The 54,330-nt window shown below is 73.4% G+C and carries 59 protein-coding genes and 2 pseudogenes; 23 read left to right on the forward strand and 38 right to left on the reverse strand.

Annotated elements, in window-relative coordinates; genetic code table 11:
• Positions 1-90: 90 nt before the first annotated feature.
• The gene (locus tag ACIRPX_RS33745; protein ID WP_404202411.1) at positions 91-1,605 is read right to left on the reverse strand and encodes a CHAD domain-containing protein; all 1,515 of its coding nucleotides are present in this window, start codon (positions 1,603-1,605) and stop codon (positions 91-93) included.
• Positions 1,606-1,681: 76 nt separating this feature from the next.
• On the opposite strand from ACIRPX_RS33745, the gene ACIRPX_RS33750 reads away from it, so the two are divergent.
• Both ACIRPX_RS33750 and ACIRPX_RS33755 read left to right on the forward strand, forming a co-directional pair.
• On the forward strand, positions 1,682-2,065 hold the full coding sequence (locus tag ACIRPX_RS33750; protein ID WP_404202413.1) for a hypothetical protein: 384 nt from the start codon (positions 1,682-1,684) through the stop codon (positions 2,063-2,065).
• Between the two features lie 2 nt (positions 2,066-2,067).
• The gene (locus tag ACIRPX_RS33755) at positions 2,068-2,649 is read left to right on the forward strand and encodes a carboxymuconolactone decarboxylase family protein (RefSeq protein ID WP_404202415.1); all 582 of its coding nucleotides are present in this window, start codon (positions 2,068-2,070) and stop codon (positions 2,647-2,649) included.
• A gap of 151 nt (positions 2,650-2,800) precedes the next feature.
• On the opposite strand, the gene ACIRPX_RS33760 is transcribed toward ACIRPX_RS33755, so the two are convergent.
• Positions 2,801-4,039, reverse strand: coding sequence for a DUF418 domain-containing protein (locus ACIRPX_RS33760; RefSeq protein ID WP_404202416.1), 1,239 nt, complete (start codon positions 4,037-4,039; stop codon positions 2,801-2,803).
• Between the two features lie 196 nt (positions 4,040-4,235).
• On the opposite strand from ACIRPX_RS33760, the gene ACIRPX_RS33765 reads away from it, so the two are divergent.
• Both ACIRPX_RS33765 and ACIRPX_RS33770 read left to right on the forward strand, forming a co-directional pair.
• Positions 4,236-4,907 (forward strand): response regulator, encoded by a 672-nt coding sequence (locus tag ACIRPX_RS33765; RefSeq protein ID WP_404202418.1) that lies wholly within the window; start codon positions 4,236-4,238, stop codon positions 4,905-4,907.
• Positions 4,904-6,016 carry a sensor histidine kinase gene (locus tag ACIRPX_RS33770; protein WP_404202420.1) on the forward strand — a complete coding sequence of 371 codons (1,113 nt, stop codon included), beginning with the start codon at positions 4,904-4,906 and terminating at the stop codon, positions 6,014-6,016. Before ACIRPX_RS33765 ends, ACIRPX_RS33770 begins: the two co-directional genes overlap by 4 nt.
• Before the next feature lie 87 nt (positions 6,017-6,103).
• Here the strand turns inward: ACIRPX_RS33770 and ACIRPX_RS33775 are convergent, their stop codons facing one another.
• The gene (locus tag ACIRPX_RS33775; protein ID WP_404202422.1) at positions 6,104-7,150 is read right to left on the reverse strand and encodes a LacI family DNA-binding transcriptional regulator; all 1,047 of its coding nucleotides are present in this window, start codon (positions 7,148-7,150) and stop codon (positions 6,104-6,106) included.
• Between the two features lie 108 nt (positions 7,151-7,258).
• Between ACIRPX_RS33775 and ACIRPX_RS33780 the strand changes: the two genes are divergently transcribed.
• From ACIRPX_RS33780 to ACIRPX_RS33795, 4 genes are all read left to right on the forward strand, one after another.
• Positions 7,259-8,437: a phytanoyl-CoA dioxygenase family protein gene (locus ACIRPX_RS33780; RefSeq protein ID WP_404202424.1), complete on the forward strand. Its 1,179-nt coding sequence runs from the start codon at positions 7,259-7,261 to the stop codon at positions 8,435-8,437.
• 99 nt (positions 8,438-8,536) lie between these two features.
• A complete protein-coding gene (locus ACIRPX_RS33785; protein ID WP_404202426.1) occupies positions 8,537-8,980 on the forward strand; it encodes a helix-turn-helix transcriptional regulator in 444 nt (147 codons plus the stop codon).
• 32 nt (positions 8,981-9,012) lie between these two features.
• Entirely contained in the window at positions 9,013-9,186 is a 174-nt protein-coding gene (locus ACIRPX_RS33790) for a VOC family protein (protein WP_404202428.1), read from the forward strand.
• Positions 9,129-9,446 (forward strand): VOC family protein, encoded by a 318-nt coding sequence (locus ACIRPX_RS33795; protein ID WP_404202430.1) that lies wholly within the window; start codon positions 9,129-9,131, stop codon positions 9,444-9,446. Before ACIRPX_RS33790 ends, ACIRPX_RS33795 begins: the two co-directional genes overlap by 58 nt.
• A gap of 676 nt (positions 9,447-10,122) precedes the next feature.
• Here ACIRPX_RS33795 and ACIRPX_RS33800 read toward each other — a convergent pair.
• From ACIRPX_RS33800 to ACIRPX_RS33840, 9 genes are all read right to left on the reverse strand, one after another.
• Positions 10,123-10,500, reverse strand: a complete 378-nt coding sequence (locus ACIRPX_RS33800) for a fic family toxin-antitoxin system, toxin component (protein ID WP_404202431.1) — start codon at positions 10,498-10,500, stop codon at positions 10,123-10,125.
• Positions 10,500-10,739: a hypothetical protein gene (locus ACIRPX_RS33805; RefSeq protein WP_404202433.1), complete on the reverse strand. Its 240-nt coding sequence runs from the start codon at positions 10,737-10,739 to the stop codon at positions 10,500-10,502. Before ACIRPX_RS33805 ends, ACIRPX_RS33800 begins: the two co-directional genes overlap by 1 nt.
• Before the next feature lie 43 nt (positions 10,740-10,782).
• Complete coding sequence (locus ACIRPX_RS33810; RefSeq protein WP_404202435.1) at positions 10,783-11,652, reverse strand: S8 family peptidase; 870 nt, start codon at positions 11,650-11,652, stop codon at positions 10,783-10,785.
• Positions 11,652-11,843, reverse strand: a complete 192-nt coding sequence (locus ACIRPX_RS33815; RefSeq protein WP_404202437.1) for an aroma-sacti cluster domain-containing protein — start codon at positions 11,841-11,843, stop codon at positions 11,652-11,654. The genes ACIRPX_RS33810 and ACIRPX_RS33815 overlap by 1 nt, the downstream gene beginning before the upstream one ends.
• A gap of 79 nt (positions 11,844-11,922) precedes the next feature.
• The gene (locus ACIRPX_RS33820; RefSeq protein ID WP_404202439.1) at positions 11,923-12,111 is read right to left on the reverse strand and encodes an aroma-sacti cluster domain-containing protein; all 189 of its coding nucleotides are present in this window, start codon (positions 12,109-12,111) and stop codon (positions 11,923-11,925) included.
• A 63-nt stretch (positions 12,112-12,174) separates the two neighbouring features.
• Positions 12,175-13,479, reverse strand: a complete 1,305-nt coding sequence (locus ACIRPX_RS33825) for an MFS transporter (RefSeq protein ID WP_404202441.1) — start codon at positions 13,477-13,479, stop codon at positions 12,175-12,177.
• A 24-nt stretch (positions 13,480-13,503) separates the two neighbouring features.
• Entirely contained in the window at positions 13,504-14,199 is a 696-nt protein-coding gene (locus tag ACIRPX_RS33830) for an iron-containing redox enzyme family protein (RefSeq protein WP_404202443.1), read from the reverse strand.
• Positions 14,196-15,188 (reverse strand): radical SAM protein, encoded by a 993-nt coding sequence (locus ACIRPX_RS33835; RefSeq protein ID WP_404202445.1) that lies wholly within the window; start codon positions 15,186-15,188, stop codon positions 14,196-14,198. The genes ACIRPX_RS33830 and ACIRPX_RS33835 overlap by 4 nt, the downstream gene beginning before the upstream one ends.
• The gene (locus ACIRPX_RS33840) at positions 15,176-16,297 is read right to left on the reverse strand and encodes a radical SAM protein (RefSeq protein ID WP_404202447.1); all 1,122 of its coding nucleotides are present in this window, start codon (positions 16,295-16,297) and stop codon (positions 15,176-15,178) included. The genes ACIRPX_RS33835 and ACIRPX_RS33840 overlap by 13 nt, the downstream gene beginning before the upstream one ends.
• A gap of 216 nt (positions 16,298-16,513) precedes the next feature.
• Between ACIRPX_RS33840 and ACIRPX_RS33845 the strand changes: the two genes are divergently transcribed.
• Positions 16,514-16,870, forward strand: coding sequence for a PRC-barrel domain-containing protein (locus ACIRPX_RS33845; RefSeq protein ID WP_404202449.1), 357 nt, complete (start codon positions 16,514-16,516; stop codon positions 16,868-16,870).
• Between the two features lie 60 nt (positions 16,871-16,930).
• A complete protein-coding gene (locus ACIRPX_RS33850) occupies positions 16,931-17,104 on the forward strand; it encodes a hypothetical protein (protein WP_404202451.1) in 174 nt (57 codons plus the stop codon).
• 75 nt (positions 17,105-17,179) lie between these two features.
• Here the strand turns inward: ACIRPX_RS33850 and ACIRPX_RS33855 are convergent, their stop codons facing one another.
• The 7 genes from ACIRPX_RS33855 to ACIRPX_RS33885 all read right to left on the reverse strand — a co-directional run bounded on the left by ACIRPX_RS33855 (position 17,180) and on the right by ACIRPX_RS33885 (position 24,937).
• Positions 17,180-18,247 (reverse strand): YihY/virulence factor BrkB family protein, encoded by a 1,068-nt coding sequence (locus ACIRPX_RS33855; RefSeq protein ID WP_404202453.1) that lies wholly within the window; start codon positions 18,245-18,247, stop codon positions 17,180-17,182.
• 66 nt (positions 18,248-18,313) lie between these two features.
• The gene (locus ACIRPX_RS33860) at positions 18,314-19,066 is read right to left on the reverse strand and encodes a hypothetical protein (RefSeq protein WP_404202456.1); all 753 of its coding nucleotides are present in this window, start codon (positions 19,064-19,066) and stop codon (positions 18,314-18,316) included.
• Positions 19,067-19,448: 382 nt separating this feature from the next.
• Positions 19,449-20,723 (reverse strand): MFS transporter, encoded by a 1,275-nt coding sequence (locus ACIRPX_RS33865; RefSeq protein ID WP_404202458.1) that lies wholly within the window; start codon positions 20,721-20,723, stop codon positions 19,449-19,451.
• Positions 20,724-20,964: 241 nt separating this feature from the next.
• Positions 20,965-21,897, reverse strand: coding sequence for a YbhN family protein (locus ACIRPX_RS33870; protein WP_404202460.1), 933 nt, complete (start codon positions 21,895-21,897; stop codon positions 20,965-20,967).
• Positions 21,894-23,405: a hypothetical protein gene (locus tag ACIRPX_RS33875; protein WP_404202462.1), complete on the reverse strand. Its 1,512-nt coding sequence runs from the start codon at positions 23,403-23,405 to the stop codon at positions 21,894-21,896. The genes ACIRPX_RS33870 and ACIRPX_RS33875 overlap by 4 nt, the downstream gene beginning before the upstream one ends.
• A 124-nt stretch (positions 23,406-23,529) precedes the next feature.
• Positions 23,530-24,537, reverse strand: a complete 1,008-nt coding sequence (locus ACIRPX_RS33880) for a M56 family metallopeptidase (RefSeq protein WP_404202464.1) — start codon at positions 24,535-24,537, stop codon at positions 23,530-23,532.
• Positions 24,512-24,937, reverse strand: coding sequence for a BlaI/MecI/CopY family transcriptional regulator (locus ACIRPX_RS33885; protein WP_404202466.1), 426 nt, complete (start codon positions 24,935-24,937; stop codon positions 24,512-24,514). The genes ACIRPX_RS33880 and ACIRPX_RS33885 overlap by 26 nt, the downstream gene beginning before the upstream one ends.
• A 261-nt stretch (positions 24,938-25,198) precedes the next feature.
• On the opposite strand from ACIRPX_RS33885, the gene ACIRPX_RS33890 reads away from it, so the two are divergent.
• From ACIRPX_RS33890 to ACIRPX_RS33900, 3 genes are read left to right on the forward strand one after another with little or no spacing between them, the layout of a single operon-like run.
• On the forward strand, positions 25,199-25,909 hold the full coding sequence (locus ACIRPX_RS33890; RefSeq protein ID WP_404202468.1) for a phosphatase PAP2 family protein: 711 nt from the start codon (positions 25,199-25,201) through the stop codon (positions 25,907-25,909).
• Complete coding sequence (locus ACIRPX_RS33895) at positions 25,884-26,546, forward strand: response regulator transcription factor (RefSeq protein ID WP_404202470.1); 663 nt, start codon at positions 25,884-25,886, stop codon at positions 26,544-26,546. The genes ACIRPX_RS33890 and ACIRPX_RS33895 overlap by 26 nt, the downstream gene beginning before the upstream one ends.
• Positions 26,543-27,922 carry a sensor histidine kinase gene (locus ACIRPX_RS33900; protein WP_404202472.1) on the forward strand — a complete coding sequence of 460 codons (1,380 nt, stop codon included), beginning with the start codon at positions 26,543-26,545 and terminating at the stop codon, positions 27,920-27,922. The genes ACIRPX_RS33895 and ACIRPX_RS33900 overlap by 4 nt, the downstream gene beginning before the upstream one ends.
• 21 nt (positions 27,923-27,943) lie before the next feature.
• Here the strand turns inward: ACIRPX_RS33900 and ACIRPX_RS33905 are convergent, their stop codons facing one another.
• The 10 genes and pseudogenes from ACIRPX_RS33905 to ACIRPX_RS33950 all read right to left on the reverse strand — a co-directional run bounded on the left by ACIRPX_RS33905 (position 27,944) and on the right by ACIRPX_RS33950 (position 36,065).
• Positions 27,944-28,834, reverse strand: a complete 891-nt coding sequence (locus tag ACIRPX_RS33905) for a hypothetical protein (RefSeq protein ID WP_404202474.1) — start codon at positions 28,832-28,834, stop codon at positions 27,944-27,946.
• A gap of 299 nt (positions 28,835-29,133) precedes the next feature.
• Entirely contained in the window at positions 29,134-29,931 is a 798-nt protein-coding gene (locus tag ACIRPX_RS33910) for a transglutaminase domain-containing protein (protein WP_404202476.1), read from the reverse strand.
• A gap of 91 nt (positions 29,932-30,022) precedes the next feature.
• Positions 30,023-31,141, reverse strand: coding sequence for a 1,2-phenylacetyl-CoA epoxidase subunit PaaE (gene paaE / locus ACIRPX_RS33915; protein WP_404202478.1), 1,119 nt, complete (start codon positions 31,139-31,141; stop codon positions 30,023-30,025).
• Entirely contained in the window at positions 31,141-31,656 is a 516-nt protein-coding gene (paaD, locus tag ACIRPX_RS33920) for a 1,2-phenylacetyl-CoA epoxidase subunit PaaD (RefSeq protein WP_404202480.1), read from the reverse strand. The genes paaE and paaD overlap by 1 nt, the downstream gene beginning before the upstream one ends.
• Positions 31,650-32,483 (reverse strand): 1,2-phenylacetyl-CoA epoxidase subunit PaaC, encoded by an 834-nt coding sequence (gene paaC, locus ACIRPX_RS33925; RefSeq protein ID WP_404202482.1) that lies wholly within the window; start codon positions 32,481-32,483, stop codon positions 31,650-31,652. Before paaC ends, paaD begins: the two co-directional genes overlap by 7 nt.
• Before the next feature lie 9 nt (positions 32,484-32,492).
• Positions 32,493-32,786 carry a 1,2-phenylacetyl-CoA epoxidase subunit PaaB gene (paaB, locus tag ACIRPX_RS33930; protein ID WP_404202484.1) on the reverse strand — a complete coding sequence of 98 codons (294 nt, stop codon included), beginning with the start codon at positions 32,784-32,786 and terminating at the stop codon, positions 32,493-32,495.
• Positions 32,783-33,769, reverse strand: coding sequence for a 1,2-phenylacetyl-CoA epoxidase subunit PaaA (gene paaA, locus ACIRPX_RS33935; RefSeq protein WP_404202486.1), 987 nt, complete (start codon positions 33,767-33,769; stop codon positions 32,783-32,785). Before paaA ends, paaB begins: the two co-directional genes overlap by 4 nt.
• A 492-nt stretch (positions 33,770-34,261) precedes the next feature.
• Positions 34,262-34,597: pseudogene (locus ACIRPX_RS33940) on the reverse strand (enoyl-CoA hydratase/isomerase family protein); the annotation flags it as partial.
• Positions 34,594-35,817, reverse strand: a complete 1,224-nt coding sequence (locus ACIRPX_RS33945) for a thiolase family protein (RefSeq protein ID WP_404202488.1) — start codon at positions 35,815-35,817, stop codon at positions 34,594-34,596. The gene ACIRPX_RS33945 and the pseudogene ACIRPX_RS33940, both read right to left, overlap by 4 nt.
• Positions 35,796-36,065 (reverse strand): hypothetical protein, encoded by a 270-nt coding sequence (locus ACIRPX_RS33950; protein WP_404202490.1) that lies wholly within the window; start codon positions 36,063-36,065, stop codon positions 35,796-35,798. Before ACIRPX_RS33950 ends, ACIRPX_RS33945 begins: the two co-directional genes overlap by 22 nt.
• Positions 36,066-36,517: 452 nt before the next feature.
• Between ACIRPX_RS33950 and paaI the strand changes: the two genes are divergently transcribed.
• Both paaI and paaK read left to right on the forward strand, forming a co-directional pair.
• Entirely contained in the window at positions 36,518-36,949 is a 432-nt protein-coding gene (gene paaI / locus ACIRPX_RS33955) for a hydroxyphenylacetyl-CoA thioesterase PaaI (protein WP_404202492.1), read from the forward strand.
• Complete coding sequence (paaK, locus tag ACIRPX_RS33960; RefSeq protein ID WP_404202494.1) at positions 36,946-38,292, forward strand: phenylacetate--CoA ligase PaaK; 1,347 nt, start codon at positions 36,946-36,948, stop codon at positions 38,290-38,292. Before paaI ends, paaK begins: the two co-directional genes overlap by 4 nt.
• A gap of 78 nt (positions 38,293-38,370) precedes the next feature.
• On the opposite strand, the gene ACIRPX_RS33965 is transcribed toward paaK, so the two are convergent.
• Entirely contained in the window at positions 38,371-39,240 is an 870-nt protein-coding gene (locus tag ACIRPX_RS33965) for a LysR family transcriptional regulator (RefSeq protein WP_404202496.1), read from the reverse strand.
• Positions 39,241-39,310: 70 nt separating this feature from the next.
• Between ACIRPX_RS33965 and ACIRPX_RS33970 the strand changes: the two genes are divergently transcribed.
• Positions 39,311-39,916, forward strand: coding sequence for a short chain dehydrogenase (locus tag ACIRPX_RS33970; protein WP_404202498.1), 606 nt, complete (start codon positions 39,311-39,313; stop codon positions 39,914-39,916).
• Between the two features lie 119 nt (positions 39,917-40,035).
• Positions 40,036-40,545: an NUDIX domain-containing protein gene (locus ACIRPX_RS33975; RefSeq protein ID WP_404202500.1), complete on the forward strand. Its 510-nt coding sequence runs from the start codon at positions 40,036-40,038 to the stop codon at positions 40,543-40,545.
• Between the two features lie 21 nt (positions 40,546-40,566).
• Here the strand turns inward: ACIRPX_RS33975 and ACIRPX_RS33980 are convergent, their stop codons facing one another.
• Together ACIRPX_RS33980 and ACIRPX_RS33985 are read right to left on the reverse strand one after the other, a co-directional pair.
• Positions 40,567-41,265, reverse strand: a complete 699-nt coding sequence (locus ACIRPX_RS33980) for a DUF899 domain-containing protein (RefSeq protein WP_404202502.1) — start codon at positions 41,263-41,265, stop codon at positions 40,567-40,569.
• A gap of 66 nt (positions 41,266-41,331) precedes the next feature.
• Entirely contained in the window at positions 41,332-42,135 is an 804-nt protein-coding gene (locus ACIRPX_RS33985) for an AraC family transcriptional regulator (protein WP_404202504.1), read from the reverse strand.
• A 54-nt stretch (positions 42,136-42,189) separates the two neighbouring features.
• Between ACIRPX_RS33985 and ACIRPX_RS33990 the strand changes: the two genes are divergently transcribed.
• The 4 genes from ACIRPX_RS33990 (at position 42,190) to ACIRPX_RS34005 (ending at position 47,668) form a co-directional block, all read left to right on the forward strand.
• On the forward strand, positions 42,190-43,182 hold the full coding sequence (locus ACIRPX_RS33990) for a zinc-binding dehydrogenase (protein ID WP_404202506.1): 993 nt from the start codon (positions 42,190-42,192) through the stop codon (positions 43,180-43,182).
• A gap of 127 nt (positions 43,183-43,309) precedes the next feature.
• Complete coding sequence (locus tag ACIRPX_RS33995) at positions 43,310-45,007, forward strand: stealth family protein (protein ID WP_404202508.1); 1,698 nt, start codon at positions 43,310-43,312, stop codon at positions 45,005-45,007.
• A gap of 13 nt (positions 45,008-45,020) precedes the next feature.
• The gene (locus tag ACIRPX_RS34000; protein ID WP_404202511.1) at positions 45,021-46,868 is read left to right on the forward strand and encodes a stealth conserved region 3 domain-containing protein; all 1,848 of its coding nucleotides are present in this window, start codon (positions 45,021-45,023) and stop codon (positions 46,866-46,868) included.
• 209 nt (positions 46,869-47,077) lie between these two features.
• Positions 47,078-47,668 carry a hypothetical protein gene (locus ACIRPX_RS34005; protein ID WP_404202513.1) on the forward strand — a complete coding sequence of 197 codons (591 nt, stop codon included), beginning with the start codon at positions 47,078-47,080 and terminating at the stop codon, positions 47,666-47,668.
• Positions 47,669-47,721: 53 nt separating this feature from the next.
• Here the strand turns inward: ACIRPX_RS34005 and ACIRPX_RS34010 are convergent, their stop codons facing one another.
• On the reverse strand, positions 47,722-48,066 hold the full coding sequence (locus ACIRPX_RS34010) for a DUF1330 domain-containing protein (RefSeq protein ID WP_404202515.1): 345 nt from the start codon (positions 48,064-48,066) through the stop codon (positions 47,722-47,724).
• A 183-nt stretch (positions 48,067-48,249) separates the two neighbouring features.
• Here ACIRPX_RS34010 and ACIRPX_RS34015 point away from each other — a divergent pair.
• Both ACIRPX_RS34015 and ACIRPX_RS34020 read left to right on the forward strand, forming a co-directional pair.
• Positions 48,250-48,336: pseudogene (locus tag ACIRPX_RS34015) on the forward strand (hypothetical protein); the annotation flags it as partial.
• 139 nt (positions 48,337-48,475) lie between these two features.
• A complete protein-coding gene (locus tag ACIRPX_RS34020) occupies positions 48,476-49,099 on the forward strand; it encodes an FAD-dependent monooxygenase (RefSeq protein WP_404202517.1) in 624 nt (207 codons plus the stop codon).
• Between the two features lie 106 nt (positions 49,100-49,205).
• On the opposite strand, the gene ACIRPX_RS34025 is transcribed toward ACIRPX_RS34020, so the two are convergent.
• The 5 genes from ACIRPX_RS34025 to ACIRPX_RS34045 form a co-directional block, all read right to left on the reverse strand.
• A complete protein-coding gene (locus ACIRPX_RS34025; protein WP_404202519.1) occupies positions 49,206-50,201 on the reverse strand; it encodes a formylglycine-generating enzyme family protein in 996 nt (331 codons plus the stop codon).
• A gap of 400 nt (positions 50,202-50,601) precedes the next feature.
• Positions 50,602-51,522 carry a peptidoglycan-binding protein gene (locus ACIRPX_RS34030; RefSeq protein WP_404202521.1) on the reverse strand — a complete coding sequence of 307 codons (921 nt, stop codon included), beginning with the start codon at positions 51,520-51,522 and terminating at the stop codon, positions 50,602-50,604.
• 117 nt (positions 51,523-51,639) lie between these two features.
• Positions 51,640-52,242 carry a phosphatase PAP2 family protein gene (locus tag ACIRPX_RS34035; RefSeq protein WP_404202523.1) on the reverse strand — a complete coding sequence of 201 codons (603 nt, stop codon included), beginning with the start codon at positions 52,240-52,242 and terminating at the stop codon, positions 51,640-51,642.
• Entirely contained in the window at positions 52,235-53,614 is a 1,380-nt protein-coding gene (locus ACIRPX_RS34040; RefSeq protein ID WP_404202525.1) for a diacylglycerol/lipid kinase family protein, read from the reverse strand. The genes ACIRPX_RS34035 and ACIRPX_RS34040 overlap by 8 nt, the downstream gene beginning before the upstream one ends.
• Before the next feature lie 114 nt (positions 53,615-53,728).
• On the reverse strand, positions 53,729-54,304 hold the full coding sequence (locus tag ACIRPX_RS34045; RefSeq protein ID WP_404202527.1) for a transcriptional regulator: 576 nt from the start codon (positions 54,302-54,304) through the stop codon (positions 53,729-53,731).
• Positions 54,305-54,330: the final 26 nt, after the last annotated feature.

Below are 54,330 nucleotides of genomic sequence, written 5' to 3' on the forward strand. Positions count from 1 at the left end.
AGCTGGCAAATCACCCCGGCCACCGCATAGCGAACAGGGGCTGCCCGGCCTACGGCCGGACAGCCCCTCACCAAGATCTTCATGAGCCTTCTAGGTGAGGTTCGGATTCCTGGCGCGCTTCCATGCCCGGGGCAGCTGACGGAGACGTGCCTCGCCCGCGGCCTTCTCCTCGCCGTACAACACGCCCCAGGTGAAGGTGGGCTCGCCCGCCGCGTGAGCCGCGACCGCCAGGTCGCGCAGGAGACCGCGGGCGACGACGCCGTCGTGATGGTCGCCGCCGATCTGCTGCACGGCCTTCACCCGCTTGCCGAGGCGCTTCGCCGGCGTGCCGAGGGCCGGGCGGGCCGCCTCCGTGGCGTGGCGGACCCGTTTGGCCGCCTTGCGGGCGTGGTGGACGGCGGCGTCGCGCCGGGCGCCCGCGGGCAGCGCCAGCGCGCGGTCCATACGCCTGCGCAGCCGTCCGTGTTCCTTGACGATCGCCTTGGCCAGAACCTTCCTGGGCCCGTGCGACGCCTTGGCGCACAGCGGCGGGTCCTCGAGCAGCCGGGTCAGCGACTCCAGCAGCTCCAGATAACGGGGCGAGGCCAGCGCGGCGAGCGTGCGACGGCGGGCCCGCGCCCCCTCCGCCGCGTCCCAGGCCCGCAAGCGGGCGCCGACCGGTCCGAGGACCATCTCGCCGGGCAGCTCCTGCACGCCCGACGCGAGCCGCTCGCGCAGGACCTCGTGGTCGCGTTCGGCGGCCAGCTCCCCGGCCAGCCACTTCAGCTCCGTCCGCACGGGATCGGTGACCTCGCGGTCGAGGACGGACCGGTAGGACCGCAGACAGCCGCGCAGCCGGCGGATCGTGGTCCGCATCCTGTGCACCGCGTCCGGTCGGTCGCGCCGCACCGCCGGGTCGAGGCCGGACAGGGCGCGCACCAGGCGCTCGATGTGGGCGTGTACGTGCGCGCCGGCCGAACCCGGCTCGATGCCGGCGCCCGGAGCGGCGTCGGGGGCCGGTGTCGTCTCCCGCAGTGCCCGGGCGACCTTGGAGGGGCTGGACGCCCGCTCGATGCCGTTCTTGCGCAGCACCTTCTCGACCTGCTTCAGGAGCCTGGGGTCCTCGCCCTCGGCGAGTTCGACCTCCATCTCCGTCCACATCGCGTGCAGGCCGGACACCAGACAGGAGTCCGCGCGAACCGAGTCGAGGCCGACCTCGGCCACGGCGACGCCCTCGGCGTCGAGCAGGTCGCGCACGGAACGGGTGGAACGGATCCGCACCACCGGCCGCAGCGGTGCGCCGCGGGTGCGCGACAGCGTCAGTTCCCGAAGGCCGTCCGGGACGTCGTCGGACAGCGGGAGGCGGACCTCCTCCCTGCTGTCGCCGGACAGGGGGAGCGTGAGATGCCATCCCTCGTCCGTACCGCCGCTCCTGCGCCGCAGGCCGACACCCCCGCTCGTCAGGCGCAGGTCCTCGGTGTCGTAGTAGACGGCGTCCAGCTCCTGGACCCCCCGGTCGGCCAGGGTCACCACCGGTCCCGCGCCGGCCAGCTCGGACAGCCAGGAGATGTCGTCGGCCGCAGGCGCCGCGTACGTGCGTTCTGTTTCCTGTATCGACTGGGCCATACGTTCCGGCTGTACCGGATCGCCGGGATCAAACCGACACGGGTGGTTTCTTCGGACCGCATGTCACGCGGCGGGCGTGGCGATCGTCGTAGACAGGGGAACCGGCAGTCCGACGGCGGAGGAGGCGGAGGTCACGGTGACGGACGAGGACAGGAAGCGGGCCGCGTACCAGGCTCTGGTGCAGCGTGTGCTGAGCGGTGCGGGCAGGGCGCCCGCCGGACGGCGCGCGCTCGCCTTCGGCGACGACCGCGGGCTGGCGCCGCCGCTCGACGCGCTGATCCGCAAGGTCGTGGACACGCCGGCGCGGGTCGGCGCGGCGGACCTGGCGGCGGCGAAGGCATCGGGGTGCACCGAGGACGAGGTGTTCGAGCTGGTGGTCTGCGCCGCGGTCGGCGCGTCCGCACGGCTCTACGACGCCGGGCTCGCGGCGCTGGCCGAAGCGACCGGCCGGGAGGCGTGAGCATGAGACTCGGCATCCTCGATCACGGCTACGCCCCCGGAACGAAACTGCTGTTCGCGATCGTCCGCCTGTTCTCCCGGCAGCCGGTGCCCGACGCCGCCAAACTCGTCTTCTACCGGCCCGATTTCTACGGAACCCGCGCCAAGGCGTTCACGCACGAGGCGATGCGGGGGCCGTCCGGCTGGTCGGTGGCCGACCGGGAGCTGATGGCGGCCTATGTGTCCAAGGTGAACGGGTCCGCCTTCTGCGTCGGCGCACACACCGCCACCGCCGGACAGGCCTACGGGGACGGCCGCAAGGTCGCCGCGGCGCTCACCGACCTGGAGTCCGCGCCGCTCGCGGAGCCGCTGCGGGCCACCCTGCGGATGCTCGGCAGGCTGACCCGGGAGGGAAGGGTCGGCGCCGAGGACATGCGGGAGGTGCTGGCCGCCGGTGTCTCGCCCGGGCAGATCAGGGACGCGCTCGCGGTCTGCGCCGCCTTCAACGTCACCGACCGGCTCGCCGATGCCTTCGGGTTCGAACTGCTCAGCCCCGAGGGGTTCGAGGCGGGGGCCAGGTATCTGCTCAGACGCGGTTACCGGTAGTCGGCCGTGCCCGTGGCGCCTGCCCGGGTCGAATGACTCCGGCAGACCGGCGGTCCGGCAGAGTCGTCGAGGCCGGGCAGGTGCCGAACTCCCCGCGGACGGCGCCGGTTGGAACTGCGCCACCCGGCTCGGCACCGTCTTCCCGGGGGAGCTATGTGACGAGCCGCGCGGGCCGCGTCGTGACGTGGAGCAGGTATTCGAAGGGCCCACGACGGAAGTGACGGGTCCATACGAGCGCCAGCAGTACGGCGGCCGCGACGAAGGCCGGCAGGACCGGCAGCGCGGACATGGTGTCGGCGTCGACGATCCCCACGGACCAGACCTCGACCAGGAGCCAGAGGGCGACGATGTGCAGGACGTAGGCGGTCAGCGCCATCGTGCCGACCGCGGAGACGGGTGTGGCCAGGCGGGTGAGGCGCGGCAGCCGGGCGGCGGCGGTCAGGCAGGCGGCCACTACGACGAGGGCCACACCCGTGTTGCCGAGGACGGAGAAGGTGGTCTGGCTGTGCGGTGCGGCGACCAGGAGCCAGTCGAGGGGCGTGCCGTTTGGCGGTTCGCCCACGAGGTCCGACCACCAGGCCGACGACGCCGAACCGCCGTCCGTGGCCGCCGCGATGGTGGTGAGCGCGTGCGGCACCAGGCGCAGGGCCAGCCAGGAGCCACCGTAGCCGACGACCGCGAGCGCCCCGCCGGTCAGGGCGAGCCGGGAGCGGACGGCGGGCCGGGTGAGGTCGAGCCGGGCCACCGCCATGCCCGCGATCACGAACGGTGCCCACGTCAGGACCGGGTACGCGCCGGTGAACAGCAGCTCCACGATGCCGTCCGTGCCGGTGATGCGGGCCAGCGGATCATGGGCGATGACGGTGTCCGCCCATGATCCGCCGTCGATGGAGATCCGTACGGCGTAGAGGACTTGGGGCAGGACCAGTGCGCCGCCGGCGGCGACGAGGGCGAGCGTGGCGGCGCGCAGGCGGTACAGCGGGAGGACGGCCAGGAAGAGGACCCCGTAGTAGCTGAGGATCACCTCGACCTCGGTGTCCAGGGCCGTGAGGGCGTAGCCGAGTGCGATCAGGGCCAGGGCCCTGAGCACGATCCTCGCCACCGCCTGCCGCCCGGCGCGGCCGGTCCGGGGCCGGGGGCGACCGGTGATGATGATCAGCGAGAAGCCGGCCAGCAGCGCGAACAGGGCGGAGGAGCGGCCGCGTGCGGTCTCCAGCACGAAGCCGACGGGGCCGCCGACCGTGACGTCGGGGCCCACGTGCGCGGAGTACATGCCGAAGACCGCGAGCCCGCGGGCCAGGTCGATGCCGATCAGCCGGCCGGTGGTCGGGCCGTGCGGCTGCTCGGACCGCACGGCCGGGAGCGCGACCGGGGATGCGTCGTTCGTCATGGCTCCAGGGTTCGCCGCCCGTGCGTCGCCGCCCACCCGGCAGGCTTCCGGACCTCACCCGCCGACCGGACGGAACCGGACCGGCCGATCGGCCGGTCCCAGTCGACGACCGTCCGGAGCCGGGCCGCACCCGGCAGACGCGCGCCCTTGGGCGTGCTACCCGTCGAGGGGCGGGCAACCGACGAGCGGAGCGCACGTGATCCGTGTCCTGGTGGTCGACGACGAGGCCCTTGTCCGTACGGGCTTCACCCACATCCTGAACGCCTCGGACGACATCGGAGCCGTGGCGGCCGTACCGGGCGGCCAAGCGGTGCAGGCCGCAAGGGAGTTGAGCCCCGACGTCGTGCTGCTCGACATCCGGATGCCCGACGCGGACGGGCTGACCGTGCTGGCCGAGCTGCGCCGGATGCCGGATCCACCGGTCGTGGCCATGCTGACGACCTTCGACACCGACGAGTACGTCGAGGCGGCGCTGCGTTCGGGCGCCGCCGGTTTTCTGCTCAAGGACACCGATCCCGAGCATCTTCCGTTTCTGCTGCGCACCTTGGCCGAGGGCGGCACCGTACTGTCGTCGCAGGTCACCCGCACGGTGGTGGACGGCTTCCTCGGCCATGGCGTACGCGAGAGCTACGCCGTGCGCCTCGTCACGCGGCTGAGCGCACGTGAGTGTGCCGTCCTGGCGCTGATGGCCGAGGGGCTCTCCAACACCGACATCGGCGACCGGATGCACCTGAGCACCGGCACGGTGAAGGGCCATGTCAGCGCCGTCTTCGAGAAGTTGCACGTCGACAACCGCGTCCAGGCCGCGCTGGTCGCCGAGCGGGCCGGGCTGCTCGCACCGCCGCCCGAGGACGGAGGCCCGCGATGAACCCTCGCCGGCCGCCCGCCGCGCTGATGGACGCGGTGCTGGTCCTCGCCTCGCTGCTGGACCTGCGGGTCAATGCCGGGGGCGAGGACCGGCCGGCCCTCGCCCTCGGCCTGCTCGCCGCCCTGGCCCTCGTGCTGCGCCGCCACCTGCCCCTGACGACCTTCGTCCTCACGCTCCCCACCGCCCTGGTCGGCGACGCGGCCCTCGCCACCCTGATCGCGCTGTACACGCTCTCCTCGCTCAACCGGCACCGGGGCGTCCTGGCCGGCTGCGCCGTGACCTTCGCCTTCTGCGACTTCCTGCCCTGGCCCTGGAGCGACCTGGAGGTGGGCGAGCTCTCCGATACCTACAGCCTCGTCCACCTCACCTACACCTTCGCCACCGCCGCCGCGCCCGTCTTCCTGGGCCGGCTCGTCCAGGCCCGGCGTGAGCTCTCCCTGCGGCTCGCCGAGATCTCCGAGGCACGTGAGCAGGAGCAACTCCTCACCGCGCAGGCCGCCCTGGCCAAGGAACGCGCCCAGCTCGCCCGGGAGATGCACGACGTCGTCTCGCACAAGGTCAGCCTCATCGCCGTCCAGGCGGGGGCGCTCCAGGTGGGCGGCCCCGACGCCGAGGCGAGAGCGACCGGGGCCACGATCCGGCGGCTCAGTGTGCAGACGCTGGAGGAACTGCGGCACATGGTGGGCGTGTTGCGTGCCTCGGGCAGCCGCCCCACCGAGCTCACGCCCCAGCCCTCGCTCTCCGACCTGGACCAGCTCGTCGCGTCGAGCGGCATCGAGGCGGAACTGGAGACGGTGCTGCCGGACGGCCTTCCGCCCACCCTGCAGCGCGCCGTCTACCGCACGGTCCAGGAGGCCCTGACCAACGTCCGCAAACACGCGCCCGGTGCCACCGCGACGGTCCGCGTCCACCACCGCGACGGCACCCTCAGGACCACCGTCACCAACACCGCGCCCACCCGTCCCGCGCTGCCCCTGCCCGGCGCCCAGCACGGCCTCGTCGGCCTGCGGCAGCGTGCCGAACTGCACGGCGGCACGGTGACCTCCGGTCCGACCGGGGACGGCGGCTACGAGCTCCGCATGGAACTGCCCGCGGGCACCTCACCCTGATCCGCCTGGTGTCGAGGCCCCCGCTCCCGGTACGCGGCCGGGCCCGTTCGATCCGGCACGGACACTCCGCTCCCTCCCGGGCGGGGTTCACCCCGCGAACGGCACCGCCGGCACGTCCGGCGGCAGGTTGAACGGTGTGACCACCTGGATCGCCGAGGGCAGGACCGGACCGTCGTCGGGCAGCGCCCGGTGGGCGCGCATGACGGTACGGCACGCGCGGCGCACGTCCTGGCGCAGGTCGTGGTGGAGGACCGCGGACAGGCGGCGGTCGCGCAGCAGGCGGGTGTTGTCGTGGTCGAGGTCGTGTGCGACGAAGACCGCGCAGGACCTGCCGAGCGCGTCGAAGGCGTCCAGCGTGGCGAGGTTGCCGCCGCCCATGGAGTAGACGGCGACGATGTCCTCGTCGCGCCTGAGGGCCGCCAGCACCAGATCGCGCTGCGTGGCGTCGAGACCGTCGCTGTCGGTGACCTCCACCAGGGAGCGCGTGGGCCGGGCCAGGCGCATCGCGCCGCGGAAGCCCATCTCGCGTTCCTCCTCACCGCGGAAGGAGCCCCGGCTGATGGTGGTGAGCACGTGGCCCGGGCGGTCGCCGAGCCACTGCTGCAGGAGGTAGGCGGCGGTGGCGCCGGCGGCGCGGTTGTCGATGCCGACGTAGGCGAGGCGCGCGCTGTGGGGCAGGTCGGTGACCAGGGTGACGACGGGGACGCCGGCGGCGGCCAGGCGTGCGACGGCGGCCGCGATCTCCGGTACGTCGGGGGCCTTCAGGATCACGCCCTGCGTACCCCGCCTGGCGATCTTGTCCAGCGTGGCTGCCAGTTCCCCGGGCGGGCAGGTCTCGCGGAAGTGGAAGCGCGAGCGCACCACGGCCGGGTGCAGCGAGGGCAGTTCGGCCTCCAGCGCCTCGCGTACGGCGGTGGAGAAGCGCTCCGGCGCCTGCATCACGATGTCGACCATGAACGTGCGGCCGCCGATGCGGACCTGGGTCTGCTGGCGGTCCAGGTCCTTGATCGCCGCGTGCACCTCCCGGACGGTGCTCTCGCGCACATGGCCCCGGTCGTTGAGGACGCGGTCGACCGTGGCCGTGCTGAGCCCGGCCTGGCGGGCGATCTCCCTGATCGGATAGGGGTGTGGCATGACGGATCCCAGACGCTGATGATGGACTTTTGATGTATCGATGAGCATTGAATGATGGGTTCGGGTTCTCAAGACTGGCAGAAAGGCAAGCACGGCGAAAGGATCCCGATGTCCTCCACGAACTCCGCGGAGCGGACCTGGCTGACCGAGGACGACTGCGATCTCGGCGCCTTCCGCTTGCTCGTCGAGCAGCGGACCGACGCCTCCGGCTACGGCTCGGCCGAGCACGTCGAGCAGAACGTCCTGCTCTACGACAGCGACCGGCTCCGTGCTCAGGCGGCCACCGCCGAGGGCCGACGGACGGTGCAGGGCGAACTCGTCCGGGCCCTGCTCGACGGGCCCGGCATCGTCGTCCTCAAGGGCACCTTCCCGGACCCGGCCGTCGTCGACCGCGCGTCCGAGGTGTTCGCCGCCCTCATCGAGGAGGAGCGCGCGAGCGGTACCGCCCGCGGTGACCACTTCGCCAGGCCCGGCGCCAACGACCGCGTCTGGAACGCCCTGGACAAGGTCGCCGTGCGGGCACCCGACGTGTTCGCCGACTACTACGCCAACGACATGATCGCGCTCGTCAGCGAGGCCTGGCTGGGCCCCGGCTACCAGGTGACCTCACAGGTCAACGTCGTCAACCCGGGCGGCGCCGCGCAGAACGTGCACCGCGACTACCACCTCGGCTTCCTCACCCAGGAGCAGGCGGCCCGCCATCCGGCGCACGTCCACCGCCTCTCCCCCGCGCTCACCCTGCAAGGTGCCGTCGCCCACTGCGACATGCCCCTGGAGTCCGGCCCCACGCTGTACCTGCCGCACTCGCAGAAGTACGAGCCCGGCTACCTCGCCTGGCGGCTCCCGCCGTTCATCGAGTACTTCGCCGCCCACCACGTCCAACTCCCGCTGGCCAAGGGGGACGCGGTCTTCTTCAACCCCGCGCTCTTCCACGCCGCCGGGCACAACCGCTCCACCGGCATCCGCCGGATGGCCAACCTGCTGCAGGTGTCCTCCGCCTTCGGGCGCGCGATGGAGACGGTGGACCGCGAGGCGATGGCCAACGCGCTCTTCCCCGTCCTGCTGCGCCGCAAGGCCGAGGGGGTCTCGGCGGACTGGCTGGGCCGCGTGATCGCCGCCACGGCCGAGGGCTACCCCTTCCCCACCGACCTCGACCTCGACCCGCCCGTCGACGGCCTGGCTCCTCCCTCCCAGGCGGACACCGTCCGGCAGGCCGTCGCCGAGGAGTGGGCCCCCGCCCGGCTGCGGAAGGAGCTCCAGGCGGGCGCCAGGCGGCACCGCGGCTGACGCCCGCCCCGCTCGGCCGGGGCGGGAGCGGGCCGGGCGTGCCGCGGCTCGCTCCTCGGGGCGACCCGTGGACCGCGTGCGGGACCCGGTGACCGCACAATGGGTCCTGTGGCACAGGTACCGATCGCCCGTCATCTGCTCCGCGCCAAGGACCTCGCGGACGCGCGCTACGGCGACGCACTCACCGTGGCGGACATGGCCGCGGCCGCCGCGCTGTCCCCGGCGCACTTCAGCCGGAGTTTCAAGGCCGCGTTCGGCGAGTCCCCGCACCAGTACCTGCTGACCCGCCGCCTGGAGCGGGCCGCGTCCCTGCTGCTGGCGACGGACTGGACGGTCGCCGCGGTCGGGGTCGCCGTCGGCGCGCGGAGCATCGGCTCGTTCACGACGAGTTTCCGCCGGATGTACGGAATGACGCCGCAGGCCTACCGGTCGGCCCATCCGCCCGCCGCACGCCATGTGCGCGTCCCCCGCTGCGTGGCGATGGCCTACGCGCGGCCGCGGAACCGCACGTTTCGAGAAGACACGACCGCACCGGCTGCCTAGCGTCGTTCCCAGGCAACGACCGAGGAGCGGCCATGACCACCATCAAGATCGCCAACGCGCAGTTCTGGGTGCACGACCAGGACGAGGCTCTCGCCTTCTACACCACCAAGCTCGGCTGGGAGGTCAGGGCGGACGTGACCATGGAGGCGTGGAGCTTCCGCTGTTGTGCGTCGCCCCGCCCGGGGACGGCCCGGCGCTGGTCCTGATGCCCGTGCCCGGACGGCCGATGCTGGACGAGGCGAGCAGCGCCCAGCTCGCGGACCTGGTGGCCAAGGGCGCGGGCGGCACGCTGTTCCTGGAGACCGACGACTGCAAGGCCGCCTACGACGAACTGTCCGCCCGCGGCGTCGAGTTCAACGACCCGCCCACGACACAGCCCTACGGCATCGACACGTCCTTCCGGGACCCGTCGGGCAACAGCATCCGGCTCACGCAGGTGCTGGAGTTCGACCCCGAGCGGCACTGACGGTCACCCGGCCGGCGGCAAACCCGCGCGGGATGCGGGAGCAGATCTACGAAATGCAGACCAACTGGCGCCGACGCCAGGCCCGTTGGGCATGTGAACGGCCACCTGCCTTCGTATCCGATTGTCTCGCGCCACTTTTGACGGCGCATGTGCCTACGGCCCGATGTCTGGGAAGACTTAACAGCGGCCGCCGCCCGATGTCGGCGACGGCGGCGGCCGCTGTGCGCGAGGGCTCGCGCCGTCCCCTGGCGCGAGGGCCCCGCGCGGGAACGTCCTTACGGCTCCGGGGCCTGCGGGAGTGAGCCCCAGCTCGAAACAGCCGCGAGGACGAAGGCCGGGGCCCGCTGACGATTCCAGCGCGGGACGGGGTGGGCTCCGGTCACCCGAGGACGCGGGTCACTGCCGACTGCCCGAGGACTGGGGGCGCAAGGAGGCGTGCATTCCTCCTTTCCGGCAGCCTAGAACGACGCGACTGTCCGGCGACACCCCGGTATTCGGCCTCTCGGTGGACGGGACGGCCCTGGCCGGAGCTTCGGACGGGCCCGGGCGCAGGCCGTACGGGTTCCTGTGCGTCCCGCGCCGAGTCGCGCGGCGCGGCAGAGAACAGCGGTGCGGTGAAGCACACCACGTGACCACCGCGCCGCCGGCCCGCCACCGGCTCCACGGCGACGGCCGCTCAGCCGGTCCGGGGCCAGGACCGCATCAGGGCGGCGATCTTCGCGGCGGTGCACGAGGGGGCGCGCAGCAGGTCGCGGAGGGCGAGCGCGTCGTCCCGGGTGGGCTTGACCGGGATTCCGGACACCTCCAGGTACATCACGCCGGTCGCGGCGGCCACGGCCATGTTGGAGCGTTCGAGCCAGCGGCAGCGCCCGAGGACGTGCACCAGCGCCGCCGCCCGGGCGTAGGGGCCGTCGTAGACGGGGGTCTCCAGCAACTCGGCGCGGTGGCAGGCGATCGCGGCCACCGGCACGCCGTAGTCCTCGGGCGCCGGGTCGCCCGCCCCTGCCGCCTCCGCGACCTGGAGGACCCACGGAACGTCGATGTACAGATCCATCAGGCGGCGTGCGCCCCCGGGGCGCGGCGGTCGGCCTCCTCGGCCTCGTCGAAGACGTCCTGGTGCTCGTCCAGGAACCGCCGTGCCGCGTCCAGACCCCGCTGCCGCAGCCCGTCGACGTCCTCCCGCACGAGCGCCGCGATGTAGTCGCTGACGCTCATGCCACGGTCCTTGGCCCGGGCCGTCGCCAGCTCGGCGATCTCGTCGTCGACGCGCCAGCCCCTCTGAGTCTTCGCCATGCCTGGATGGTACCAGCTGGTACCGGCGGCACTCCGGCCCCGGTCACCGAATCGGTTCCCGACCGCGGCCCACGTTCGCCGCCAGGAGCTGCAGCATGCTCCTGACCTGGAACGGAGTGAGACCCGGGTAGCGGGAGAGGAGCAGCGCGCACAGACCCGTCAGGTGCGCGGCCGCGACACTGTTGCCGCTGCACAGGCGGGTGCCGCCGCCCGGCCAGGGCGCGGGCACGTCCGTACCGCGGGCGTAGAACTCGACCGGTGGCCGGGGGTTGTAGAGCAGGTGCCGCGGGTCGGCGACGGCGTGACGGCCGGCCGACAGGACCGAGGCGAACCGCCAGGGGAAGCTCTCGATCCGGCGGTTGTTGGCGGCGGCGACCAGCAGGGTGCCGCCGAAACAGGCCCGGTCCGCCAGGTCGTGGAGTTCGTCGCGCAGCTCCCGTTTGGTCGTGGACAGGCTGATGTTGACGATGTCGAAGCCCTGCTCGACCGCCCAACTCAGCCCGGTGAGCAGGGTGTTCCCGGTGCACGACAGCCCGGCGCCGAGCACCCGCAGGCTCACCAGCGAGCATCCGGGCGCCAGCGACCGGATGACGCCGGCGCAGGCGGTGCCGTGGCCGTAGGCGTCGCCCGGCTCGTCGGTGACGACACGGAGCCGGCCGTCCGGGCCGGGAGTCACCACGTGCGCGGCGGAGACCGGGCCCACCAGCGGATGGTCCGGCGCGACCCCGCTGTCGACGACGCAGACGCGTACGCCCGCCCCCGTGCTTCCCTCGTCCCAGGGCGGCCGGATCGTGTGGGGCCAGGTGCGCGGCAGGGTCTGCTCCGCCTCGGTGAGGTCGGTGGCCCGCCAGGACAGGCCGGGCCGCGCCGTCGTGTGGACGGCGCGGCCTACGGTGGACGCGTCGGCCTCCACTACCAGACGATCACGCCGGTGACGACGCCCTCGACGTGGGCGGTGACCTCGCCCTCGATGCGGTCCTTGATCGAGTTGAGGACGGCGACCTCGGCCTCGGACAGCGTCGCGATGACGCTCAGCTGCGCCTCGGTGGCGTGGTCGAGGTCGTGGCCCTTGTCGGTGAGTGCCTGAACAGCGTTGAACGACATGATGCTTTCCTCCAGGATGAGTTGTGCCTGCGGAGCCGCGCCGGGCGGCACGGCCCAGGTCGTGCGGGGAGGACGGCGTCTACCAGACGATGACGCCGGTGGGCTCCTCCACATGGGCGGTGACCTCGCCCTCGATGCGCTCCTTGACGGAGTTGAGGACGGCCACCTCCGTCTCGGACAGCGTCGCGATCACGCTCAGCTGCGCCTCGGTGGCGTGTCCGAGGTCGTGGCCCTTCTCCGTCAGTGCCTGAACGGCGTCGAACGACATGATGGTTCGCCTTTCCGGTGGGACGGTTCTTCTCCGGAGCCGTGCCGTGCGGCACGGCCCAGGTCATGAGGCGGAGCCCTCGGACGCGGGTTCCGCAGGGGCGGGCGCAAGGCCCTCGGCGTGCTGTCCTGCGGCCGGCTCGTCCTCGGGGTGGCGCCGCAGACAGACCGCGCCCAGTACGGCGAGGCCGGTGCCCGCCCCGGTGAGCACCCAGCCGATGCCGACCCGTGCGGCCAGTGCGGCGCCGGCGGGCGGAGCGGCGAGCTGCAGGACCGTGGGCACGACCAGGGCGACGGTGCCGACCCGGCCGACGAGTCCCTGCGGGGTGGCGCGCTGGACGAGGTAGCCGAAGACCACGAGGATCCCGGCCGAGCACAGTCCGATGCCCACGGTGACGGGGAGCCAGGACAGCGCCGGGATCCGGACGCCGCTGGTGGCCGCCGCCCCGACGGCGGCCACCAGCGTCCCGGTCGCCGCCTGTGAGGCGCCCAGGATCACGAAGGGGCTGTGGTCGCGCCCGAGCCGGGCCACGAGCACGCTTCCCGTCGCCGCGCCCACGGCGACCGAGGCGACGACAGCGCCGTAGAACGAGCGCGGGACACCCAGGTCGAGCAGGAGCAGCGGGGAGAGCGTGTCGAACATCAGGACGAGGAAGACGGTGGCGGACAGGCCGGCGACGGCGATCCGCAGGGTGCGGCTGGCGCGTACGAAGGCGAGCCCTTCGCGCAGTTCCCGGAGCAGGCGCCCGTACCAGGTGGCGGTCGGCTGCTCCGAACGCACCTGCCCCGTACGGGACCTCAGCCGCAGCCGGGACAGGATGAGCGCGGAGAGGGCGAAGGTCGCCGCGTCGGCGGCGAAGGCGCCGGGCGGACCGGACAGCACCAGCACGACACCGCCCAGGGCGGGCCCGGCGATCTTGGTGGTCTGGGTCGCCAGGGTGTTCAGCGCGGTGGCGGCCAGCAGGGATTCCCCGGGCACCGTGCTCTTGAGCGCCGACTGCTGGGCCGGGGTGAACAGCGTGCCCACGGCGGTCTTGGCGGCGAGCAGCGCGAGCAGCACCGGCAGGTCGGGCGCGACGAGGTAGCCGAGCACCAGACCGGCCCGGACCAGGTCGCATCCGATCATCGCGGGCTTCTGCGGCAGCCGGTCCGCCCAGACTCCCGCGACCGGGGCGACCACCAGCCACGGCACGGCGGCGGTGACCGCGACGGCGGCGAGTCCGCCGGCCCCGTCCCGCCACTGGTAGGCGACGAGCGAGACCAGGGCCACGTAGTCGACCCAGTCCCCGAGTCCGGACAGCGTCTGTCCGCCGAGGAGCAGCCGGAACTGACGGTGCGTCAGTACGGCGAGGGCTCCGGTGCTCCGCATGGCCACCTCCGGTCGCTCGGCGGTTCAGGCCGGCTGGGACGCAGGGACGGGGGCGAGGATGTCCTCGAACAGCTCGGCCGTCGCCCTCAGCGTGTGCAGCGCGCTCACGCCGAGAGCCGAACGGTGCTCGGCGGTCAGCGGCAACCGGTCGATGGTGCGCATCAGTTCGTCCCGGTGCCGTACGTCGAGGGCGGCGTGCCGGTGCAGGGTGCGGAAGCCGTCCGACGGGAAGCCGGTGCGCTCCGCCAGCACGCGGGTGAGGTCCGGCGAGGGCGGATAGCCCTCCAGTACGGCGATGTGGCCGAGCAGGCAGACCGGGTGGTGGTGGCGGATCCAGTAGTACTGGGCGCCGACCAGATCGGCCACGGCGGTACCCGGCATGCCGCGCAGCGGCGCGTCCGGATCGCTGCCGATCGCGGCGAGGTCCTGGCGCAGCCACTCGTCGTGCCCGCGTTCCTCACGGATGTGCCGGGTGAGGTACTCGGCGGTGCCGGCGGCCACCGGGTCGGCCGCGGCGAGCAGCCGGGAGCGCTCCAGGGCGAGTTCCATCAGCGGGACGGTCGCGCGGATCGCGGTGTGCAGGGCGCACAGATAGCGCGGGTAGAGCTCGCGCAGGTCCGGGGAGTTCCACAGCCGGCCGGCGAGGGTGTACAGGTTCGGCATCAACAGCTCGATCTTCGACCGTAGTTGTGCGCTGTTGCCGGACGCGGTGTGGCTCATGCGGGGGTCCCCTTCGCGAGCATCGGGATCGTACGCAGCAGCGGGTCGGCCTCGTCGGGCCGGACCCGGCGCGCCATGGCCCAGCACAGGCCGCAGAGGTCGGAGAAGCCGCGGTCGGCGAGGTCACGGAACCTGGGGTGCAGGGTGAGCGGGCCGCCGCCCGCCTCGGCCAGCGCCCGGTGGAACGGGTGCTGCCGGAAGCCCTCGACGGCCGCGGCGACCTCGTCCCCGGAGCCGCAGTCGCGGCGCAGGAGCGCGGGTCCCGCACCCATGACGACGGACTCGTTGCAGCAGACGGTGACGCGTCCGTCGTAGCGGACGACCGGCGAGATGACGGAGTCGCAGGTGCCCAGGGTGCGGCCGGGCCGGCGGGTGCCGGGCCGGAAGATCCCGGCACCGCGGCCGTGCGAGAGGCCCTGGGTGGGCACCACCTCGGCGTGGCGGGACCAGGTGTCGCCGAAGGCGAGCGTGAGCAGTTCCCGGGCCCGGTCGGCGCCGCCGTCCTCGTCCACGACCTGGACGACGACGGGAAGGTGGTGGGCGCCGGCAGTGCGTGCGGCGTTGACGAAGCGGTCGGGGCCGGTACCGGTCTCGTGGTAGGCGTCGGTGCTGAGATACACGCAGCGGCAGCGGTCGAGCACGTCGTGGATCCAGCGGGGCGGGTCGGGCGCCGCCGCCCAGATGCCGCTGGTGTAGACGACGACGTCCTTGCCGGCCTCGGCGAGGCGACGGGTGGCGAGGGTCAGGCCCCGGCGTTCGACGAAGGGCTCACCCCCGGAGATCCCGATCATGGTGCGGCCGGCGTCCCCGCAGAGCTGGTCGACGATCGACTCGAACAGGGCGAAGTCGGTGATGCGGGGGCTGTCGGGACGCGAGTCCACCGAGCAGTGGGCGCAGCCCACCGGGCACCGGTCGGTGATGAACAGCAGGGCGCTGGCGCCCGGGGTGGTGCGGAGGCGGCTGATCTCGTCGTGGCTCAACCGGTGCATGCGAGCCCCTCCTGCCCGGTCCGGTGGCCGAGGGCGACCAGGTCGGCGTAGCCCTCGACGGCGAAGTGGCGGGCGAAGGACAGCGCTCCGGCGTCGGCGAGCGACCGGGTGACCAGCTGCTCCACGAGCGCGGTCGACGGCCGGCGGACGAGTTCGTGCACACCGGGCCGGATGTCGGGGCTCCTGGAGAGCGTGTAGCAGGTCTCGCAGTAGCCCGCGTCGCCGCAGCCCGCACCCATCCGGTCGGCGAGATGGCGGGGGCCGAAGGTGCGCAGGGCCCGCACCATCGGCGATTCGAGGGTGCGCCGCCTGATGGTGGCCCAGTCGTCGCGGGCGATGTGACCGAGGTAGAGATGGGCGGGCAGCGGCACCTTGCCGTCCATGACGTCCTGGTTGCCGCAGGCGGTCACCTGCCCGTTGAAGCCGACGACGGGCCAGCCGGCCAGGGCGCACGGCTCGGCGCCGACCGGTCGGGGCAGCCCGGGGTGGCGCACGAACCACTCGCGGGCGCGTCCCACCGAGGCGAGCGGTACGACGAGCATCGGCACCCGGTCGTCGAACTCACGCCGTACGGCGCCCGTGATGTCGGCCAGGTACGGGTCGTCCGGCCCGAGCCCGACGAGCTGCAGGCTCACGTCCTTGCCGGCGTCCAGGAGTTCGTGCAGCACCCGGAAGACGGCCGTGCGGGAGACCTCCTCCTCGTGGAAGACGTCCAGGCTGGCGGAGAAGTGGTCGACCGCGTCGATGGCCTTCCTGACCGCGGCGGGAATGCGCGGCCTGCGCGCGAAGAACAGGCCCGACAGCAGATGCGTCCGCGTGCCGACGGCACGGGCCCGCTCGGCGATCGCGCGCACCAGATCCGGGCGCAGCAGCGCCTCGCCGCCCGAAAGGAGCACGAAGTCGGGGTGACTGTCCGCGGTGAACGTCTCGGCGAACCGCGTGAACATCTCCGCCGGATACTCCTCGCTGTCCATCAAGGACTCGGTGGAGCAGTGCCGGCAGTGCAGCGGGCAGCGCCGGGTGAGCCCGATCGACACCGCGGCCGCCGGCACGGACCTGTGTTCGAGGATCTCCATCAGATGCACGTGCTCGCCCCTTCCGAAGGACATCGGGTACGGCCGGGTCCCGGCCGTACCCCGCACCGTCAGGAAGGAGCCTGCTGCCGCCGGGAGGGCGTGTCGCGTGCTGTTCCGCTCAGCGGACCGGGGCGCTCTGCCGGCCGGGGCGCTCTGCGGGCCGCCGGACGCCGGCCGTCCGCGCCGGGGCGGCCTTCCCCAGACATCAGTAACGTGATCAGGGGGTACCCCTCTGGTGGAGGTTTCTGAATGTTCGAGGCAGGCGACATCCGCGAATGGCGTGGTCACGACGTGGTCGACGACCGCGGTCACAAGATCGGCGTGCTGGAGGCGATCTACGTCGACACCGCGACCGACCAGCCCTTCTTCGCGACGGTGACCGTGGGCCTGCCCACCCGCCGGCGCCTGGTGTTCGCACCGCTCACCGGAGCGACCGTCGGACCGGGATACCTCAAGATCACCCAGCCCAAGGACCTGGTGAAGAAGGCCCCCTCGATCGACGTCGACGGCGAGCTGCCCGCCGAGGACGAGCCGGGGATCTTCGCGCACTACGAACTCGACTACGCGCCGGGAGCCGGCGGTGAACGCCGGCTCGGGCGTCGCTGAACCACCGACACAGCCGACACCGCCGAGGCCACCGACGCGGCGAAGCCGTTGGGAGAGCCGATGAGCCTGTTCCTGTTCCTCCTCCTCGTGGCCCTCGTCCTGGGCATCATCGGGGTCGCCGCGCACGGCCTGTTCTACCTGCTGATCATCGGCGCGCTGGTGCTGCTCGTCGACCTCGCCTACGTCGCCCTCCGCTTCCGCCGCGGCGGACGCAAGCACCGCGTCGTGCGCTGACCGCCACGGCCCCGGACCAGCACGAAGGGCGCCGGCCACGGCCGGCGCCCTCGCGCGTCGAACGACGTCCGAACCTCAGACGTCGTCCTCCAGGCGACGGACATCCCTCTCGTCCCACGTCCTGGTGTCCCGGGGCCGGGTGTAGGGCTCGGCCTCGGGCGGCATCCCGCCCGCGATGGCCCGCTGCCGCACGGTCTCCGCGTCGAACTCCAGGCCCAGCAGGATCGCCAGGTTGCTGATCCACAGCCAGACGAGGAAGACGATGACGCCGGCCATGGTGCCGTAGGTCTTGTTGTACGAGGCGAAGTTGGCGACGTAGATCGCGAACCCGGCGGACGCGGCCAGCCAGATCAGCAGGGCCAGCAGGCTGCCCGGGGTGATCCACCGGAAGCCCCTGACCTTGGCGTTCGGGGTGGCCCAGTACAGGATCGCGATCATCATCGTGACGAGCAGCACCAGAACGGGCCACTTGGCGATCGCCCACACCGTCAGCGCGGTGTCCCCGATGCCGAGCGTCCGCCCGACCTCACGGGCCAGCCCGCCGGTGAAGACGACGATCAGCGCGCTGATGACCGCCATCACCATGAGCACCACCGTCACACCGACGCGCACCGGCAGGATCTTCCACACCGGGCGGCCCTCGGGCATGTCGTAGACCGCGTTCGCGGCGCGGATGAAGGCGGCCACGTATCCGGACGCCGACCACACGGCCAGCACGAAGCCCACGACGGCCATCACCGAGCCGGTCCCCGAGTTGTTCTGGAGCGGTTCGACGGCGCGCGTGATGATGTCACGTGCCGAGCCCGGGGCCAGCTTCTGGACGTTCTCCATCACCTTGTCGGTGGCCGCCTTGCCGGTGATCCCCAGCAGGGAGACCAGGACCAGCAGGGCCGGGAACAGCGCCAGCACGCCGTAGTAGGTCAGTGCCGCCGACCGGTCCGTCAGCTCGTCGTCCTTGAACTCCTTCAGGCTGCCCTTGAGGACGGCGGCCCAGGCGCCCTTCGGCAGCTTCGCCGGACTGTCCGGAGCGGCCTGGTCGACCTCACGGTCCGGTCCCGCCTCATCCGGAGACGGCACCGTGGAAGCGGGGTCCGCGTCACGGTCGTCGTGCACGTTGCGCCCTGGAAGATGCAGCTTCGCCATGCCTTCCGGGTAACCCGGCGGCGCGTTCTCACGCCACCGTCCACCCGAGCGGATCGCCGACCTGCCTCAACGGCTCTCCCCGCGCGCCCCGGGCCGGGGCCGGCCGGGCGGTTCGACGGTGAACACGGTGATCCACTCGGCGTCCGCGGCGTGATAGCCGAGGCCGGCCAGAGCCTCGGAGGCGGCGCGCATGTGCCCGGCGCCGTAGACGACGGCGACGGTGAACGCGCCGGTCCGTCCCCGATAGGCCCCCTCCAAGCCGGTCAGGGTGTCGGTCAGGAGCCGGTCGCGGCGCCGCAGCACCAGGTCGTCCAGGCCCGGCCAGAGGTCGGCCGCGGCCTCCCCGCCCTCGCTCATCAGGTCCTCCACCGCGAGATGCCGCGCGAGCCAGCGACGTGTCCCCAGCAGCCGCATGCCGGCCGTCATGGCCGGTACGAGCGTGGCCACGAGCGCGCGTTCCCGCAGCGGCAGCCGCCGGAATCCGTCCTGGAACTGCGGGCCGCTCATGTCCGGGCAGACCACCGGGACCCCGAGCGAGTCGAAGTCGATGTCCTGCACCACCAGCCCCAGGCGTTCATGCCCGTCCAGCCGCCGGTACGAGGCGACCAGGGCGTCCGCCCCGGCCGAGCCCTCCCCGATCCCCTCGGCGACCACCAGGTCGCAGCAGCGCCGCAGGCGTGCCGCCACCTCCCGGTAGAAGGCGGCCTCCCCCAGATGGACCATCGGAAAGAGCCGGAAGGCCAGCCCGGTTCCCGGCCGCTCGAACCGGATGACGGCCGATCGCACCCCGGCCAGCCCGGTCACCTCGATGAACTGCACAGCCGCCCCTCCCCGTCCGCCTCTCTCCCCACCACCACGCCGGCAGCCCCTCCCGCAGTTGCCTTCGGGCGTTCGGCGCGGCGGAGAAGTTCGCGGGCCGGTTCCTGCCGCCGGACGCGGCGCGGGCGGACGACCCCGCGCGGTCGGCTGGAGTTCGCGGCGGCCGTCCGCACGGGCCCGGCTCCGGGACCGATCGCCGTCGCGTGCGAGGACGGGCCGCGGACGGTGGCCGGACGCGCCCTCGACATGCCGCTCCACGCCGGGCGGCGGCGGCCGGAAGACGGTGCGGCGGTCGGGCCGCGGCGCCGTCCGGCCCCGCTGTCCGCGGTCCGACCGTGGCCGAGAGCCCGCCGACCGTCCATCCCTCCACGCGGCCCCCGGCCTATGCGCGGTCGCCCGGCGTCGCGGACGGCGGGCCTGATTCGGCGGCCCGGGTCAGGTGCCGGTCCGCCGTGGTGTGCGCCGCGCCCACCGCGCTCTCCCCCGCAGACGACGTGATCACCTCGGAGTGCCGGCTGCCCCGGTCCATGAGGCCGCCCGTGAAGGCGAGGCCGAGGCCCGCCACGGCGAGGGCGGCGCCGACGAGGTTCGGCGACGCCCAGCCCCACCCCGCGGAGATGGCCAGCCCGCCCAGCCAGGCACCGCCCGCGTTGGCCAGGTTGAAGGCGGAGTGGTTGGAGGCCGCGGCCATGGTCGGGGCGTTCCTGGCCTTGGCCATCAGCAGCATCTGCACGGGTGTGGTGATGAGGGCGCCCATCGCGCCGATGAAGGTGATCGTCAGCAGGGCCGGGACGGTGCTGTGGACCGCGAAGTAGAAGGCCACCAGTCCCGTCGCGAGCAGAGCGAGCCCCGCGTACATCGTGGGGCGCAGGGCCCGGTCCGTGAGCGGGCCCGCGATCAGCGTGCCGAGCGTCATGCCGACGCCGTAGAGCGCGAGGACCAGGGTGGTCGAGGTGTCGGAGATGCCCGTCAGGTGCGTCAGCATCGGCACCAGGTAGCTGTAGACGGCGAAGAAGCCGCCGAATCCCACCACCGCCGTGGCGAGACCGATCGCGACCTGCCTGTTGCCCATCGCCCGCAGCTCGTGCCGGATGCCCGACTGCTCGCCCCGCGGCTGGTGGGGGACGAAGAGGGCGAGCGCGACGAGGGCCACCACGCCGATGACGGCGACGGCGGCGTAGGCGGACCGCCAGCCGAGCTGCTGGCCGAGGGCGGTGCCGGCGGGGACGCCGACGATGTTCGCGACGGTCAGGCCGAGGAACATCCTCGAGACGGCGCGCGCCGCCCGTTCCGGCGCGACGAGCCGGGAGGCGACGACCGCGCCGACACCGAACAGCGCCCCGTGCGGCAGACCCGCCAGGAACCGTGCGGCGAACAGCAGGCCGAAGCCCGGCGCGCACGCGGACGCGACGTTGCCGATCACGAACAGGCCCGACAGGAGCAGGAGCAGCTTCTTGTGCGGTATGCGCGCACCGATTCCGGTCAGCACGGGGGCACCGACCACCACGCCGAGCGCGTAGGCGGACACGAGGTTGCCGGCATGGGGCACCGACACTCCGACCCCGTCGGCGATCTGGGGCAGCAGCCCCATCGTGGCGAACTCGGTCGTGCCGATGCCGAAGGCGACGACAGCCAGGGCCAGCAGAGCCAGAGGCATGGTGCGGGGGAACCTTTCGACGAACACGGTCCACGGACAAGGGAGCGGAGGCCGAGGGCGTCCCGTTCCCACGCGACACCGCGGCCGGCCACGACGAGCACCATTGCCCGGCGCACTCCCGAACAGGGCAGGCCCATGAACAGTGCAGCAGCGCACGGAGACCAGGCATTCCAAGATCCAGTCGCGCATCGGCGTGAGCTGTGTCACGCGGCGCTCGGCACCGCGGGCCGAACGGCCCGCCTCACACCACCCTGCGGCGCGCCAGAACCGCCAGCACCACGAGGCCCGGGACCAGAGGGAGCCAGGTCGTCAGGAGCCGGTAGCCGAGCACGATCGAGACGGCCATCGATCCCGGGGCTCCCACGCCGACCAGGGCGAAGGTGAGCGCGGCGTCCAGGGAGCCGAGACCGCCCGGTGTGGGCAGCAGTACGGCGGCGCCGCTCGCCACGAGGTAGGCCAGCGCCACCTTGGCCGCGGGCAGCGGAAGTTCCAGGGCGTGCGCGACGGCGTAGACGGTCAGCGCGTGCGAGGCGGCGAAGCCGATCGAACCGCCCCACAGGGCCGACGCCCGTCCGGGGAGCGCGTGCACCGCGCGGATCTCCGCGACCGCCCCGCGCACCACCGGGCCGATGCGCCTGCGCAGGGGTGGGAGCAGGAGCACTCCGGGCAGCAGCGCGAGAAGGGCGGTGGCCGCGGGGAGGTGCGGAAGGTGGATGAGGCCGGGGCCGGCCACCACCAGTCCGCCGATCAGTGCGGCTCTGGTGACGGTGCCCGCCGTCGCCTTGAGGGCCAGCGCGGTCGCGGTGGCGGTCGGGGCGAGGCCGCAGCGGGTCAGGAAGCGCCAGTTGACCGTCGTCGCACCGATGCCCGCGGGCATGAGGTGGTTGGCGGCGGAGGCCGAGAACTGCGCCGCCAGCAGCCGGGCTCTGGGCAGCGTCGCGGCGACCGCGCCCTGCTGGGTCAGCGCCGCGCACACCCACGTCGCGCAGGCGGCCGCGACGGCCAGCAGCAGCCAGCCGCGGTCGGCGACGGCCAGATGGTCCGTCCCGTTGTCCAGGACGGTGCGATGGCGGACGGCCAGCACCGCAGCGACGAGCAGCACCAGCACGGAAATGCCGGTGTGCACGTACACCCGTTTGCCCGTCGGCCGGGGCGCCAGCGAGGGGGCGCTCATGCGTCCGGCCTTGTGAGTCCGCCGGGGGCGAGGTAGGCGTCCACCCGTCCGGTCAGGTGGACGGGGTGCCAGGTGCGGGCGTAGGACGGCGGCCTGCCGCCGTCGGCGGTCAGGACGGCGACCGGCTCCGAGCGGGCGGTCCGGCTGAGGGCGGCGGCCGTCGTGTTCGCGTTGTGGCCGCCGGTGTCGGCGGACGCGCAGCCGGCGTAGAAGGCGATCGGGATCGGGGGTGCGCTCGCGACGCTGCCGGTGATCAGGCATGGCGGCCGCACGCCCTCGCGGTGCAGGTCCTCGGCGATGCGCGCCCAGCGCTCGTGGCTCGTGCCGGCGCGGTCGACCACCCGGCCCAGCACGACCGCCTGAATCGCCAGGTGCCCGAGCAGGCCGATCGCGACCGCCGTGACGACGAGCACGCGCGCGCGGCCGTGCGCGGCGGTCACCAGGTGAACCAGCGCGACGGCGACCGGCAGCGACAGCAGTGCGTAGGCCGGAAGCAGGAAGCGGGGCGCCGCGTAGCCGATCATGAACAGGTACGGCACGGCGGCCGACACGGCGCAGGCGCCGGGCAGGACGACGGGCGCGGCGCGGCGCGCCCGGACGGCGACCAGCAGGCCGGCCACGGCCAGCAAGGGCAGTGCGAACCACCAGAGGGTCACGGCCGTGTGGGGCATCGCCCCCGTGCACGGTCGGCACAGGGTGCGCCCGCCCAGGCTGCGCAGCTGATCACCGACGGCGTTGTGCCAGCCGAGTCCGCCCTCGATGCGCGAGGCGTCGGACAGCCGCTGCGCCAGGCCGCCGTAGCTGACGTACGCCTCCACCACCCATTCGCCCGCGCCCGCCACCAGTCCCGCGACCAGGGCGAGCAGCAGGCGCCGATACCGCCACCGCCGCACGGCGAGGAGGGCCACCAGCAGCGGAAGGCTCACCCACGCCGCGTCCGTGGGCCGCATCAGCGCCATCAGGGCCGCGCTCGCCGCGAGCCCCGCGACCGGGGCCCACCGGGTGCGGTCCTCCTGTGCGCGCAGGAAGCAGCCCACCGCCGCGAGCGCGGCCAGGGCCACCCAGAGGTTGGGCATCGCCTGCGGGCCGTAGAAGAGCGTCACCCACAGCGAGGCGAACAACGCCCCGGCCGACGCCAGTACACGGACCCGGAACAGGCCGCGCCAGGCACGGAGCGCCAGATACAGGCCCAGGCCGGACAGCAGGGCGAGATACACCCGCAGCAGGGTCGTGGACGATGACCACAGGGTGATCGGAGCCACCAGCAGGGGGACGCCGCGCGCCCGCGGGGCGCTGAAGAACGCGGCCGGGGCATGCCCGCTGACCTGGCTGACGTAGACCGTCTCGTCCCAGCCGAGCCCCAACGTAGGCCTGACCAGGACCAGTTGGGCCACCGTGAAGGCGACGGCCACCGCCGCCGGCCATGGCCTGTCCCCCCACCTCCACCGCGCCCCGGCGCGAGGGCGCCGGGCGAAACGCGGTGGCGCCACGTACTGGGTGCCGGTCATCGACCCAACCTCACCTACTACAAGACGTAGAGACACAGTCACTCTACATGCGGCAGCAGGGGGATCGGGGGCGGAGCGCGTCCGTCCGGGTCAGCGGGTCGCCCGACCGGGGCGGGTCGGCCGGTCAGCCGGGCGGCAGGTGGGCGGGGTCGCGGTGCCCTTCCGCCGGTGGCGCGCTCGCCGTGGCGGCGTGGGCCGCGAAGTGCGCCGACTGGGCCCGGTCCAGCATCTGGTCGCTGTCGGAGGCGGCGTTGACCAGGCTGGCGCAGCACACGACGAGCAGCAGGCCGCCCGCCACGAACGGCAGCCGGCGACGGGCGGGCGGCGGACCCAGCAGGGCGCGCACCCGCTGGGGCACGGATCCACCGCTGACCGCCAGCACGGGGCGTCGGGAGGCGGTGGACGCGAGAGCGGCACGTCCGACGGCGTGCGCGACGGCCTTGCGGTCGCCGACGCGCTGCGCGGCCTCCTCGTCGGCCCAGCGCTCCAGGACGAAGCCCCCGGCGGAGGCCAGCGGCCGCAGCATCGGGTTCAGTGCCGCCGTGAGCCGCCACAGCGCCTGGAAGAGGTGGTGCCGGCCGCGCAGATGGGCCCGTTCATGGGCGAACAGGGCGTCGCGCTCGACGTCGCCGAGACAGCGCAGCATGCCCCGCGAGACGACGACACGACCCGGCGCCCCGGGAAGCGCGAAGGCCGTCGGGGCGTCGTCGTCGACGACGGCCAGCTCCAGGCCGCCGGGCAGCCGGGCGCACTCGCGCCGCGCCCAGAGCAGGTGGCGCACCTGCCGTACGGCGGCCACGGCCAGGGAGACGACGCCGGCCGCCAGCACCAGGGCGCTGCCGGCCGCGACGACGAGGTAGACCGGGTCCTCGGCCTGGAGCACGGTCACGGACCAGCGGCCCTCCGCCGCGATCTCCGGAATCTGGGCCACGCCGGTGAACGCCAGCAGGGCGAGCGCGCCCGCCCAGCCGGCCGCGGTGACCAGCGCGACACAGGCCAGGGCCCAGGCGGCGGGGCGGGGTGGCAGGCGGCGCGCCATGACGGGAGCGAGAACGGCGACGACCGCCGTGACGACGAAGGGGATGTAGACGCTGATCAGCACTGGTTCACCGCTTCCTGCGGTCGCGCTCACTCTCGTCCAGTGTGCCGTGCCCGGTCAGCAGCTGCTGGAGCACGTGCTCATCCTGTTCGGACAGCTCGGAGACGAACCGGGCGAGCACCGCCTCACGGTCGGAGCCGCCCTGCAGCAGGGAGTGCATGCGCTGGGCGGTGTGGGAGGCCTCGTCGCGTATCGGTTCGTAGGCGTATCCGCGGCCCTCCCGGCGTCTGACGAGCATGCCCTTGTCGTACAGCCGGGAGAGGATGGTCAGGACGGTCGTGTAGGCGAGATCACCCGGCAGCCGGTCCCGGACGTCGCGGGCGGTCTGCGGTCCGCCGCCCGCCCAGAGCGCGGCGAGCACGTCGCTCTCGAGCTCGCCGCGTGCTCTCCTGCCGGACGCCCCGCGGGCGTCCTCGCCCTCTCGGTACTCCACCGTCCGCCTTCCTTCGCAACCTCTCCGCACAGGTTACCCCGCACTTTCTACTGGTTGTAGGAGGTATCTTTCGGGCTTCGGGCCATGAACCACCGCATCTCGCGGAGTCGCGCCCGCGCCGCCGGGAACAGTTCGCCTTCCCCGATCGTCTACAGTGCTGTAGACGGTCTACCGCGCTGCGGACCGTCCACTCCGCCGTGGACGTCCGGCTCCGTGCGTTCACCGACGTCGTATCGCTTCCGAGGAAGGGGCCCGGGCCGCATGAACCGGCGTGACACCGCCCGCCTGGCCGGCCGCGTCGCCCTCGGCGCCTGGGCGGCCTTCGCACTCCTGGCCGCGGTGGTCGTGGGTCATCGGGGCGTCCCGCTGTGGCCGGACAGCGGCCTGCTGGACTGGTCGGTCGGCCACCGCCCGGCCGTGGCCCAGGCCATGGCTCGCGGGGTGACCGACACCGGGACCGGAATCATCCCCTACGCGCTGGTCGTGCTCTGTGCGTCGGCCGTGGGGCGCGACGCGAGACGCCGCCTCACCCTCATCCTCCTCGGCACCGCCTGCCTGGCGGCCGGGCAGGCGCTGCGCTACGGCGTGATGACCCTCGTCCACCGGCCCCGCCCCGCGGGCACGGACTGGGCCACGCACGCGAGCGGCTGGTCGTTCCCGTCAGGGCACACCACCACCGCCGCGATGACCGCGGGACTGCTGGTCCTCGCGGTCTCGCTGCGCGCCCCGCGCGGCGCCCACCTGCTGCGCGTCACCATCGGGTGCTGGGCCGTGGCGGTCGGCCTCTCCCGCGTCTACCTCGGCGTGCACTGGCTCACCGACGTCCTCGGGGGCTGGCTGTTCGCCACCGGCTGGCTGGCCGTGTGCCTGTGGGCGGCGGCCCGGATGCTGCCCGCTCGCGTGCTCCCGGGCACGGCTGCCACGACCCCCGATCCCGCGGAGGACCATGCGTCACAAGATCCTGGTCGTTGAGGACGATCACGCTCTGCGGGACGTGCTGCGCCGCAGCCTGTCGGACGAGGGGTTCGAGCCGGTCCTCGCCGTCGACGGCGCCACCGCTCTGCGGCTGGGCACGGGCTCCGTCGCCGCGGTCGTCCTCGACATCGGCCTGCCCGACGCGGACGGCCGGGACGTCTGCCAGGCGCTGCGCGCCAACGGCTTCGCCGCCCCGGTCATCTTCCTGACGGCCCGCCATCACGTCACCGACCGGCTGTCCGGGTTCTCCGCCGGCGGCGACGACTATCTGCCCAAGCCGTTCCACCTGGCCGAACTCATCGCCCGGCTGCGGGCCGCACTCAAGCGCGCCGCGCCCCCGGCCGTGGCCAGGAGCGGAGACCTGGTCCTGGACGCGACCCGCCACCGGGCCACCGTCGGCGAGGTCCCCGTCGACCTCTCCCCCACCGAGTTCCGGCTGCTGGCCACGCTGGCCGCGGCCGGCGGCGAGCTGGTGCGCCGCCGCGACCTGGTGCGGTCCGCGTGGCCGGACGGCGCGCAGGTCAGCGACAACACCCTGGACCAGTACCTGAGCAGGCTGCGCCGCAAGCTGCGCGGGACGGGCACCCGGCTGAGCCTGAACACGGCGCGCGGGATCGGGCACCGGCTGTCGTGAGCCGTCCGCCGCGCCGCCTCGCGCCCCGCACGCTGCGCGGCAGGCTCTCGCTCGTGGCGCTGACCACCGCCGCGCTGGTGATGGCCGCCCTGACCCTGGTATTCACCCTCGTGATGCACCGTCATCTGCAGCGTCAGGCCGACGACGAGCTGCACACCCGCGCGGCCGCGGTCGCCACCACCGTCGACACGCGGGGTCCCCGGGTCAGGGTCGTGGAGTCCGGCGACGACCGCCTCCTCGACACGAACGTGTGGATCTACGCGGGCACACACCTCCTGGAGCGGCCGCCCACCACCGACGACGACAGCCGGTCGACCCGGGTCGCGGGCCGGCTCGCCGCGCGGAGCCACCCGGCGTGCACGACCATCGAGACGCCGAGCCCCGACGCCATACGGCTCTGCTCCCAGCCGGTGCCCGGTCACCACGGACACCGGGCCACGGTCGTCGCTGCACTGGATCTCGCCCCCTATCGCAATTCGGCGGAGAGCCTGCTGCTGGGCTCGCTGATCCTCGACGCCGTCATGCTGGCGTGCACCTACGCGCTGACCCGCCTGGCCGTCGGGCGGGCACTGCGGCCGGTGGGCGCCATGACCGACCAGGCCACGCAGTGGAGCGCCGTCGGCTCCGACGAGCGCTTCGGATCCGCCCAGCACCCGGCCGAACTGGCCCGTCTGGGCGGCTCCCTGGACGCCCTACTGGACCGTATCCGCGCCGTGCTGCGCCACGAGCGGCAGCTCACGGGCGAGCTGTCCCACGAGCTGCGCACCCCGCTCACCCGGATCATCGTCGAGCTCGACTGGTGGCGTTCGCGTCCCCGCTCCGCCGCCGAGACCCGCGCCACCCACGACGCGGTCACCGAGGCCGCCCGGTCCATGCGCACCATCTGCGACACCTTGCTGAACGACGCCCGTGCGGCGGCGAGGGGTGGCACCACGGCCCCCGGCGCCGCCGCCGTGGCCCCCGTCCTGCGCCGGCTCGCCGACGGTCTCGGGGCACAGGAACGGGTGAGGACGGTGGTCGACGTACCCGATCCGGACTTGGAGGCGGGCGTCGCGCCCGCACTCCTCGAACGGATCGTCAGCCCGCTGCTGAGCAACGCCGTCCGCCATGCCCGCTCCACGGTGACCGTGACCGCGCGGCACGTCCCCGGCGGCGTACGGATCGACGTCACGGACGACGGCCCCGGCGTGCCGGCGGCGTTCGTGGGCGCTCTGTTCCAGCCCGGGCGCCGCGCCGACCCCGACGACGGGCACGACGGCGCGGGCCTCGGACTGCCGCTCGCGCGACGCCTGGCCCGCGCCGCCGGGGGCGAGGTGTCCCACGATCCCGGCCACGCTCCCGGCGCGCGTTTCGTCGCGGACCTGCCCGCCGGGTGACCGCGGTCCGACGCCCTTGTCTCAGCCGGCCCGCCGGGTGGCCGGCGCGGGCTCCTTCACCGGCTCGGCAGCGCTCTTGCGCTCCTGGATCTGCGCGGACGCCATGAGGCCGAGGAGGACGGCGAGCAGGACGGCCGACGAGCCCGCCGTCCCGAGGTCCATGCCGCCCTTGTCGGCCGGCTTGGTGAGGAAGTCGCCGGCCGTGGCACCCAGCGGGCGGGTCAGGACGAAGGCGATCCAGAACAGCAGCACGTTCGGTACGGCCGGTGCCTTCATCAGCGCGACCAGTACGGCGAGCGCCCCCGTCACGAGCAGCGCGCCGCTCGCGTAGCCGAGGCCGGAGCTGTCGGACAGGAAGTCGCCCATGGAGGTGCCGAGTGTGTTGGAGACGAGGATCGCCGACCAGAACAGGGCCTCGCCCCGGAAGGTGACGATGTCGCGGATCTCGAAGGTCGTCCCGCTCGCCTTCCACAGGGCGAAGACGGCCAGCAGGATCGTGATCAGGATCGCCGCGCCGGCCGGGTAGCCCAGGCCGAGGCCCTGCGGCCCCCGGCCGAGTGAGGTGGCGCCGCCCGAGAGGTATCTCGCGCCTGCGTCGCGGTTCATGAAGTCGGAGGCCGTGGTGCCGGCCATGCTGGTGGACAGGATCACGGTCCAGTAGAAGAACGGGTGGTAGCGGCTGGAGCGCAGCTGGACGGCCAGCGTCACCACGAAGATCAGGAACAGGGCGATCGTCGTGAGGAAGTAGCCCAGTCCAAGGGTCTGGGAGAAGAGGTCTCCGGCGGTCTCGCCCAGTGTGGTCGCGGCGATCTTCATGATCCAGAAGGCCGGCGTGACGTCGGGCAGTTTCTTCATCACCGAGGTCCGTGTGCTCACGGCGTCGAGGTCGGTGAGGACGTCCGGTTGTCGCAAGGTGGGGGGCTCCTTGTGCGGTCGTACAGCAGGGCGCCCGGCTCCCGCGACGGGAGCGGGCGCCCTGAGCCGGGCGACCGCGGACCGGCGATCGCCGCACAGGACCTTGGCAGCTTCCACCTGAACGCATCCTGAACGCCCGGCACCTCGTCCCGACCGGCCGCCCCCGCGGCCCCCGGGTCTCGGTGGCGTCCCCCAGCTCTCCGGCGGTGGGCGGCCCGCGCCAGGTGGGGAGCGTGCCGGGCTCCGCCGCGCGCGGGCGGGACCTTCACCAGGTCCCGGAGGTGTCCTGGAGGTTCCTAGACGCCTGCCGCGCGGCGCCCGAGGAGCGGCTCGGCGACCGTCCTCGCCGCGGGGCAGAGCGTCTGGCCGTGGCGGGCGAAGAGGTCGTCGCGCGAGCCGAAGCGGCCGAGGTCGGCCAGGACGTAGGCGGAGAGGTCGCACCCGGCGCCGGACGCCGGGCAGGGCGTCTGCCCGTCCCAGTCGACGGCCGTCCGCGCGAGCGCCTCGAACAGGGTCTCCGTACCGGAGTTGGTGAAGCCGCCGCCGCTGCCCGCGCTCAACTCGGCCGGATCGCCGAAGAGTTCCGACACCGGCAGCCAGGGATCCGTGGGACGGCCGGCCGCCGCACGATGTCCGAGGCGGAATTCGGGCCAGGCGAGCACCACTTGGTGCGGGACGAGCCCCCGCAGCCGGGGGAAGCGCGGGTACCAGAACGCCCCGTCCACCAGCAGCCCGCGCACGCGTGTGGGCACCCCGGTCGCACGCGCCACGGATTCCAGGACGGCGAGCCGCTGGCTGCACGACCCGCGGCCGCGGCGCAGCACCTGCGACACGGGCCGCGCGTCCTCCACCGAGTACACCGGCCGTACGGTCGCGGCGATGCACCGGTGGGCGTGGCGCAGAGCCGCCAGCCGGTGGGCCGGATCCGCGGGGTCTCCCGGGCCGGCCGTCGTGCCGATGCGCCGGAGCAGCGCAGCGACCTGCGGATGGCGCCAGTCGAGGATCGGCGTCGGGGCCGTGCCACCCGCGACCGGCGCGGGGCCGGCCGCGGACGCGCGGACGCGGCGTCGCGGCATGAGAAGCGAACTCGTCATGGCGTGGCCCCCTCGACGTGCGATCCCCGTGACACGACGCAGCATGACAGAGTTTTTGAACACGTTCAACACGTGCTCGGCAAGAAGGGCCTCAGGAGTCGAAGTCGACCGTCAGGGTGTCCGAGCACGGGAAGGTCTGGCAGGTCAGCACATAGCCGGCGTCGACCTCGGCGGGCTCCAGCGCGTAGTTGCGCCGCATGTCCGCCTCGCCCTCGGTGACCTGCGCGCGGCAGGTGCCGCAGACGCCGCCCTTGCAGGCGAACGGCAGGTCGGGCCGGACGCGGGAGGCGGAGTCGAGGATGGAGGACTCACGCGAGAGCGCGGAGGTGGTGGTGCGGCCGTCCAGGACGACGGTGACCTCACTGACCGGACCGTCGGCCTTCCGCTCCTCGTGCCGGACCGGGGAGAACGGCTCCTCGCTGGCGAAGAAGAGCTCCTGGTGGACCCGGTTCTCGGGCACTCCCAGCCGGGTGAGGACCTGCTGGGCGTCGAGGACCATGCCGTGCGGACCGCACAGCCACCAGTGGTCGGCCTCGGTGACGTCGACCAGGCCGTCGACGAGCGCGGCGAGACGCTCCGCGTCGAGGCGTCCGGTCAGCAGGTCGGCCTCCCGCGGCTCCCGGGACAGCACGTGCGCGACCTGGAAGCGGGCGGGGTAGAGGTCCTTCAGGTCGGCGAGTTCGTCCGCGAACATCACCGAGTCGGTGCGGCGGTTGCCGTAGAACAGGGTGACGCGCGAGGCGTCGTCGGCGGCGAGGACGGACTCGGCGATCGAGACCATGGGCGTGATGCCCGAGCCGGCCGCGATGAGCACGTGGTGGCCGGGCGTCGTCAGGTCGGGGGTGAAGACACCCACCGGGCCCATCACGTCGACGGTGTCGCCGGGCTTGACCTCGCCCACCAGCCAGGAGGAGAACAGGCCGCCGGGGACCACGCGGACACCGATCCGCGGCCGGGAACCGGCCGGGGAGCAGATCGAGTACGAGCGCCGCTCGTCGCGTCCCTCGACCTCGCGGCGCAGGGTGAGCGACTGCCCGGGCGCGAAGGCGAACTCCTCCGCGAGTTCCCCGGGGACGTCGAAGCTCACCGCGACGGCGTCCTCGCACAGGTGCTGCACGTCCGCGACCCGCAGCGTGTGGAAGGCCGGACGGCGACGGGCCCGCCGCGCCGGCGAGGCAGCGTCGGTGTCGGCGGCCAACAGGTCCTCCATCAGATCTCCTTGACGTACTCGAACGGTTCCCGGCAGGCGCGGCAGCGCCACAGCGCCTTGCACGAGGTGGCACCGAAGCGGGAGGTCTCCTCCGTGTCCGTCGCACCGCAGCGCGGGCAGGGCACGGCAATCCGGGTCGGGGACAGCAGGAGCGGCACCGGACCGGACGTCGGGCGCGGCGCCGGCCCGGGGGGCGCGATGCCGTGCTCGGCGAGCTTGCGCCGACCCTCGGCGGTGATCCAGTCGGTGGACCACGGCGGGTCGAGGACCGTGCGGACCTCGACCCGCTCGTAGCCGGCGTCCCGGAGCCTCGCCGCGACACCTGCGCGCATCTCGGCCATGGCCGGGCAGCCCGAGTAGGTCGGGGTGAGGGAGGCGACGACCGTGCCGTCGGCGTCGACCGTCACCTCCCGCAGCACACCGAGGTCGGCGAGGCTGAGCATGGGCAGTTCGGGGTCGGGCACCTGCTCGGCGACGTGCCGGGCGCGCCGGCCGGCGGTGAGCGTGGTCACCATGTCGCCTCCGGGTGGGCGCGGGCCACGCTCTGCAGTTCCGCCAGCAGCGGGGCGAGATGCGCGGTGTGCTCGCCCTCGCGTCCGCCGCCGGCGGCCTGCCGCGGCACGTCGGGCAGCGTCAGCCCCGCGGCCCGGGTGACCTGCTCCAGCACCGCGAGCACCGCGGTCCGGGCGTCGTGGGCGGCGAACAACTCACCCAGCTGCGCACACACCTGGTCGAGACCGGCCTGCATACGACGGTGGGACTCGTCCGTTCCGTCGCCGAGCCGGACGACCCACTCGGCCGCGTACTGCCGGTGGTAGGTCAGCTCCTTCACGCCCTTGGCGGCGATGGCGGCGAGCACCGGGTCGGCCGAGCCGGCGAGCCGCTCGAAGTGGTCCAGCCGCCAGCTGGCCAGGACCAGCAGCCGGGCGACGGAGAACGCGAAGTCGCCGTTGGGCAGTTCGGCCAGGCGTACGTTGCGGAAGTCGCCCGCGTCGCGGAAGTAGGCGTAGGCGTCCTCGCCGCGCTCCGTGCCGTCCACCTGGCCGCAGCGGGCGTAGAGCAGCCGGGCCTGGCCGAGGAGGTCGAGGCCGATGTTGGCGAGCGCGACCTCCTCCTCCAGCTCCGGTGCGCGCGTGGTCCATTCGGCCAGCCGCTGGGCCGTGACGAGGGCGTCGTCGCCCAGCGCCAGGCAGATCGTGGCCAGTTCAGCCCGGTCGACGTCCTCGGGAACGGCCGTGCTGACGCCGTGCAGCGGGTCCTCGAAGCCGGTGCCGAAGGCCCAGCGGGCGTCGCCGTCGTCATGCCCCTCGGCGAGGGACATGTAGACGTGGTCGTCGCTCATGCCCTGCTCCTAGATGTGGGGGACGTCGTCGGGGATGTCGTAGAAGGTGGGGTGGCGGTACACCTTGTCGGCGCTCGGCGCGAAGAACGGGTCCTTCTCGTCGCGCGTCGAGGCCGCGATGTGCTCCGAGCGCACCACCCAGATGCTCACGCCCTCGTTGCGGCGGGTGTAGAGGTCACGCGCGTGCGTGAGCGCCATCGCGTCGTCGGCCGCGTGCAGCGAGCCGACATGGACGTGGTTGAGGCCGCGCTTGCCGCGCACGAACACCTCGTACAGGGGCCAACCGTGCGTGCCGGAGGTCATGCCACCGCTCCCTTCGCAGCGCGGGCCGCCTGCTTGGCAGCGTGCGCACTGGCCGCTTCGCGCACCCAGGCGCCTTCTTCGTGAGCGGCTCGCCGCCGCTCGATCCGTTCCGTGTTGCACGGGCCGTCGCCCTTGATGACCCGCATCAGCTCGGCCCAGTCGGGGGTGCCGAAGTCGTGGTGCCCGCGCTCCTCGTTCCAGCGCAGCTCCGGGTCGGGCAGGATGACGCCGAGCTTCTCGGCCTGCGGGACGGTCATGTCGACGAAGCGCTGGCGCAGTTCGTCGTTGCTGTGCCGCTTGATCTTCCAGGCCATCGACTGCGCCGAGTTGGGCGAGGCGTCGTCGGGCGGGCCGAACATCATCAGGGACGGCCACCACCAGCGGTCCACCGCGTCCTGCACCATCTCCCGCTGGGCCCGGGTGCCGCGCATCATCGTCATCAGCAGTTCGTAGCCCTGCCGCTGGTGGAAGGACTCCTCCTTGCAGATGCGCACCATGGCGCGCGCGTACGGCCCGTAGGACGAACGGCACAGCGGGACCTGGTTGCAGATGGCGGCGCCGTCCACGAACCAGCCGATCACGCCGACGTCGGCGAAGCTGAGGGTCGGGTAGTTGAAGATCGACGAGTACTTCTGACGGCCCTCGATCAGCCGCTCGGTCAGGTCGGCACGGTCGGCGCCGAGGGTCTCGGCCGCCGAGTACAGGTACAGGCCGTGTCCCGCCTCGTCCTGGACCTTGGCGAACAGGATCGCCTTACGGCGCAGCGACGGTGCGCGCGTGATCCAGTCGCCCTCCGGCTGCATGCCGATGATCTCCGAGTGCGCGTGCTGCGCGACCTGCCGGATCAGCGTCCTGCGGTAGCCCTCGGGCATCCAGTCGCGCGGCTCGATCCGCTGGTCACGCTCGATGGTCGCGTCGAAGTGCTGCTGCAGTGCGGGCGGAGCGCCGTCGGGGGCCGACGCGTCGGCCTGCTGTGCCGTCATCCGTATCACCAATCCCAACCGACCGTTCGTTCGGTACATGATATGCCGAGAATCCCGGGTTTCGGCAAGTGCCGCAACCTCATCGGTTCGCGCCGCAGGCCGGCGGCCGGCCGTCGAGGAAGGCCGCACGGCGCACGGAGGACCACCGTGGCGCTCCTGCGCCGCGGCTCGCGCCCCAGGCGCCGGGGGCGGCTCCGCGCCGGCCACAGCACCGCGTTCACCTCTCCTTACGCGACGGTGGGGCCGCCGGCCGGGCGCCGGTCCGGGCCCGGCCCTTCCTCGGTCACCATGCCGTCCGGGACGGCCCGACCGCCCGCGCCGGCGCGCCACCGAGCCCGCTGTCGACCGCCGTCAGCCGCCGCCGGCCACCCATCGGCACACCGGGCGAGACCGAGACCGGCGCCCACACGGGCACCCCCGGCCGCGACCACCGGCTGCGGCGGCGCACGCACCCCCGTCAGCAGCGGGTCGCTCTCCTCCGCGCGATGGCGCATCCGCGCCGCCGCCCAGGGCCCAGCCGTCGACGGCGGCGACGGTCGGCAGCGGCAGGCGCCGTACCCGCTCGAACAGACGGCTGTTGATGCCCTGGAGCGCTTCGTCGCGACCGCGCCGCAGCAGTTCGGCGATGTCGGCGCCGCCCGCGAACACACGGCCGTGGCCGGTGAGCAGCAGCAGCCGCGGCTCGCGCTCCAGCCGGGCGCAGACGTCGTGCAGTTCGTCGATCATGCGGCCGCTGATGGCGTTGCGCGCCTCGGGCCGGTGGAGGGTGACGATCACCCGGTCGTCGCGCTCCTCGACCAGGAGCGTCTCGTAGGACTGGTCGCTCATACCCGCTCCACCAGCATCGCCACGCCCTGGCCGACGCCGACGCACAGGGTGGCCAGGCCGCGGGACGCCTCCTCGCGCTCCAGCCGGCCGAGCAGGGTCAGCAGGATGCGGGCACCGGAGCAGCCCAGCGGGTGGCCGAGGGCGATGGCGCCGCCGTCGGCGTTGACCTTGTCCTCGTCCAGCTTCAGGCGGCGCATCACGGCCAGGGCCTGGGCCGCGAAGGCTTCGTTGAGCTCGACGGCGTCCAGTTCGGACGTCTGCCAGCCGGCCCGGGCCAGCGCCTTCTCGGTGGCGGGTACCGGTCCGAGGCCCATCAGGTGGGGCTGGACGCCGGCCGAGGCGGAGGTGACGATCCGCGCCCTCGGGGTGAGGCCGTACCGTTCCACGGCCGACGCGCTCGCCACGACCAGGGCCGCGGCGCCGTCGGAGAGCGGCGACGACGAGCCCGCGGTGACGATGCCGCCCTCGCGGAAGATGGTCCGCAGCCCGCCGAGCTTCTCCAGGGTGGTGGAAGGGCGCGGCCCCTCGTCCCGGGCCACTTCGCCGTCCCGTACGGGCACCGCCACGATCTCGCGGTCGAAGCGGCCCGCCTCCTGGGCGGCGACCGCCCGCCGGTGGCTGCGCAGGGCGAAGGCGTCGGAGTCGGCGCGGGTGATGCCGTCCAGGGCCGCGACCTCCTCGGCCGTCTCCCCCATCGACAGCGTGACCTTCACCGTCTCGGCTCCGGCGCCCGCGGGCACGGCGCGGTCCGCGGCCGCGAAGCGGGGGTTGGTGAAGCGCCAGCCGAGTGAGGTGTCGTGCACCTCTCCGGGCTTGGCCCAGGGCGTTCCGGGCTTCGCCATCACCCAGGGGGCGCGGGTCATCGACTCCACGCCGCCGGCGACGACCAGGTCGGCCTCCCCGGAGCGGATCGTGTGGGCGGCCGAGGCGACGGCGGTCAGCCCGGAGGCGCACAGCCGGTTCACCGTGTAGCCGGGGACGGTGTGCGGCAGCCCGGCCAGCAGCACCGCCATGCGGGCCACGTCGCGGTTGTCCTCACCGGCCTGGTTCGCGGCGCCCAGGACGACCTCGTCCACGGCGTCGGCGGGGATGCCCGAGCGGCGTACGGCCTCGCCGACGACGAGGGCCGCGAGGTCGTCGGGGCGCACCGGGGCCAGGGCGCCACCGTAGCGGCCCTGCGGGGTGCGGGCTCCGTCGATCAGGTAGATGTCTTCGGGCATCGGGCGGACTCCTCGCTGGGGGCGGTGACGGGGCGACGGGACGGCAGTACGAAGTAGCGGCGGGTGACGAATGCGGCGTCGGAGAGGGTGGCGCAGGCCGCCGGGTCGGCCGCGCCGCCGTGGACGTCGCTCAGCGCGGCGGGCGGGTCGACGCAGACCCGGCCGGTGAGGTTCTCCGGCAGGTGCACGTCCGCGTCCGGGACGGCCTCCCCGGCGGCCGGCACCTCGTCGTCGGCGGAGCGGACCACGGCGGTCAGGGCCCCGTGCGCGCACGGCCGCGCGGAACGGGTCCCGGCCGTAGCGGGTGGAGTCCGTGCCGACGACGAAGACCCCCGGGCCGAGCCACTCGTGTGTGAAGACCTCGCGGTCGCGCTCCGCGCCCAGCCGGGCGCCCCCGGGCGTCCGGGCAGGTCGAAGGGCCCGCCCCGCTGCTCGCGGACGGTCGCCGCACCGAGTTCGGCGGCCCGCTCGCCGTACACCGGCCTGCCGGGCGATACGGGAGACGGCGTCCCGCGCTCGCGTGTCCCGGCCGCGGCCACGGCCTGTTCCAGCAGGTCACGGTGTCGGGTGAACAAGTCGGGCACCTCGGGGACTCCGTTCGGCGTGCGGCTCGCCTCTTGACAGGCAACGGGGCGGCTTGATTACTTGACCATGCCGCACGCTAACCGAATGTTCGGTCGGGAGACAAGGTGGTGTGAACATGACGGAAGCCGCGCGACCGGCTCCGGCACCCGCGGAGCGCATGTTCGCCGCGGACGAGGCCTCGCAACGGCTCGGGATCGAACTGCTCGAACTGGGCGAGGGCACCGCCGTGCTGCGCATGACGGTGACGAAGGCCATGGTCAACGGCCATGGAATCGCCCACGGCGGATACATGTTCCTGCTGGCCGACTCCGCCTTCGCCTGTGCCTGCAACAGCCACGGCCCGGTCACCGTCGCGTCCGGGGCGGACGTCACCTTCGTCGCCCCCGCGTACGAGGGCGACGTCCTGACGGCCACCGCCGAGGAAGTCACCCGATTCGGCCGCAGCGGCATCTACGACGTGAGCGTGAGGCGCGCCGACGCGGTGGTAGCGGTCTTCCGCGGCCGCAGCCGCACCCTCCGCGACACGCACCCTGAGGAGCCGCAATGATCAGCGACATCAAGACGTCGGCGGACGCCCCGGCCCGCCGCGGTGAGCCCCTTCCGGCGGACCTTCTGGACGACGCCGAGCGGATGTCCCGGCAGGAGGTGAGAGACCTCCAGCTGAAGCGGCTGCACCACACGCTCCGGCACGCCTACGACAACGTCGAGCTGTACCGCAAGAAGTTCGACCAGGCCGGCGTACGGCCGGAGGACTGCCGGACCCTGGAGGACCTGGCGCGGTTCCCCTTCACCACCAAGGCGGACCTGCGCGAGACCTACCCCTTCGGGATGTTCGCCGTCCCCATGTCCGAGGTGCGGCGCATCCACGCCTCCAGCGGCACGACCGGCCGCCCCACGGTCGTCGGCTACACCGAGAGCGACCTGTCGATCTGGGCGGACCTCGTCGCCCGCTCCATCCGCGCAGCCGGCGGCCGCCCGGGACACAAGGTCCACATCAGCTACGGCTACGGCCTGTTCACCGGCGGCCTGGGCGCGCACTACGGCGCCGAGCGGGCCGGCTGCACGGTGATTCCCGCCTCGGGCGGCATGACCGCCCGCCAGGTGCAGATCATCCAGGACTTCGCACCCGACATCATCATGGTGACGCCGTCCTACATGCTCACGCTGCTCGACGAGTTCGAGCGCCAGGGCGTCGACCCGCGCTCGACCTCCCTGAAGGTGGGCATCTTCGGCGCGGAGCCGTGGACGGAGGAGATGCGCCGCGAGATCGAGGAGCGCATGGACATCCACGCGGTCGACATCTACGGCCTGTCCGAGGTGATGGGTCCCGGTGTCGCGCAGGAGTGCGTGGAGACCAAGGACGGACTGCACGTGTGGGAGGACCACTTCGTGCCCGAGGTGGTCGACCCCGTCACGGACGACGTCCTCGCCGACGGCGAGAGCGGTGAGCTTGTCTTCACCTCCCTCACCAAGGAGGCGCTGCCCGTCATCCGTTACCGCACCAGGGACCTGACCCGCCTGCTGCCCGGCACGGCGCGGGCCGGACTCCGCCGCATCGAGAAGATCACCGGCCGCTGCGACGACATGATCATTCTGCGTGGGGTCAACGTCTTCCCCACCCAGATCGAGGAGATCGTGCTGCGGACGCCCGGCGTCGCCCCGCACTTCCAGATCCTGCTCAGCACGCGCGGCCGGATGGACCACATGACCGTCCGCGTCGAGGCACGGCCCGACGCGGGCCCGGAACAGCGCGCGACGGCCGCCCAGGCCATCACCAAGGGCGTCAAGGACGGCGTCGGTGTCAGCGTGGAGGTCGTCGTCGTGGAGCCCGAGACCCTGGAGCGCTCCCTCGGCAAGCTCCGCAGGATCAAGGACGAACGCCGGTCGTGACGCGCCCTGGTGCCACCATGGCGCGGCGAGCCGGCGATCCTCGGCCGCGCCACCACGCTCGGCACACGGAGTGCCCTCTCAGGACTGCGCGTCGCGGGCGTGCTGCCGGGCGAGGTGCAGGAACGCTTCGGTGGCCGGGTGGGCCGGGAGGGCCGGCCACGCCAGGTGGACGGTGACGGGGTCCGCGTCGGCCAGCGGGAGGTAGCGCACGCCGGGGTGGGGATGGTGGTGGACCGTACCTTCGGCCGTGACGCCGACGGCTTCCCCCGTGGCGATGACCGTGAGCCACTCGTCGACCCCCGGGACCTGGAGGGTGCGGGGCCTTCGGTCCTCCGGCCACAGCTCCGCACCGGAGGTCGCGGCCGTGGCGCACAACGCGACCAGCTCACCCGCCACGTCGGCCAGGTGCACGCTCTCGCGCTCCGCCAGCGGGTGCCCCTCGGGCACGGCCGCCATCCGCCGTTCGTACGCCAGCACCACATGGGCCAGGCCGCTGTCGCCGGCCGGCCGGGTGCGCAGGACGGCGACGTCCGCGGCCCCGCGGCGGACCGCGGCCTCGGGATCGTCCAGGCGGCGCACCTGGACCGGGGCCTCGGGGTGCCGTTCGCGCCAGGCGCGCAGCAGGGGGACGGTGTGCCGTCCGAGCGCGGCCCAGGCGAAGGCGAGACGGAGCGGCCGCGCGTCGGCCCGGCCGACCGCTTCGGCCAGGGCGTCGTCGAGCCGGCCGAGGATGTGCCGGGCCTGGTCCCACAGCCGCTGCCCGGCCTCCGTCAGCGCGAGCCGGCGTGTGGTGCGCTCCACCAGACGTACCCCCAGGCGGCGCTCCAGCTGCTCCAAGGTGCGGGAGAGCGCGGGCTGGCTGACGCGCAGGGCGAGCGCGGCGCCGGTGATGGTTCCCTCCTCGCCGATCGCGACCAGGGCCCGCAGGTGCCGCACCTCGACATTCATGACCGCCAAGCATAAATGCTCCACCACCGGCATTTCCCTCGCCCGCCGGGCCCGCCGTAGCGTCGCGGGCATGAAGATTCTCCTGATCGGGGCCACCGGCACGCTCGGCACCGCCGTCCACCGGGAACTGGCCGTCCGCGGCCATGACGTGATCACCGTCGGACGCACCGCGGGCGACCTGCGCTGCGACATCACGGACCCGTCCCGGGTCGCCGAGCTGTACCGGCGGTCCGGCCGCGTGGACGCGGTGGTCAGCGCCGCGGGCGACGTGCCCTACCGGCCCGTCGCCGACATGACGGCCGAGGACTACCAGGCCGCGTTCACCGGCAAGGTGGCCGCCCAGATCGAGCTGGTCCGCCAGGGGTTGCCCCACGTCGCCGAACGCGGCTCCTTCACCCTCATCACCGGCATCCTCGCCCGCGAGCCCATCCCCACCGGCACCGCCGCCTCGATGGCCAACGGCGCCCTGGAGGCGTTCGTCCGCGCCGCCGCCATCGAGATCGCCCCGCAGCGCATCAATGCCGTCAGCCCGAACGTCTTCACCGAGAGCCTCACCGACTACGCCGGCCACTTCCCGGGCATGGGCTCGGTCGACCTCGCCCAGGTCGCCCAAGCGTACGTCCGCTCCGTGGAGGGCGGCCAGACGGGCCGGATCTACGCGCTGCAGGAAGGTTGACCATGCGAAAGTCCCGCCCGCCCGGCGGGCGGACGACGCTACTTTGAGACACGCCCCGGGCGCCCGCCGAGTCACTTCGGCCGAGTCCCGCACGAGACGTCCGTACGAAAGGCACCGCGTTGCACGCACGTACACCGCACATCGAGAGCGGCCGCATCACGACGCGGCCCCGCACCAGCCGCCCTCCGGCACCGCAGGCGGCGGTGGGGGTCGGGGTGATCGTGGTCCGTGAAGGACGTCTGCTGCTGGGGCGGCACCGGCTCGGGACGTTCGAGCTGCCGGGCGGGACCGTCGAGCCGTACGACGGGTCCTTCGAGGAGACCGTCGTGCGCGAACTGGCCGAGGAGACGGGTCTGGTGGCACGCACCGGGGACGTCACCCTGCTGGGGACGCTCGTCGACCACGTCGGCGACGTCGTACGGATCACCGTCGGTGCGGTCGTCCGGTCATGCGAAGGCCGGCCCTCGACGCAGCCGGACGAGAGCGTGGGCGGATGGGAGTGGTGGCCGCTGGACGGGCTTCCCCGGCAAGACCTCTTCGAGTGCAGCGCCCAGATCCTCACGCACTGGCGTCCTGAGCTGCCCATCGACCATCCGCCCGCGCACTTCACGCCCTACGCGGCAGGCTGAGGCCGCGGGCCGGCAGCCCGCTCACCGGCCGCCGCCCGCACCGGGGCCGTAGGCCGCGGCGATGTCCTTCGAGGTCGCCCACCGGCTGTACGTGGGCGACTGGGGCCAGCCCTCGGGCGAGTCCTGCCACTCCTCCTGGCGGCCGTACGGCAGCAGGTCGATGAGAGCGAAGGAGTGGCTGAGCTGCTCGGTGCCCCGGCCGTCGGTGTGCCAGGTGCGGTGGACCGTGTCGCCGTCGCGCAGGAACACGTTGACCGCGAATCCGCCGCCGGGCGGGGCGCCGACGTCGGAGCCGAAGGAGCTGCCGGCGGTCGAGTACCAGGTCATCCTGTTGCCGACGCGCTGCTTGTAGGCGAGGGCCTCCTTGATCGGGCCCTGGGTGACGACGACGAACCGCGCGTCGTAGCCGTCCAGGAACTCCAGGCGCGTGTACTGCGAGGTGAACCCGGTACAGCCCGGGCACTGCCATTCCTTGCCGGCGAACCACATGTGGTGGTAGACGATCAGCTGCGACGCGCCTTCGAAGACATCCGCCAGCCGGACGGGGCCGTCCTCGCCCTCGAGGACGTAGTCGGGCATCTCCACCATGGGCAGGCGGCGGCGCTCGGCGGCGATGGCGTCGAGTTCGCGCGTGGCGGCCTTCTCGCGGGCTCGCAGCGCTTCGAGCCGGCGCTCCCAGGTCGCGGGGTCGACGACGGGTGGCAGGGCGTGGGTGGTCATGGTCCCCTCACAGAGCTCGTACGCGGTTCGGCCTGTCCGGAGGTGGACCCGGTCCGGCACCGGAACTCATCGGTCGCGTCCGGAGCCGTTGCGGTAGCGGCCCGGTGTGGTGCCGACGATCCGGGTGAAGGCCGCGATGAAGCCGCTGGGGTTGGCCCAGCCGCAGGCGTGGGCGACGCGGGTCGTGTCGTGGCCGTCGGCGAGCAGGACGAGGGCGTGGTGGATGCGCAGCTGCGTGCGCCATTCGTAGAAGGTCATGCCGAGCTCGTCGTGGAACAGCCGGCTGAGGGTGCGGGAGCCGGCGCCGATCGTCCGGCCGAGGTCGGCGAGCGAGGTGTTGTCCGAGGGCCGCTCGCGCAGGATCCGGGCGACGGCGCGCAGGCGGTCGTCCCGCGGTTCGGGCAGTCGCAGGGGCTGTTCGGGCGCCGCGCGGAGCTCGTCGACCAGGACGCGGCGCAGGCGTGCGTGCGCGGCGCGGTCGTGGTCGGGCCCGGACCGGTCGCGAAAACGCGGGCCCGTGAGGGTGAGCAGCAGCTCGCGGACGAGTCCGGAGGCCGTGAAGACGGCGGGATGGCCGGGCGTGAGCCGGGTCAGGGAGGAGGGCAGGAAGAGGATCCGCATGTCGGTGCTGCCGTGCGCGCGGTGATGGTGCGTGAAGCCGGCCGGGATCCATGCGACGCGGTTGGCGGGAACGATCCACGTTCCGCGTTCGGTGTGGACGGTAAGGACGCCCCGGGCCGCGTACACCAGGTGCCCCCGCGGATGGGAATGCGCCGCGCTCGTGCCGCCGGGCGGCCACAGGTGCACCCCGCCGGACGGCCATGTCTGCGACGTCCGGCCGGCTGCGGAAGGTTGGCGGCCGTCGGGCATGACATGGCATCGTACCGGTGGCAGGCCACGATGCCCATCGACCACGGTGAACGCATGACGACGACGATGCGTGCGGCGGTCTGTGTCGGGGCGGGCGGTCCCGAGGTGCTGGAGATCCACAAGCGGCCGGTGCCCGCGGTGCGGCCGGGCTGGAGCCTGGTGCGGGTGATGGCCGCGGGCCTGAACCGGTCGGAACTGCGGACGCGCCAGGGGCACTCCCCCGGCGTGCGGTTCCCGCGTGTGCTCGGCATCGAATGCGTGGGCGTGGTGGCGGACTCGACCGATCCGCGGCTGCCGGCCGGCACGACCGTCGCCGCGGTGATGGGTGAGATGGGCCGGGAGTTCGACGGCGGCTACGCCGAGTACGCGCTGCTGCCGAACGCGCTGCTGATGCCGGTCACCACCACCCTGCCGTGGGACGTTCTGGCGGCGCTGCCCGAGAGCTGCCTGACGGCGCAGGGCTCACTGGACGCGCTGGGGATCGCGCCCGGCGGCACGGGGCGGCTGCTGATCCGGGGCGGGACGTCGTCGGTCGGGATGGCGGCGGCGGCGATCGCGCACGGCTACGGTCTCGAGACCGCGGCCACGACCCGGCGGCCGGGCAAGGCCGCGGCGCTGACCGCGGCCGGTGTCGACCACGTGCTCCTCGACGACGGCGGGCCGCTGTACGGCCGGGTCCGCGCGATCTGGCCCGAGGGTCCCGGCCATGTGCTGGATCTGGTCGGGGCGAGCACCGCGGTGGACTCGCTGTGCCTGGTCCGGCGCGGCGGGACGGTGTGCGTTTCGGGCTCGCTCAGCGGGTGGCTGATCCCGGACTTCGAGCCGATCGCGATGATCCCGTCCGGTACCGCGCTCACGTCGTTCCACAGCGACGACGTCAAGGGCAGCGCGGGCGCGGCCATGCTGCAGCGGATCGTGCGGGAGGTCGAGGCGGGCCTCCACCGGCCCCATGTGGACCGGGTGTTCGCTCTGGACGAGGTCGTCGCGGCCCACCGGTGCATGGAGAACGACGAGGCCACCGGAAAGCTGGTGCTCGCCACCGCTTAGCACGGAAAGGAAAGAACCGGCTATGAGCAGCGTTAACTTTCGGAGATATCTCGTACAACCTTTCGTCACATGCGTGGGTCTCGTTATCGCAAGGGTGAGTTGAGGTTGGTGAAGAGGAGCCCCGAAGGTGACCGTGCGCTCTTTTGCCCGGCGGATGCGGCCCCGAGTCGAGCGGAAGGCCGCCGAGCGGGTGTGGCAGTTGCGCACCATGCGGCGGCGCCGGCAGGCCGCGGTCACGGACCCGGTCCTGCGCCCGGTGGCGGTGCGCGGCCAGCAGCTCTACGGCCGGGTCGTGTCCGCCTTCACCGCGGCCGACGCCGCCGCCTCGAACTTAGGTCTGGTCGTGGCCGCGCTGGAGCAGGAAGGTATCCCGTACTTTCTGCTGCCGGCCGCGCGGACGCGGTACACGGTCGGCGTGAACGCCGTCGACCGGGAGCGGTTCCTCACGGCCCTCGAGACCCGGAACGCCGGCAAGGCGGTCTTCATCGGCAGGCCGCTGCCCGGCGGGACGCTCCGCCACCCGGCCCTGTTCATGGACGGCGTGCTGCCGGCCGCGCTGCGCACGGCACCCGCGCTGCGGATCGGCGAGAACCACCTCGGCCCCGAGGGCCAGTTGCTCTCCGGACCGGAACTCGCCTGCGACGTCGAGTTCTGGGAGGACGGGGCGCAGCTCCTCGCCTCCGACGACGGCCCCCGGCGACTGGCCAGGGTCCAGCCGCAGGCGTCCGAGGACGTCTTCGCCGAGTCTCTCGTGTCGCCGCGCGCCAACGGCATCACCGACGTACTGCCGGCGTCCGAGCAGAAGCCCGCCACCGTCCAGGTGGGCGACCGGGAGCTGCCGACCTTCGCCCCGTTCACCCGGCCGACCGTGAACGACGTGACCTTTCCCGTCGACGTCGTCTACACCTGGGTCGACGGCGAGGAGCCGGAGATGCGGGCGAAGCGGGCCCGCTTCCAGGGCCGGGGCACCGCCGAGATCCTGGACAAGGAGACCAACGCCTCCCGCTACACCAGCCATGACGAGCTGAAGTACTCGCTGCGCTCGCTCGCGATGTACGCGGACTTCGTGCGCCACGTCTACGTCGTCACCGACGGCCAGAAGCCGCACTGGCTGGACGACCGGGCCGAGGGCATCACCGTCGTCGACCATCGCGACATCTTCCCGCCGGACGTCCTGCCGGTCTTCAACTCCCATGCCATCGAGACCCGTCTGCACCACATCGAGGGTCTGTCGGAGCACTACCTGTACTTCAACGACGACGTGTTCGTCGGCCGCCGGGTCACCGCGGAGCACTTCTTCCACGGCAGCGGGCTCATGAAGATCCCGGTCTCCCCGCTCAAGATCGGTGTCGGCAAGCCGCACGCCGAGGAGACCGCCACCAACTCCGCCAGCAAGAACGTCCGCCGGCTGCTGATGGAGAAGTTCGGGCGGATGACGACGAACAACTTCATGCACACGCCGCTGCCCCAGCGGCGCGAGACCCTGCGGACGCTGGAGGAACTCTTCGACGCGGACGTCCGGCGCACCACCGCGTCCCGCTTCCGCTCCCCGCAGGACATCGCCATGACGGCGCCGCTGCTCTACCAGTACGCGCTGATGACCGGCCACGGTGTGCCGGGCAGCTACAGCTTCCGGTACGTCAACATCAGCCGCCCGGACGCCGAGGCACGCCTGGACGATCTGCGCCGCAACCGCCGCTTCGACTTCTTCTGCCTCAACGACGTCGACGTGCCGCCGGAGGAGCGGGAGCGGGTCGGCGTCCGCATGGGCGAGTTCCTCGACCACTACTTCCCCTTCCCCGGCCCCTTCGAGAAGCGGAACTGACGGGGGCGCGGGTATGGACATCCGCCACCACGCCGGGGCTCCCGCGGGCCTGCGGGCGGTCCGGGGGCTTCTGGTGGTCCTCCGGCTCCAGCTCTCGGCCCGGCTGTGGACCCTGCGCAGGGCCCGGGCCCGACGGCGCCTGCGGGCCGCTCTGCCCGGACTGCGCCGGATCACCCTGGGACCCGTGCGGCTGTACGGGCCGACGGTCGCCGCCTACACGGCCGCGGACGCCGCGGAGGCCGACCTCGAGCGGGTGTGCACCCTGCTGGAGTCGATCGCGGTTCCCTACTTCCTCGTCCCCTCCGACCGCGAGAGCAGCGCGCCCCGGCCGGTGGTGGGCGTCGAGGAGAGGTACCGTGACGCGGTCCTCAGCCGGGCGGCGCAGCGCTTCGCGCACACCGCCGCGTACGTCGGCGCGTGCGAGCGGGACGGCAGTGTGACCCGTGCGGTGCTGTGGGCCGACGGCACATTGCCTCGGGCGCTGAAGCGGGCGGCGGTGCTCCGTACCGGCGTACTGCGCCTCGGCCCGGCGGGGCAGGTGCTCGGCGGTCTGGAGGCGGGCTGCGACATCGAGTTCTGGCGCCGCGGACTGGATCTCGGCCCGGCCGCGGGCTCCGACCCCTCCTGGCTGACCGTGCCCGGCAGCCAGTTGGGGGACGTCTACGGCGCGGCACTCGTCGCTCCGCGCCGCAACCCCGTCTCGGAGGTGCTGCCCGCGACGGCGCAGCAGCCGGCCGCCGTGACGGGACCTCGCCGCAGCGTGCCGACGTTCGAGGCCTTCGCCCACACGGGTATCGACGAGGTCCGCTTCCCGGTGGACGCCGTCTACACCTGGGTCGACGGGGACGAGCCCACGATGGCCGCGAAGCGCCGCGCGTACCAGGAGCTCACCGGCGGCGTCATCGCGGCACGCGAGACCGGCGCGTCGCGCTACACCAGCCATGACGAACTCCGTTACGCGCTGAGGTCGCTGGACATGTACGCCGGGTTCGTGCGGCACGTCTACCTCGTGACCGACTCCCAGATCCCCGACTGGCTGGACCCGGACGCGGAGGGTCTGACGGTCGTCGACCACCGGGACATCCTGCCCGCCGAGGCGCTGCCCGTCTTCAACTCCCATGCGATCGAGAGCAGGCTGCACCACATACCGGGCCTGTCGCAGCACTACCTCTACTTCAACGACGACGTCTTCATCAACCGCCCGGTGCGGGCGGAGCACTTCTTCCACGGCAACGGCATCGCCCGCATCCCGCTGTCCCCGCTGAAGCTCGGGCTGGGCTCCCCGCATCCGCTGGAACCGGCACCCAACTCCGCCGGGAAGAACGCCCGCGAGGTGATCGCGCGCTTCCACGGCCGCTACGTCACGCACAAGTCGCTGCACACCCCGCACCCCCAACTGCTGTCCGTCATGCGGGAGATGGAGGATCTGGGCATCGAGGAACTCGAGCACACCGCGTTCTCGCGCTTCCGCTCGATCTCCGACGTGGCGCCCGCGTCCACCCTCCACCACCACTGGGCGATCGCGACGGGACGGGCCGTACCGGCCCACTACCGCTTCCGCTACGTCCAGTTGGGCACCCCGGACATGCGGCGCCGGCTGGCCCGCCTCACCGCCGGCGAGGACGTCGACTTCTTCTGCCTCAACGACGTGGACACACCTCCGGCGGCCCGGGCGGCGGCCCGGACCGCCATCCACGGCTTCCTGCAGCGCAAGTACCCCTTCCCGAGCCGTTTCGAGGGCGCACCGCACGCCCTCTCCCACTCGGCCGCACCCCACGTCACACAGCTCCCGCGACAGGTGACGCGGCAGGAGGCACGGCGTCACGACGGCGGGTTCCAGCGCGAGGGCCAGAGCCAGTGACACGAGCCCCGGCGACCGCGGTGATCGCTGGGGCGACGACCGGTGACCGCCACCGGTGACCGGTGACCGGTGACGCGCCAGGAAGCACCAGAAACAGAGGTCCTGGGCGGAACGGGCCGGGTCGGGCGTCCGTAGACTTCTCACGCCGCACCGGTTCGGCGTGTGGGGTGCGGTCCACGGCGTTCGCCGTGTCGAGAAAGGTCGAGCCCATGTCCCAGCTCCCCGTCTCCAGCGAACTGACCTCCCAGTACGCCGCCCAGGTGACCGGCGACCTCGAGCGCAACGTCAAGGAGCAAGATCGCGTCGGCGCCGAGATCGCCGATCTGCAGGCACAGTTGGCCGCGCTGCAGCACGACCACACGGTCCTCCTCAACATGCACCAGGCCCTGGGTGTCACTCCCGCACCCGCCGAACCGCCCGCCCCGCCGGCCGCTGCACGCACCAGGGCCCGGGCCCGGACCAGGAAGGCCGGCACGTCTCCCCGCCGCGCCGCGACCCGCGGGCCCGCCGCCAGGAAGGCCGCCCCGGCGGCCGGGAAGGCGGGCCCGCCCACGCTGGTCGACCTGGCCCGCGGCCACCTCGCCGAGGTGCGCGAGCCGCGCTCCACCGCCGAGATCGCCGCCGCCCTGACCGAGACCCATCCCGGCCGCACGTTCAAGAACACCGTCGTGCGCACCACGGCCGAAGGTCTCGTGGCCAAGGGCCTCGCACAGCGGACCAAGCAGGGCGGCTCCGTGTACTACACCGCACCTGACCCGGACCGGTCCGGCGGCTCCCGGCCTCCCTCCGACACCGAGTAGGTGGCGGACGGCCACCTCGCCGGAGCACCCCTCCTCCGCCTGGTGCACCGCGGTCAGCCCGGCATCCCCGCCCTCATCGCCCGCGCGGTCGCGGCGGCGTCGTAGTCCTCCTCCACACCCGGCACCAGGACGATGTCACCGGCGATGTGCCGTGAACGGAGCGGCGCGATCTCCTGATAGGCGGCCGAGTCCCACCAGGCCCTCGCCTCCCCCATCGAGGGGAAGCCGATCACCACCACGTGCCCCGGCCACGAGCCCTCCTTCACCTCGTGCCGCGCCCCGTGCACCAGGAAGCGCCCGCCGTACGGGACGAAGGTCGCGGTGATGCGCTCGATGTACTCGGCGATCTCGGGATGCGGAGCGGCTTCGCGCAGGTGAGCGATCGCGTACGCAGACATGATGTCCCTTCCGGCGGTTCCGTCTCGGTACGCCGACGATCGTCACACCGCGATCGCCCGGGGTCGATGACCCCGGAGGTAATCCCCGGGCGTGCGTCGCAGGTGTTCTCAACGGGCGCGGCACCCGGGAGGATCGGGTCACCGGCAGCACCGGAGGTCTCTCCGGGAAGGAGGAGCCGATCCATGCCCGCTCTCCCGCACGGCCTGCGGATCGCCGTCGTCGGGGGCGGCGTCGGCGGTCTGGCCGCCGCCGCGTTCCTGCGCCGCGCGGGGCTCACCGCCACCGTCCACGAGCAGGCGCCCGTGCTCACCGGGGTGGGCGCCGGGCTCGTCGTGGCACCCAATGCCGTACGGCTGCTGCGGCGCCTCGAGCCCGGAGTACTCCGGTGTCTGCGCCATCCGCACCCTCGTGCCCGCCCACGCCGCACCGGAGTTCGCCCTGCGGCCCGCGCAGACCGTCTGGCTCGGGCCCGGCCGGCACTTCGTGCACTGTCCGATCGCCGGCGGCAGTGCCGTGAACGTCGTCGCCTTCGCACCGGTCGGTGACCGCACCGACGAGTCCTGGAGCGCGACGGCCACGACCGAGGAGTTCCACACCGAGTTCACCGGCTGGGACCCACGGGTGACCGACCTGATCGCGGCGGGCGGGGAGCCGGGACGCCGGGCCCTGCTGGACCGGGCGCCCCCACGGCACTGGAGCCGGGGCAGGCTCACCCTCCTCGGCGACGCCGCGCATCCCATGTTCCCCTTCTTCGCGCAGGGCGCGGCCCAGTCCATCGAGGACGCCGCCGTGCTGGCTCGCTGCCTCGCCGCGTCCGCCGACGACCCCGAACGGGCCCTGAAGCGCTACGAGTCGGCGCGCGTCCCGCGCACCGCGCGCCTGCAGGAGATCAGTCACGCCCGCCGGCACGTCAACCACCTGCCGGACGGGCCCGAGCAGGAGACGCGCGACACGGCGCTCGCCGCGTCCGACCCCCTCGTCACGGCCGGCTGGATCTACGGCCGTGACGCCGAGGCCGCGCTCACCCTGTGAACGGCGCCGTCCCCGTCGGGGGCGGTCACGCGGCAGGGGGGACGCACCGGGGAAGCGAACTCCACGGCAGCGGCGTAAGACCGTCGGGGTCCGCGGGCGGTGGGTCTCAGGCGTCCCGCACGGTCCGGAACCCCAGGTTCCCCGTGCTGCTGTCCGGGGTGTTCGAGGTGCGGGCCGCCACGCGGTAGCGGTTGCAGTAGGAGCGGTGGCAGAGGTACGAACCGCCGCGCATCACCCGTGACGTGCCCCGGCCGGGCCCCTTGGGGTCCGTGCGCGGGCGAGCGCCGTGGTCGGTGCCCCACCGGTCGGCGCACCACTCCCACACGTTGCCCGCCATGTTGTGCAGGCCGAAGCCGTTGGGCCGGTACGCGTCCACCGGCGCCGTGCCGGGATGGCCGTCCTCCGCGGTGTTCTTGGTGGGGAAACGCCCCTGCCAGATGTTGCAGCGGTGCTCACCCCCAGGCGTCAGCTCGTCCCCCCACGGGTAGCGCCGCTGGTCGAGCCCGCCCCGGGCGGCGTACTCCCACTCGGCCTCCGTGGGCAGCCGGGTACCGGCCCAACGGCAGTACTCCAGGGCGTCGTTCCACGACACGTGCACCACGGGGTGGTCGCCCCGGTCGGCCACCGCGCTGCCCGGCCCTTCGGGGGCCTTCCAGCACGCGCCGTCGACCCCGCACCACCAGGGCGTCTGCTCCGGCCGCGGCGCGGCGCGCCGCAGCGCGGCCGGCAGGAACCCCGCGAACACGAAGGACCAGCCGAACCGTTCGGCCTCGGTGACGTAGCCGGTCCGCTCCACGAAGCGGGCGAAGGACGCGTTGGTCACGGCGTGCGGGTCGATCCGGAAGGGCGAGAGGGTGACCTCGCGGACCGGTCCCTCGCCGTCGTCGCGGAAGCCCTCCGGGTCGTCGGTGCCCATGCGGAACGTCCCGCCCGTCAGCAGCACCATGCCGTCGGTCGCGCGGGGGGCCGCTCCGACGGCGGCCGTACGCCCCTCGGCGCCGGCCGCCGGCCCGTCACCGCCGGACGCCCGCCCGGGCGCGTCGGCCCGCGGTGTCCGTGCCGGCGCACAACAGCCCCTGGGCTCCGCCCCCGAATCCGTCATACGGCCTCCCGCCTCGTACCCGGTCCTTGGCAGCCGAGGCTACGACACGCCCGGGGCGGTGGCCGCTCACTTCCGGCGTGCGACGACGTCCCCGTTGACCGTGGTCGCCGTCAGGCGGCCCGCCCTCAGAGCCGTCGTGCGCACCGAGCCGTTGCGGGTGGACCGGCGGACCGTGCCGTCGCCCCGCCCCGGCCGCCGCCACATCGCCGTTGCCGATCGCAATGTCCGGAGCGGCCGCGATGCCCGCGACGTCCACGCCGTCCGTCCGTGGTGACGCGCGCACGTCGCACCCGTGGGGAGCACCGCCGGTACAACGGTCGACGTGAGCAGGTGACTTGACGGCATGGCCTGCGTGCCCGTACGGGTGCCCGGTCCGACCACCGTCATGACCGCGCCGGCGTCACGGCTCCTCGGTCTCGCCTTCCAGCGACGCCCGGGTCGCCGCGCCGTAGACGCCCGACGGGTCCTTGAGGACGACGCGGGTGAGCTGGTAGGTGCGGACCGCGTTCTCGACCTGGCGGTCGAAGTCGCCGTCGGCGTCGCCGTCGTAGAAGCCGATCTGCCTCAGGCGCAGCTGGAGTTCGACGACCTCGGGTCCCTGGTCGCCGTAGCGCAGGACGGGGGCCTCGCCGCCCGGTTCGCCGGGTGCGGGCGCACTCGTCGCCGTGGCGGTGGTGACGGCCGTGGGCGGGGGCGCACTCCGGCCGCCGGGGGCGGACGGGCTGCCGCGGCCGGCGGACGGGGTGACGCCCGGTGCGGAGGCCGTCGAGGTCATGGACGCGGACGCGGAGGGCGCCGTGCCGGACGGGCCCGCCGTCGCGGGAGCGCTCCCGGCGGAGCGCTGGGCGGGCAGGCCCGCGCGGACACCGCTGGAGGTGGAGTCGTCCCGCGCGGGGCCGTCGTACCAGAACGCGCCCCCTATGACTCCCCCGGTCACCAGGACCGCGACGGCGGCTCCGCCACCGGCGACCAGCAGTGATCGCGGGCGCCGCCTGCGTGCCGGGGCGCCGTCGGACGGGGACCGCCTGGGGAGTTCGTCGAGGGCAGCGGCGGCGTCGGGCAGGTGCGGGCCGTCCGGCAGCGTTGCGCCACTCGGCCGGTGTCCTTCCTCGGCGGGCGCCTGCCCGGGCCCGGAGTCGACGTCGAGGGCCACGAACGGGCGTATGCGCACCGGGTCGAAGTCCTCCGCGGCCGCCACCTCGGCCGTACGTGCCTCGCTGCGGGCGTCGGCGGCGCGGCGGGTGCACGAGCAGGTCGGGGTCGCGTCCGCTGCCCGCGGCCGGCCGCATTCCGGGCAGCCGGGGCCCGCTAAATCGCTCACGCGTTTCCTCTCTCCGTACGGGCTCCAGATCTTAGACAGGTTTCCCGCACGAAACCTTCATGATCTCCCGGAGAGCGGAATCCGCCGGTCCGTGCCGCGCAGCGGGCTGACGGGCCGTTACCGACAGCGAAAGACGGGACTCCTCAGGCTGTCGCGGCCGGCGGCGGCGAGGACGGTCGCCGCCGCACCGGTCCCGAGGACGGCGCCCGCGATCACGTCGCCCGGATAGTGCACGCCCGTGTGGATGCGCGAGTAGCCGACGGCGCAGGCCAGCAGGCCCAGCGGGATCGCGGCGGCCGGGAACGCGGGACCGACGGCCGCGGCGAAGGCGACGGCCGAGGCCGTGTGCCCCGAGGGGAACGAGGCGGACGCGGGCATGGGTACGTGGCGTCCCGGGAAGGGCGAGTCCTCGGCGCGGTGCGGCCGGGACCGGCGGACGAGGCGTTTGCCGAGGAGATTGGCGGTGGCCGAGGCGACGCCGATCGCCGCGACGCCGAGGGCGGCGGCGCTGCGTGAGCGGCCGGGGCGCAGCGCGAGGGCCCCGGCGATCAGGAAGGAGATCTTGGAGTGGTCGGCCGCGGCGGACAGTCTGCGCAGCGTGGCGTCGAGCGCGGGTGTGCTGGTGACCGTCACGGCCTCGTAGAGCGCCTGATCGAGAGCGGCGAGGTCACGCATCAGGCCTTGCGGCACCTGGTGTTGCGGCGGGCGGCGGTCAGCCATCGCTCTGCTCCTGGTTCTTCTTGTGCGGACGGGGTGCTCGGCCGAGGGCGAGACGGACGATGCGCCGCCAGTCGACCGACGGCGCGACGTACGGGGCGCCGGGACGGTGCTTGGGCACCCGGACGCGGAGCACGCCGGGCCGCACGGTGCACACGACCGGCGTGGGAAGGGTGAGTGCCTCGCCGTCCAGGGCCACCGGGATCGCCTCCTCGTCGGCCTCGACGACCACCCGGCGGGACCTCAGGACCGTGATGCCGCTCGCCCTTTCCCCGAGCAGCGCCAGTTCGGCGGCCTGGGCCGCGCCCTCGACCCGGACCGCGATCACTCCGAGTCTGCCCGTGTCGAGCCTCGGTCTGCGTCCGCCGGTCAGAGGATCGGCGCGTGCGTAGGGGTTGTTGCTGACCAGCACGGCCTGCGGGGAGTCCAGCACCTGGTCGTCGGCGCGGGCCGTCAGGGTGGCGCCTGCCTCCCCCGTCAGCAGGTCGGGCAGCTGGTCGAGGGCCGTGATCGCCTTGGCGTCGCGGTAGTCCGGACTCTGCACGATGTGCGCGTACGTGCCGAAGGACGCCGTGTTGACGAAGGGCCGGCCGGCCACGTCCCCGAGGTCGACGCGGAGTTCCACGCCGTCCGAGAGGGCGTCGAGGCTCTTCGACGGGTCGTCCCGGTCCAGGCCCAGGTCCATGGCGAAGTGGTTGCGGGTGCCGGCGGCCACGACCATGAAGGGCAGCCGGTGCTCGGCGGCCACCGCCGCCACCAGAGCCTGGGTGCCGTCGCCGCCGGCCACGCCGAGCAGGTCGGCGCCCTCGGCGACGGCCTGCCGGGCCAGGGCCACCGGGTCGGGGTTCTGGTCGAGGTCGAGCAGGATCACCCGGGCGCCGAGTGCCTCGGCCCGCTCCACCAGGCCGTAGCGGCCGACCTTGCCGCCTCCCGACCTGGGGTTCATGATCACCACGGGGCGGCGGGCTGCCCGGACACTGCGGTGGTGCATGCCGCGCGGCTTGCGCAGATGGCGCAGGGCGCTGCGCGCACAGGCCAGCGCGACGGCCCAGCAGGCGAGGGCCGCTGCCGCCACCACCCACAGGCCCGAGACCGCGTACAGCACCAGGACGCCCACGGGCGCGGCGATCGCCAGCACGGCACCGAGCAGACGCGCGACGCCGCGGTGCGCGAGGGCCCACCAGAGTCCGGCGCCGGCCAGGGCGAGCCCGCCGAGGCCGAGCAGCAGGATCAGCCACTGGCCGGCTCCCGCCACCACGGAGGCCACGGCTCCGGCGACGCACAGGAGGGCGAGCCGGGCCAGGGCGCGCGCCGAGCGGACCGCTGTGCCGGTGGCGTCGGGCTGCGCCTCACGTGTCGTACGGGTTGCGTTCACGGTCGTCGGTCCCCGGTCGCTGCTGGATCGGACGGCGGTCATGTGCTCCGGGTGCCCGCAAGGCCGGTCCTGTCCCACGGCGTGCGGGGCGGAGTCGCGCGGCCGACGGGAGTCTCACGCCGCGAATCCGATGGTGGTGACGTACTCGTACTCGCCCCACTGGCTGCCGAGGTCCACCGTGACGCCGTTGACCCAGGCGTCGTCGAGCGCCGCGTCGTCGCCCTCGGCCCAGGCCCGCACGATGCGGTCCCAGTGGCGGACGTTGAGGGTGCGGTACTCGACCACGCGCCGGCGGGTCCGGGGCACCTGACTCTGGTTGAGCGGGTGGAACTCGACGCGGGTGCCGCGGCCTTCGCGGTTGAGGCGGGCGAGCAGGTAGCGGGAGACGTTGTGGCGGCGCACGGTGCGGTAGGCGGTCTCGACGCTGCGCAGGTTCTTCCTCGACGGCGTGCGGCGGCCCTCCAGCCAGGCCCGGAGCGTACGGTCGGTGACGGTGAGGCCCGCCGCGCGGGCCGCCTGGCGCGCGTGCCCGGTCCGCGTGAGGTAGTGCAGCCGGGCCAGGAGCCCGCGCTGCGTGGTGACCGGGTTGGCGACGAATCCGGCGAGCGCGTCGAGCCGCCGCCCCACGGCCTCGTGCCCCTTGATGCCGCGAGCCCCGTACTGCCCGAACTCGAGATTCCTCTCCGGCACCTTCGTCTCCTCGCCCGACGGTGATG

Origin of the sequence: Streptomyces sp. NPDC101225, assembly GCF_044767585.1 — a bacterium.
In the GTDB taxonomy this organism is placed as follows: domain Bacteria; phylum Actinomycetota; class Actinomycetes; order Streptomycetales; family Streptomycetaceae; genus Streptomyces.

Coding starts and splice junctions, on each gene's coding strand:
- ACIRPX_RS33745 (WP_404202411.1), bottom strand. CDS start 1,605: ATGGCCCAGTCGATACAGGAAACAGAACGCACGTACGCGGCGCCTGCG.
- ACIRPX_RS33755 (WP_404202415.1), top strand. CDS start 2,068: ATGAGACTCGGCATCCTCGATCACGGCTACGCCCCCGGAACGAAACTG.
- ACIRPX_RS33760 (WP_404202416.1), bottom strand. CDS start 4,039: ATGACGAACGACGCATCCCCGGTCGCGCTCCCGGCCGTGCGGTCCGAG.
- ACIRPX_RS33770 (WP_404202420.1), top strand. CDS start 4,904: ATGAACCCTCGCCGGCCGCCCGCCGCGCTGATGGACGCGGTGCTGGTC.
- ACIRPX_RS33775 (WP_404202422.1), bottom strand. CDS start 7,150: ATGCCACACCCCTATCCGATCAGGGAGATCGCCCGCCAGGCCGGGCTC.
- ACIRPX_RS33780 (WP_404202424.1), top strand. CDS start 7,259: ATGTCCTCCACGAACTCCGCGGAGCGGACCTGGCTGACCGAGGACGAC.
- ACIRPX_RS33785 (WP_404202426.1), top strand. CDS start 8,537: ATGGGTCCTGTGGCACAGGTACCGATCGCCCGTCATCTGCTCCGCGCC.
- ACIRPX_RS33790 (WP_404202428.1), top strand. CDS start 9,013: ATGACCACCATCAAGATCGCCAACGCGCAGTTCTGGGTGCACGACCAG.
- ACIRPX_RS33800 (WP_404202431.1), bottom strand. CDS start 10,500: ATGGATCTGTACATCGACGTTCCGTGGGTCCTCCAGGTCGCGGAGGCG.
- ACIRPX_RS33805 (WP_404202433.1), bottom strand. CDS start 10,739: ATGGCGAAGACTCAGAGGGGCTGGCGCGTCGACGACGAGATCGCCGAG.
- ACIRPX_RS33815 (WP_404202437.1), bottom strand. CDS start 11,843: ATGTCGTTCAACGCTGTTCAGGCACTCACCGACAAGGGCCACGACCTC.
- ACIRPX_RS33820 (WP_404202439.1), bottom strand. CDS start 12,111: ATGTCGTTCGACGCCGTTCAGGCACTGACGGAGAAGGGCCACGACCTC.
- ACIRPX_RS33825 (WP_404202441.1), bottom strand. CDS start 13,479: ATGCGGAGCACCGGAGCCCTCGCCGTACTGACGCACCGTCAGTTCCGG.
- ACIRPX_RS33830 (WP_404202443.1), bottom strand. CDS start 14,199: ATGAGCCACACCGCGTCCGGCAACAGCGCACAACTACGGTCGAAGATC.
- ACIRPX_RS33835 (WP_404202445.1), bottom strand. CDS start 15,188: ATGCACCGGTTGAGCCACGACGAGATCAGCCGCCTCCGCACCACCCCG.
- ACIRPX_RS33840 (WP_404202447.1), bottom strand. CDS start 16,297: ATGTCCTTCGGAAGGGGCGAGCACGTGCATCTGATGGAGATCCTCGAA.
- ACIRPX_RS33845 (WP_404202449.1), top strand. CDS start 16,514: ATGTTCGAGGCAGGCGACATCCGCGAATGGCGTGGTCACGACGTGGTC.
- ACIRPX_RS33850 (WP_404202451.1), top strand. CDS start 16,931: ATGAGCCTGTTCCTGTTCCTCCTCCTCGTGGCCCTCGTCCTGGGCATC.
- ACIRPX_RS33855 (WP_404202453.1), bottom strand. CDS start 18,247: ATGGCGAAGCTGCATCTTCCAGGGCGCAACGTGCACGACGACCGTGAC.
- ACIRPX_RS33865 (WP_404202458.1), bottom strand. CDS start 20,723: ATGCCTCTGGCTCTGCTGGCCCTGGCTGTCGTCGCCTTCGGCATCGGC.
- ACIRPX_RS33870 (WP_404202460.1), bottom strand. CDS start 21,897: ATGAGCGCCCCCTCGCTGGCGCCCCGGCCGACGGGCAAACGGGTGTAC.
- ACIRPX_RS33875 (WP_404202462.1), bottom strand. CDS start 23,405: ATGACCGGCACCCAGTACGTGGCGCCACCGCGTTTCGCCCGGCGCCCT.
- ACIRPX_RS33890 (WP_404202468.1), top strand. CDS start 25,199: ATGAACCGGCGTGACACCGCCCGCCTGGCCGGCCGCGTCGCCCTCGGC.
- ACIRPX_RS33895 (WP_404202470.1), top strand. CDS start 25,884: ATGCGTCACAAGATCCTGGTCGTTGAGGACGATCACGCTCTGCGGGAC.
- ACIRPX_RS33910 (WP_404202476.1), bottom strand. CDS start 29,931: ATGACGAGTTCGCTTCTCATGCCGCGACGCCGCGTCCGCGCGTCCGCG.
- paaE (WP_404202478.1), bottom strand. CDS start 31,141: ATGGAGGACCTGTTGGCCGCCGACACCGACGCTGCCTCGCCGGCGCGG.
- paaD (WP_404202480.1), bottom strand. CDS start 31,656: ATGGTGACCACGCTCACCGCCGGCCGGCGCGCCCGGCACGTCGCCGAG.
- paaC (WP_404202482.1), bottom strand. CDS start 32,483: ATGAGCGACGACCACGTCTACATGTCCCTCGCCGAGGGGCATGACGAC.
- paaB (WP_404202484.1), bottom strand. CDS start 32,786: ATGACCTCCGGCACGCACGGTTGGCCCCTGTACGAGGTGTTCGTGCGC.
- paaA (WP_404202486.1), bottom strand. CDS start 33,769: ATGACGGCACAGCAGGCCGACGCGTCGGCCCCCGACGGCGCTCCGCCC.
- ACIRPX_RS33945 (WP_404202488.1), bottom strand. CDS start 35,817: ATGCCCGAAGACATCTACCTGATCGACGGAGCCCGCACCCCGCAGGGC.
- paaI (WP_404202492.1), top strand. CDS start 36,518: ATGACGGAAGCCGCGCGACCGGCTCCGGCACCCGCGGAGCGCATGTTC.
- paaK (WP_404202494.1), top strand. CDS start 36,946: ATGATCAGCGACATCAAGACGTCGGCGGACGCCCCGGCCCGCCGCGGT.
- ACIRPX_RS33965 (WP_404202496.1), bottom strand. CDS start 39,240: ATGAATGTCGAGGTGCGGCACCTGCGGGCCCTGGTCGCGATCGGCGAG.
- ACIRPX_RS33970 (WP_404202498.1), top strand. CDS start 39,311: ATGAAGATTCTCCTGATCGGGGCCACCGGCACGCTCGGCACCGCCGTC.
- ACIRPX_RS33980 (WP_404202502.1), bottom strand. CDS start 41,265: ATGACCACCCACGCCCTGCCACCCGTCGTCGACCCCGCGACCTGGGAG.
- ACIRPX_RS33985 (WP_404202504.1), bottom strand. CDS start 42,135: ATGCCCGACGGCCGCCAACCTTCCGCAGCCGGCCGGACGTCGCAGACA.
- ACIRPX_RS33990 (WP_404202506.1), top strand. CDS start 42,190: ATGACGACGACGATGCGTGCGGCGGTCTGTGTCGGGGCGGGCGGTCCC.
- ACIRPX_RS34000 (WP_404202511.1), top strand. CDS start 45,021: ATGGACATCCGCCACCACGCCGGGGCTCCCGCGGGCCTGCGGGCGGTC.
- ACIRPX_RS34005 (WP_404202513.1), top strand. CDS start 47,078: ATGTCCCAGCTCCCCGTCTCCAGCGAACTGACCTCCCAGTACGCCGCC.
- ACIRPX_RS34010 (WP_404202515.1), bottom strand. CDS start 48,066: ATGTCTGCGTACGCGATCGCTCACCTGCGCGAAGCCGCTCCGCATCCC.
- ACIRPX_RS34025 (WP_404202519.1), bottom strand. CDS start 50,201: ATGACGGATTCGGGGGCGGAGCCCAGGGGCTGTTGTGCGCCGGCACGG.
- ACIRPX_RS34035 (WP_404202523.1), bottom strand. CDS start 52,242: ATGGCTGACCGCCGCCCGCCGCAACACCAGGTGCCGCAAGGCCTGATG.